This window comes from Brenneria roseae subsp. americana, from assembly GCF_003115815.1.
Taxonomy (GTDB): domain Bacteria; phylum Pseudomonadota; class Gammaproteobacteria; order Enterobacterales; family Enterobacteriaceae; genus Brenneria; species Brenneria roseae.
Map to the genome: position 1 here is coordinate 115,344 of NZ_QDKJ01000009.1, position 57,671 is coordinate 173,014.

Below are 57,671 nucleotides of genomic sequence, written 5' to 3' on the forward strand. Positions count from 1 at the left end.
CTCTATAGTAAAAACACGCGCTATTGCGAATGCGTTTCATTATTCGCGTAGTAAGCGGATCATTATATGCGCCGCCAGATATCAAGTCTTGCGGAAAAAATGACAACGGCATGATAAGCGTAATGAAGGTAAACACCACTACCGTTATTTATTTTATTATATAACGATATTTGACGCTGTCAGTCAATTATTTTTTTATATTCTAAATAATTCGAGTTGCAGGAAGGCGGCCAACGCACATGCAACTTGAAGTATGACGAGTATCGCGCTTGTCGTTACCAATTCTGCTATGGGTGTACTTCCATACTCATTTTGCGGAGGATGAGAATTAAATGCCTAATCAGGTTGAACGTCCTTTACTGAATCTGGGGTTAACAAGGCTGGAATTCCTGCGTATTTCTGGCAAGGGTTTGGCAGGGATCACCATTGCGCCGGGATTATTGTCCTTGTTGGGCTGTAAGCAGGAAGAGATCAATAGCGGCACCGTAGGGCTCACCACCACCCCCAAGGGCGTACTGGTGACGAAAAGAGCCCGCTGTACGGGCTGTCACCGCTGCGAAACGGCCTGTACGACCTATAACGACGGCAGCGTCGGCTCCTTCTTTTCACGGGTAAAAATCCACCGTCATTTTTATTACGGTGATAAGGGTATCGGCACCGGCGGCGGGCTGTATGGCGATCTTAATTTTACTACCGACACCTGCCGGCAATGTAAAGATCCCGAATGTATGAAAGTCTGCCCAATAAAAGTTATTACCTACAACGAGGAGCGTGGCTGTATTACGGTTGACGCCAACCGTTGTATTGGTTGCGCTGCCTGTACCACCGCCTGCCCGTGGATGATGGCAACGGTAAATCCACAGATCAAAAAATCCGGCAAGTGTAATTTATGTGGCGAATGCGCTACCGCTTGTCCTACAGGTGCATTAAGTATCATCGACTGGAAGGATATTACGGTCTGAGTAACCGGTTTTATTCCTGCCTATTTCTCATGATGACGCTTCACACTCAGGAAAATAAATTATGATCAACGGTTGGACTGGTAATATATTGCGCATCAACTTAAGCTCCGGCGCTATCACCAAAGAAGACTCCAGTAAATATAAAGCGTTTATTGGCGGAATGGGATTTGGTTATAAAATCATGTATGACGAGGTGGCACCGGGAACCAAACCTTTTGATGAGGCAAATAAAGTGATATTCGCCGTCGGACCATTAACCGGCTCCGGCGCGCCCTGTAGCTCACGCGTTAATATCACCACATTATCTACATTTACCCGCGGTAATTTAGTCGTCGATGCGCATATGGGCGGATTTTTCGCAGCCTATATGAAATATGCCGGCTACGACGCCATTATTATTGAAGGGAAATCGGCCAAGCCGGTCTGGATTAATATTCAGGATGACAACGTCAGTATTGAAAATGCCGCTTTTCTATGGGGAAAAGGCACGCGCGCGACAACGGAAGAAATTTGCCGAACCACCAATGTGGAAGCCTGCGTCGCCGCTATCGGCCCGGCCGGCGAAAATCTGGTGCCGCTATCCGGCATCCTGAACAGCCGTAATCATAGCGGTGGCGCGGGTTCCGGCGCCGTACTCGGCTCCAAAAACCTGAAAGCCATCTCGGTCATCGGCACCCGTGGCGTCAACGTATCGAATCGGGAAGAACTGAAAAATCTGAATGATTACATGATGACGCAGCTCATCGGGGCGAATAACAACCATGTAGTCCCCAGCACGCCACAGGCGTGGGCGGAATACTCCAACCCCAGATCACGCTGGACCGCGCGCAAAGGATTGTTCTGGAAAGCGGCCGAAGGCGGCCCGATTGAAACCGGTGAAATTCCGCCGGGCAATCAGAATACCGTCGGCTTCCGCACCATGAAATCCGTCTTTGACCTTGGTCCCGCCGCTGAAAAATACACGGTGAAAATGGGCGGGTGCCATTCTTGCCCCATTCGTTGTTCGGCGCAGTTGAAAGTTCCGCAGGCCAGCGAATACGGCGTTCCGACCACCGGCGGCAACACCTGTGTCGCCCAAACCGCGCATAGCTCGCTGTTCCCACACGGCCCCAAAGATTTTGAGGAAAAAGGGGACGGCAAGGTCATCGCCAATTTTGTTGCATTAAACGTATTTGACGATATGGGGCTGTGGTGTAACTACGCTCAGTTACAGCGCGATTTTGTTTACTGTTATTCACACGATGTGTTCAAACGCGTACTCCCCGCGGATGAATACGCCTCAATTCGTTGGGATCTGCTGGAAGCCGGCGATCCCGCGTTTATTAAAGATCTCTACCTGCGTCTGGCGCATCGTCAAGGTGAAATCAGCCATCTGGCGGATGGTTCCTATCTGCTGGCGCAAAGATGGAATCTGGGCGAAGAATTCTGGGCAAGCACCCAAAATAAACTGTGGTCGCCGATGGGGTTCCCGGTGCATCACGCCAATGAAGCCTCCGCGCAGGTGGGGGCTATCGTCAACTGCATGTTCAACCGTGATGCCATGACGCACACCCACATCAATTACATCGGCAGTGGGTTACCGTTAAAACTGCAAAAAGAGGTCGCCGCCGACCTGTTCGGCTCACCGGATGCTTATGACGAAACCAAGAACTACACGCCGATAAATCCGTACAAAATCAAATACGCCAAATGGTCAATTCTCAAAAGTTGTCTGCATGACGCGGTGACATTGTGCAACTGGGTGTGGCCGATGACCGTCTCCCCCCTGAAGAGCCGTAACTACCGCGGCGACCTGACATTGGAAGCCAAGTTCTTCACTGCGGTGACCGGGGAAGATACCACGGAAGAAAGTCTGGATCTGGCGGCGGAACGAATCTTCACGCTGCACCGCGCCTACACCGTGAAGCTGATGAACACCAAAGATATGCGTCATGAACATGACCAAATCTGTTCATGGGTATTCGATAAAGACCCTGACATCAAGGTGTTTACCGAAGGTACGGACAAGATGGATCGCGTAGACATGCAAAAGTCGCTGACGATGTTCTATAGCGCCATGGGGTGGGATCCGGAATTAGGCTGTCCGACCCGGGAGACACTGGTCAAGCTCGGGCTGGAAGACGTGGCTGACGATCTGGCGGCGCTGGATCTTCTCCCCGTCTAACCGTATTGCAGGATATTGATTATGACAACGACATCATCACTCACGTCTGCGGCGTCCGTGTCAGAAACACCCCCGGACGACCAGCCCGACCTAAGCAAAAGACGGCTGCTGTTGCCGCTATCCGCACAGGCGGGAGCCGCGGACGGTGGCGTTACCGCAGACGATACGCCTGAACCCAAAGCGCCGTTTTTGGTCGTCGCAGACTATATCCGCCAGTGCTCGGCGGCAGGTGAACTGGTGAGTACCCGGAGCTTTCAGGCTCCGCCTTATTCACTGGAGCCTGAAACCATCGGACAGCTGTTTACCCAAATCGCCGCCAGCGACGAATGCGCAGACATCCTCTCCATCGGCAATGGAGAGGAACGGTATCACTACTCAGATCAAAGCATGAGTCACAACTATGCGCGGATTTTGCTGTTCACTCACGAGCAGGATACCTGCAAGACCATTGCAGATACCGTGCGGTTCGAGTGTCAGACCTATCCGCGCCCTTACAAAGTGCAGATGCTGACGCTGCCGCCGTATTCATTCGATCAGGAGAAGATTGATTGCGCGCTCCGTTTTCTCGGGCAGTCCGATAGCTTTAAGGATATTCGCACCGTCATGGCGTCCAACGGCGAACCCTATCTGTTCAGTGAACGCTTTATGAGTTACGGCAAGGCAAAGGGGCTATGTGAATGGATCGAGGTTGAACAGTATGAAAACCCGTAATCCTTCTCCCGCCCGCGCGCGACAAACCAGCAATCCATACCGTGCGGCGGTGAGTCAACCCATTGGAGAGCAGATGAAAAAGCAAGCTTTGACACCTCGGATGCAATCTACTTTGAACCGTACATTTTCTAACCGCGCATTTTCTGGGAGGCAAGGAAGATGACATGCTCACGCCGTCAGTTTGTCCTCGGCATGGGATCGGTGATTTTCTTCAGCGCACCACTCTTCTCCGCCCTCGGCGGGACAGATAAAAACAGGCTGGTGCGCTACGCCATGATCCACGACGAAGTGCTGTGCAACGGTTGCAGTATCTGCACCGTTGCCTGCCATAAAGTCAATAAGGTCCCCACTGGCGCGGCCCGAATGAGTATCGCGCATATCGCGATGACCCCACCGGAGCAGGGAAATATTTATCACTTTTTCCGCCATTCCTGCCAGCAATGCGAGGAGGCGCCGTGCATTGACGTTTGCCCGACCGGCGCATCTTACCTGGATGAAAGCAATGGTATTGTTCGGGTGGATAAAGTGAAATGTATCGGCTGTAGCTACTGCATTTCCGCCTGCCCGTATCAGGTGCGTTACCTTAATCCCACCACCCGCGTGGCCGACAAATGCGATTTTTGTCTGGAATCACGGCTGCAAAAAGGCTTCCCGCCAATCTGCGTCAGCGCCTGTCCGCAGGACGCGCTCATCTTTGGACCTGAAGACAGCGAACCGGTACAAACCTGGCTGAAAACGCATGAGTACTACCAATACCGACTGCCTGATGTCGGTAAGCCACATATTTATCGTCGCCCCGGTCCACATGACGTCGAAAAGGTGAATGTATGAATATCATGCCCAACGCGGAGCTGTTTCAGGCTCAGCTGTACCAATATGTTTATATCTATACGCCTGATTTCTGGCCGGTGTGGCTGATTCTGGCCGGTATCCTGTTTGCCGGAATGCTGGGCGTATTAACGCTGCATGGGCTGCTGCGCTACAAATTCGCGCCAGCGTCTCACGCGGCACAGGAAGAAAAAGTGTATCTCTACTCGCGGGCCATCCGCTTATGGCACTGGAGCAACGCACTGTTGTTTATTCTGTTGCTCGCCAGTGGCTTGTTAAACCACTTCGCCATCGGTTCGGTAAAAGACCGGGTGACATTGGTGGCAATGCACGAGCTGTGCGGATATCTGTTGTTGATCAGTTGGCTGGCGTTTGTACTGATTAACGCCCTCGGCGGCAATGGGCATCATTATCTCATCGATCGTAAAAGCTGGGGACAACGCGCCTTTCTGCAAGTCCGCTTTTATCTGTATGGCATTATCAAAGGAGAGGATCACCCCTTTCCGGCGACGCCGCGAGCCAAGTTTAACCCGTTACAGCAGGTCGCCTATCTTGGCGTGATGTATGCGCTGTTACCCGCGCTGCTGGCGACAGGGCTGTTCCTGAGTAATCCGCAGTGGATCCCGGCTGATTTTGTGCAGCTCAAAGCCTGGCTGCTACCGCTGCATCTGGTTTTGGCGGTCGCCAGTCTGTTCTTTATTGGCGGGCATATTTATCTGTGTACGACCGGGAGAACGCCAACCCAGACGTTCCGCTGCATGATTGATGGTTATCATCGCCACTAAGGCGCAGCACTCCCGGACAAGAACAAGACGTTACGCGGGCATGGCAAACAATGAAGAAAATGACCAGGCAGCAATTACATTCATTACAGGTCAGCCCGCAGATTTACCGCTGGTTCCTACGCCGTTTTCCGCAAGGCGGACACTATCAGGATATTCATCATGCTCTGATGTGTGATGGCCACATCGAGTGGCTGGAAACGCTGGTGGAATACAGCTATGCGCGCGGTTTTGATACTCCTCAGTTTATTGCACAGGAAATACGCGCCGCTCAGGCGATGGTGACACAGTTAACGGCGGGCGGTGACGGTATCGTTCAGATCAAACCTCGCCGCCGCATCGCAAAATCAGCGCCAGTGATCCCCTATACAATACAATTGGCCGCCAGTGATTCTGCGTTGGATATCGGCTGCACTGGGTTGCAAAGTCAGGTCGCCCTGTCAGGCGCGTGCAATTTCATTGGTAATTCGGGTGACAGCACCAGCATCGCCAGCGTTGGCTATGCCTGCCAACTCGTCAGCTCCGGTTTTGCGGTCAGGATCAGCAACACCGGCCAGCATAGCCGGATTGGCAGTCTGGGAGGACGGGCCCGCATCAGCAACAGCGGAAACTCGGCGAAAATCAGCAGCGCCGGTTGTGGAACCCACATTACCAATAGCGGCATGCGCAGCTATATCAGCAGTGCCGGTGACTCAACACGCATCGCCAACGCCGGTGATATGTGCAGGATCGGAGTATCAGGCCATGACAATCGCCTCATCAATGGCGGCGACGATGTTTCAGTCAACATCACAGGAGAAAACGTCGTACTCCTCTCCTCGGGTAAGGTGAAAACGCTGATACTGGGGCAAGGGGGATGCGCGGCATTAACCTACCACGACGGCACGCGTACCCGGTTCCTGGTGGTTTACGAAGGGGAAAACGGCATCATGGCGGGCGTAAAATACCGGATTAATAACGCGTTTGAACTGGAGGTATGCGAATAGCCGCAGCGCCTGCCGGCCGCTATCATCGCCTCTGCGCACTCGTCCCCCAGCCCTCCCTTACACAGGGAGGTCGGGAGGCGCTAAAAATGACGGCGCTTACAGCCGTATCGGCTTGATATTCCAGATTTCACTGGCGTATTCGCTGATGGTGCGATCGGAAGAAAAATAGCCCATATTGGCGATGTTATGCGCCGTACAGCGCGCCCATTCGTCCTCATTACGGTATAAATCATCCACCCTATCCTGCGTATCGACATAGCTGCGATAGTCGGCCAGCAGTTGGTAGTAATCACCGAAGTTCACCAGCGAATCAAACAAATCGCTGTAGCGTTTGGGCTCATTGGGACTGAATAAGCCCGTCGCAATCTGCGTTAATACCCGATGTAGCTCCTCATCCTTTTCATAGTACTGCCGCGGGTTATAGCCGTTTTTGCGCAGCGCCTCCACCTCATCGGCTGTATTGCCGAAAATGAACATATTCTCATCCCCGACATGTTCCAGCATTTCAACGTTGGCCCCATCCAGCGTACCAATGGTCAATGCGCCGTTTAACGCAAACTTCATGTTGCTGGTGCCTGATGCCTCGGTCCCCGCCAGCGAGATCTGCTCAGAGAGATCGGCGGCAGGAATAATGATCTGCGCCAGACTTACGCCATAGTTCGGGATAAAGACGACTTTCAAACGATCGTGCAGCGCGGGATCGTTATTGATCACCTTCGCAACATCATTGATCAGGTTGATAATGTGTTTCGCCATGTAATAGGCGGACGCCGCTTTGCCGGCAAAAATCATCACGCGAGGCACACGATCAACCTCCGGATCATCCTTGATGCGGTTATATAGCGTAATAATGTGCAGCACATTGAGTAGCTGCCGCTTGTATTCGTGAATACGTTTGATTTGTACATCGAACAACGCTTCCGGGTTGACGACAATATTCAGGTTTTCCGCGATGTAGGCCGCCAGCCGCTCTTTGTTCTCCAGCTTGACCTTACGGATTTTCTGCACAAACGCGGGGTAGTCAATATGCTGTTGAAGATCGCTCAGTTGGCTCAAATCGGTACGCCAGGTGTGTCCGATGGTGTCGTCCAACAGTTTTGACAGCGGACGGTTTGCCAGCGCCAGCCAACGGCGCGGCGTCACGCCATTAGTCTTGTTGCAGAAGCGATTGGGAAAGAGTTTGGCGAAGTCGGCGAACAGCGATTGCACCATTAAATCCGAGTGCAGCTCCGACACCCCGTTCACCTTATGGCTGGCAACCACCGCCAGCCAGGCCATGCGTACCTTGCGTCCATTGTTTTCATCAATGATGGAAACTCTGGACAGCAGGTTATTATCACTTGGGTATTGCTTCTGTACGTATTCCAGGAAGTTCTCATTAATCTCGAAAATCAATTGCAGATGGCGCGGCAGAATCTTGCCCAGCATGTCTACCGGCCAGGTTTCCAGCGCTTCCTGCATCAGCGTATGGTTGGTATAGGAGAAAACCTTGGTCACCACCGTCCACGCATCCTGCCATTTGAATTTATGTTCATCAATCAACAACCGCATCAGTTCCGGAATGGCGAGTACCGGATGCGTATCGTTCAGATGGATGGCAAATTTTTCCGCCAGATTATTGTAGGTTTTGTGCATCAGCCAGTGACGATTGAGAATATCCTGCACCGTGGCGGAAACCAGAAAATATTCCTGCCGCAGACGCAGCTCACGCCCGGAATAGGTTGAATCATCGGGATACAATACGCGCGACACGTTTTCCGAGTGGTTTTTATCTTCCACCGCCGCAAAGTAGTCACCCTGATTAAATTTACCCAGATTGATTTCATTACTGGCCTGCGCGCCCCATAGGCGTAGCGTATTCGTCGCATCCGTATCAAAACCGGGAATGATCTGATCGTAAGCGCAGGCGATAACTTCTTCGGTTTCCAGCCAGCGGATTTTTGTCCCTTCCTGCTGGAGACGTCCGCCGAACCGCACTTTATAACGTGTACTATGGCGCGGAAACTCCCACGCGTTGCCGTATTCCAACCAGTAATCCGGTGATTCGGCCTGTCTTCCGTCTACGATGTTTTGCTTGAACATGCCATATTCATAGCGAATACCGTAACCACGCCCCGGCAACGCCATGGTTGCCAGCGAATCCAGAAAGCAGGCGGCCAATCGCCCCAGACCGCCGTTTCCCAAACCGGGGTCCGTCTCTTCCTGTAGCAAATCGTCCAGTTCTAATCCCATGTCATCCAGCGCGGCTTTCAGATCGTCATACAGCCCCATCGCCAGCAGCGCATTGGATAGCGTGCGTCCCAGCAAAAACTCCATAGAAAGGTAGTAAACCTGACGAACATCCTGCGAAAGCTGCGCCCGATTGGAACGCAGCCAGCGTTCTACCATGCGGTCACGCACCGCCAGCAGCGTGGCGTTCAGCCAATCATGCTGGGTGGCGATAGAAGGATCCTTACCCACGGAAAACATGAGTTTGTAGGCGATAGAATGTTTCAGCGCTGCCACACTGAGCGTTGGTGAAGTATAGATAAACGGAGAGTTCATAATATTCATTCCCAAGTGAGTGTTACCACAAGCGTTGATATAGCGTTCGGTAAGCCTGTGCGGCCACCGTCCAACTAAAGTCCATTGCCATCGCCTGACGCTGGACATAGCGCCACAGCGTTGGACGTGACCACAACACAAACACACGACGAATCGCTCTGGAAAGCGATCCCACATTACAATCGTTAAATACAAACCCGCTCGCCAGGCCATCCGCCAGATTTTCCAGCGAACAGTCCGATACCGTATCGGCCAGCCCGCCCGTCCGACGAACCAGCGGCAACGTGCCGTATTTCAGCCCGTAAAGCTGCGTCAGGCCGCAGGGCTCAAACCGGCTCGGCACCATGATGACGTCTGCGCCACCGATAATGCGGTGTGAAAACGCCTCATGGTAGCCAATTTGTACGCCAACCTGCCCGTGGTACTTTGCGGCGGCGGCCAGAAACCCTTCCTGCAAATCCGCATCTCCCGCCCCCAGCACCACCAGTTGCCCGCCCTGATCCAACAAATCCGGTACTGCACTTAATGCAATATCCAGGCCTTTTTGGCTGGTCAGCCGACTGACAATGGCAAACACCGGCACCTTGTCATTAACCTTCAGTCCCATCGCCGTTTGCAGATGCCGCTTGTTTTCCGCCTTGTTTGCCAGCACATCACGATTGTAGTGGCTGGTCAATAAATGATCGTGCGCGGGATTCCAGATAGCATCGTCCACCCCGTTGAGAATGCCGGACAAACGCCCTTCTTCTTCACGGGTTTGCAATAAACCTTCCATGCCATAACCATAGGCCGGCAGAGTAATTTCATGGGCATAAGTCGGGCTGACCGTAGTGATATGATCGGCATAAAACAGCCCGGCTTTAAGGTAGGAAATCTGCCCATAGAATTCCAGGCCGTAAACCTGGAAGAACTCCGGCGGTAGCTGAAGCTCCGGCATATGGCGAGCGTCGAACAGCCCCTGGTAGGCCAGATTATGCACGGTGAATACCGACCTGGCCGGACGGTTACGGGCCGCCAGATAGGCGCAGGTCAGCCCCGCGTGCCAGTCATGGGCATGCACAATATCCGGCCGCCAGTAATGATCCAGTCCGCAGGCCATCTCACAACCGATCCAGCCCAGCAGAGCAAAACGCAAATAGTTGTCCGCATAGGCATACAACGCCGGATCGTGGTAGGGGCTACCCGCACGGGCATACAAACTCGGTGCATCAATCAGGTAAATGCCGACCCCGTTAAAATGGCCGAACAACAGCGTGACACGCCCGGCGAACGTATCCAATTCGCGCACAATCTGGGTATTCGTAATCCCTTTTTTCAGATCAGGAAAAGCCGGCAACAACACCCGGGCATCCATTCCCGCGGAAATCTGTGCCGCTGGCAGCGCACCGGCGACATCAGCAAGCCCGCCGGTTTTCAATAATGGAAATAATTCTGAACAAACGTGTAATACCCGCATCATTACTCCTGTTTGCCACGATGGCTGTTACAGTTTTTCCAGCATCGTCCGCGTCACCAGCACAATTCCTTCTTCCGAACGATAAAAACGACGGCTGTCTTCTTCCGCATTCTCGCCAATAATCGTGCCCTCCGGGAGCTGGCAGGCACGGTCGATGATACAACGACGCAGACGACAGGACCGCCCGACGATGACATCCGGTAGCAACACCGCTGAATCTATACTGCAAAACGAATTTACCCGGACGCGGGGAAACAGCACCGAATGCGTCACCACCGAACCGGAAACTATGCAGCCGCCTGAAACCAGCGAGTTCATCGTCATTCCGTGGCTGCCAGAATGGTCCTGCACAAATTTTGCCGGCGGTAATGACTCGATCGCCGAGCGAATCGGCCAGTTACGGTCATACATATCCAGTTCCGGCGTCACGGAAGCCAAATCAAGATTTGCCTGCCAATACGCTGCCAGCGTACCGACATCCCGCCAGTAGGGACGATCATTCTCACCCGACGTCACGCAGGAAAGGGTAAAAGGATGTGCCCAGGCTGAACGCTGCGCGACGATTTTCGGGATCAGATCCTGACCAAAATCATGGTTGGACTCCGTCACGCTAAGATCGTCTTCCAGTAAGCGATAAAGATAGTCCGCATTAAAAACATAGATCCCCATGCTCGCCAGCGCCATATCCGGATTATCCGGCATCGATATCGGTTTCTCCGGTTTTTCCGCAAAATCGAGGATACGGAGCTGATTATCGACGCTCATGACGCCAAAGGCGCTGGCCTCTTGCAACGGCACGGGAAGACAGGCCACGGTGCATTCCGACCCTTTTTCGACGTGGTCGATCAGCATGCGCGAATAATCCATCTTGTAAATATGATCGCCGGCCAGTATCACCACGTATTCCGCCTGGTAACGGCGGATAATATCCAGGTTCTGACATACCGCATCGGCGGTGCCGCGATACCAGTGATCGGTGGAGTTACGCTGCTGCGCGGGCAGCAGGTCGATAAACTCATTCATTTCCACGTTCAGGAAAGACCAGCCGCGCTGAATGTGTTGCACCAGCGTATGCGACTGATACTGAGTAATCACCCCAATGCGCCGGATACCGGAATTGAGGCAGTTGGACAAGGCAAAATCAATAATGCGGAATTTACCGCCGAAATGTACGGCTGGCTTGGCGCGTTTTGCCGTCAGCTCTTTTAAACGTGTTCCCCGGCCTCCCGCCAGAATTAACGCCACAGACTTAAGCGGCAATTGTCTCGCCAGCATCAGAGGATCATTTTTGTCGTTACTCACCATGGCTAACTCCTTCTTATTTATCTTGTAAGGATACAGACCGCCTGTGCATTCCCTTGCCATACCCCATTGCTGATCCGGTACGCCTTCTCATCAAACGGTGGCGAAACTTTCCACTGTCCTGTCGGCAGGGTGAAACTCCCCTCGTGTACACTGGCGTTAATCACCAATAGCCAGCGTTCGGAAAGCAAAATTTGCAACTGGCGCTCCCCCTGTTCCCATTGTTGCGGGGTTAAGGGTTGCCCGTTGATATCCAGCCATTGAACGGCGTTATCACCCTCCTGCCACCATCCTTCCTGCTGCAACGCCGGTATTGCGCGGCGCAGATGAATTAACCCGGCGGTAAACCGGATCAGGTCCTGGTCGGCATTATCCCAATGCAACCAAGTCAGTTCGTTATCCTGACAATAGGCATTGTTGTTACCCTGCTGGCTATGCCCCCGTTCATCCCCCGCCAGCAGCATCGGGGTTCCTTGTGATAACAACAGCGTGGCCAGCAGTGCCCGCTGACTGGCATGGCGGCGCTGTTGTGTCTCTTCATCGGCATCCAGCCCTTCCGTTCCGTGGTTATTGCTGAAATTGCTGTCGGTGCCGTCGCGGTTACCTTCACCGTTCGCGTCATTATGTTTATGGTTAAAGCAGACCAGATCGCGCAGCGTAAAACCGTCGTGCGCGGTCAGTTTGTTGATAGAAGCGTAAGGCAGACGGTCATGGTGCTGGAAAATATCGCTGGAGGCGGCAAAACGACGGGCAAAATCACCGAGGGAAACATCGCCATGCAGCCAGAAGCGCCGCATATCGTCACGATAACGATCGCTCCATTCGGCGAACGGCGCAGGGAACCGTCCCAGTTGATAGCCGCCGTTGCCAATATCCCACGGTTCGGCAATCAGCTTGCACCCTTGCAGACGGCGGTCATTTTTCATGGCGGTCAATAGCGGTGCGGAGGCGGTAAAATCGGGCGTGCGCCCGAGCACCGTGGCCAGATCGAAACGGAAGCCGTCGATATGGCAGACTTCGCGCCAGAAATACAGGCAATCCATCACCCAGTCCATGACCGCAGGGTGATTGAGGCGCAATACGTTACCGCACCCCGTCCAATTATGGTATTCGCCTTGCTCGGTCAGCCAGTAGTAGCTGCGATTATCAATACCGCGCAGAGAAAGCGTCGGCCCTTCTACATCCAGTTCGGCGCTGTGGTTGAACACCACATCGAGAATAACTTCAATGCCAGCGTTATGCAGGGCTTTGACCGCATCCCGAAATTCGTTCAGCGCATCTTCACCGGCCGCCAGACCGTTATCCACGGCGAACGGCAACAGCACGTTGTAGCCCCAATAGTTACGCAATCCCATTTGCTGTAGCCGTGGTTCATCCGCGTGTTGCTGAACAGGCAATAACTCCAGTGCGGTCACGCCCAGCATTTTCAGATAGTCGATGATGACCGGGTGGCCCAGCGCGGCGTAACTGCCGCGAATGGCTGGCGGAATATCAGGATGCAGTTGCGTCAGGCCGCGCACGTGCGCCTCATAAATCACCGTCTGGCTCCACGGCGTCTGCGGGTGACGGTCGTCCTGCCAATCGTAATCCTCGGCGATGACGACACACTTCGCCATTACTTCAGCGCTATCCCGTTCATCTCGCTGATCGAGTCCGCCGTGCAGGCAGTCGTCATCGACCACCCAGCCATCCAGCAAGCGGGCGCAGGGATCAAGCAGCAGTTTGTGTGGATTGAACCGCAGCCCCCGCGACGGATCAAACGGCCCCGACACCCGGAAGCCATAGCGCAGACCGGGTTTCGCGCCAGGCAGATAGCCATGCCAGATATCCCCGCTGCGATGAGTCAACGCCAGCCGCCGTTCCTGTTGCCGTTCATCAAACAGGCATAATTCGACCCGCTCGGCATCGGCCGAAAACAGGGCGAAATTAACACCCTCACCGTCAAAACTCGCACCAAGTGGGCAGGCTGCGCCCGCTTGCAAAACCGTCATTTATTACGTCTCCTTCACCAGATACAACGTTGCCAGCGGAGGAATCGTCAACACCAGTGACTGAGGACGTTGATGGCTACCGATATTTTCGCTATCCACCGGCCCTTCGTTGCCCAGATTGCTGCCGTGGTAGTAGCCCGAATCAGTATTCATGATTTCCCGCCAGCGACCGGGCTGGTTAATCCCGATGCGGTAACCGTAGCGCGGTACGGGCGTGAAATTGCTGACCACCAGCACCTCATTACCCTGTTCATCACGCCGCACGAAGGCGAAAACGGAATTTTCCCGATCATCCACCACGAGCCATTCAAATCCCTGTGACTGAAAATCAAGCTGATACAGCGGCGGCTGCTGGCGATAGCAGTGGTTGAGATCGCGCACCAGATGCTGAACACCGCGATGCCAGCCTTCCGGTTCATCCAGTAAGTGCCAGTCCAGACTGGCGTCGTAATTCCATTCACGCCCCTGAGCAAACTCACAGCCCATAAACAGCAGTTTCTTGCCGGGATAAGCCCACATAAAACCGTAATAGGCGCGCAGGTTGGCAAACTTCTGCCAGGCGTCACCAGGCATTCTGTCAAGCAGCGATCGCTTGCCATGCACCACTTCGTCATGGGAGATCGGCAGAACAAAATTTTCGCTGTAGGCATACAGCATGCCGAACGTCAGCAGATCGTGGTGATATTTGCGGTGAACCGGATCGAACTGCATATAAGACAGGGTGTCGTGCATCCAGCCCATATTCCATTTGTAGTGGAACCCCAGACCGTTGCAGTCCGGCGGCAGCGTAACCCCCGGATAGTCCGTCGATTCTTCCGCAATGGTCACTGCGCTGGAATAGGCATGGCCCAGCATCTGGTTGGTGTAACGCAGGAAAGCAATCGCTTCGAGGTTCTCCTTGCCACCGTAGTAGTTAGGCACCCACTCCCCTTCGTTACGGCTGTAGTCGCGGTAAATCATCGATGCAACCGCATCCACCCGGAGTCCGTCAATACCATAGTGCTCCATCCAGAACAGGGCGTTGCCCGCCAGATAGTTACGCACTTCATGACGCCCGTAGTTATAGATCAGGGTATTCCAGTCCTGATGATAGCCCTCGCGAGGATCGGCGTATTCATACAGCGCCGTACCGTCGAACTGGGCCAGACCGTATTCGTCGCCGGGGAAATGTCCCGGCACCCAATCCAGCAGCACATTGATGCCCGCCTCGTGAAAGGCGTCGATAAACCGCCTGAACTCCTGCGGCGTACCAAAGCGACGCGTTGGCGCGTAAAGCCCAAGCGGCTGATAGCCCCAACTGCCATCAAAGGGATGTTCATTGATGGGCATCAGCTCAATATGGGTAAAGCCCATCTCTTTAACGTAGGCAATCAGCTGAGTCGCCAGATCCTGATAGCTGAGCCAGAAATTGTTATCCGTATGCCGCCGCCAGGACCCCAGATGCACTTCATAGATGGAAATCGGAGCCTGGAGGCTATTGGCCTGACGGCGGGCTTCGCTCACCGGGACTTTTTCCGGCAGCGGGGTAATCAGAGAGGCGGTATCAGGCCGCATTTGCGCTTCAAATGCGTAAGGGTCGGCTTTCAGGCGGACGCTGCCATGGCAGTCAATCATCTCGTATTTATACAGCTGTCCCTGGGTCACGCCGGGCAAAAACAGTTCCCAGATGCCATTCTCTTTTCTTAAACGCATGGGATGACGACGCCCATCCCAGAAATTGAACTGCCCCACCACCGATACCCGCTGCGCATTGGGCGCCCAGACGGCAAAACGCGTACCTTCCACCCCGTCCAGCGTTTCCAGATGAGCCCCTAAGCGCTCATAGGGACGTAAGTGCGTGCCTTCGGCCAGCAGCCAAATATCCAAATCCTGTAACAATGGGCCAAAACGGTAGGGGTCTTCAATCAGATAGGTTTCTTGCTGCCAGGTGACCGCGAGCTGATAGTGAAAGGTTTTTTTTCTACGCGGCAGCACGCCACAAAAAAAGCCACGCTCATCAATCTGTTTCAATTCAACAACTTTTCGGCCGTTCGTCGCATCGACAAGCCATACCTCCTGTGCATCCGGTAATAGTGCCCTGACTTCTATACCTTTAGCGGTTTGATGCATTCCCAGCAGCGAGAAGGGATCGGCATAATGTCCATCAATAAGTGCGTTAATCGCTTCGGAAAATTCTGGCATGGTATCCATCCTCTGATTAACCATTTGAATTAAATAAATATGTTATATAAATAAGTCATCATTCCTCGTTTGTATTTTTTTGCATGCGCTGAACGGATGGCATACAGAATAAATTCAATTAAAATAAAGATTTATTAGCAAACTAATGAATTATGCATACCCTTAAAAAATATCTAATAGTATGAAAGAGTTCACTAACATGCCGCCTATAAACCAGCTTAGTCAAAGAACCTACAAATATCTGAGAACTAGTTAAATTTTTCTGTTTATATTTATATGAATAAATTATGACTATATATTTTTAGTACCTTTTGTTTAAAGATCGATTCGTGTACCAGAAAAAAGCAGTACAATCTGCTGGCTTGAGCATTACGAGGTCATTAGCCATGGTCAGTCAGGTCGATCTAATTCTTTCTTTACTGCAACAGATGTGCGTCTATCTGGTCATTGCCTACCTGTTGAGTAAAACCCCGCTTTTCATCCCGCTGATGCAGGTCACTATCCGCCTGCCCCACAAGCTGGTGTGCTATCTGGTTTTTTCCATGTTCTGCATCATGGGGACATACTTCGGCCTGCATATTGATGATTCCATTGCCAATACTCGCGCGACGGGCGCCGTGCTGGGCGGGATGCTGGGCGGCCCTTCAGTGGGCTTTCTGGTGGGATTGACCGGCGGACTGCATCGTTATTCCATGGGCGGGATGACCGCATTGGCCTGTATGCTGTCGACCATTGCCGAAGGGTTGATCGGCGGCCTGTTACATCGTTATCTGGCGCGGCGTAATCGTATTGACCTGCTGTTTCAGCCGTTAGTGGTGGGGTTGACCGCGCTGGTGGCGGAAATTCTGCAAATGGTGATTATCCTGCTGGTTGCCCGCCCATTCGACAGCGCCGTGGAACTGGTGAGAGACATCGCCTTACCAATGATGATAACCAACACCATTGGCTCCGCCATGTTCATGCGTATCCTGCTCGACAGACGGGCGATTTTCGAGAAATACACGTCAGCGTTTTCCGCCAAGGCCCTGCAAATCGCGGCCCGCGCCGAGGGTGCTTTACGTCAGGGTTTTAACCAGCAAAACAGTATGCGCGTGGCGCGTATTCTGTATGAAGAACTGGGGGTGGGCGCGGTAGCCATTACCGACCGCGATAAATTGCTGGCGTTTATCGGGCTGGGTGACGATCACCATAAAGTCGACTCGCCGATCACCTCATCTCATACCCGACGAGCCATTGAGAACAATCAGGTCGTCTACGCCGATGGCAACGAGGTGTCTTATACCTGTTCAATTTCTTCCAACTGCAAGCTGGGTTCAACGCTGGTTATCCCGTTGCGCGGCGAAGAGCAGCGCGTCATCGGCACCATCAAACTGTACGAACCCAAGAATAAATTGTTTTCCAGCATCAATCGCACACTGGGAGAAGGTATCGCCCACCTGCTTTCCGCACAGATTCTGGCCGGACGATTCGAACAGCAAAAACAGCTGCTGGCGCAGTCGGAAATCAAGCTGCTGCACGCACAGGTCAACCCGCATTTTCTGTTTAACGCGCTGAACACCTTATCGGCGGTGATTCGTCGTAATCCTGCCCATGCGCGTCAGCTGGTGCTCTCTCTGTCGACCTTTTTCCGCAAAAATCTCAAACGCAGCAACGACGAGGTGTCGCTTAACGACGAGATGGAACACGTCAATGCTTATCTGGAAATCGAGAAAGCGCGCTTCGCCGATCATCTGACGGTGGAGATGTCCCTGCCGGATGAATTACTGCAAGCCCGCTTACCGGCATTTTCCCTGCAACCTATCGTCGAGAATGCGATCAAGCACGGCATTTCCCAGATGATTGAGAATGGCTATATTCACATTAGCGGGCGCATGCACGCCAATACGCTGGAACTGACGGTTGAAGACAATGCCGGCATGTACCAACCCCCCAGAGGCGGCGACGGACTGGGAATGAATCTGGTGGATCACCGTATCAAAGCCCGCTACGGCAGTCGTTATGGCATCACGGTAGTCTGCGAGCCTGACAAATTCACCCGGGTTGAGGTACGCGTACCGCTGATTTCGCCGCGTAAAGCGCTGGAGGGCATTGGAGAGGCGGCCTGACAGCCGGAGGTTTCGCATCAGCTAATTCGGCGGCGCTTAACTGGCTATGGGGCGAAACCTTTTTCACCCCCTCACGTTCAAACGACAGGTGACAGCGGGATGAGGTTCAATTGCCCGTGACGAACGCCGGTTTGCGCCATCACGGATTCGGCAAAACGTTCAACCAATGCGGCAGTACCACGCAGAATAACCGTCTCGACGCACTCTTCATGGCTCAGATGGGTATGCATGGTGGACACCGTCAGATCATGATGGTCGTGCTGCATTTCCGCCAGCCGGCTGGAAAGCTGACGTTCGTGATGATCGTAAACGTAGCTCAGCACCGCCACGCATTCGCCCTCTTGATCCGTTTTCCGCGTCATTTCACCCAGTTCCCGGCGCAGCATATCGCGAAACGCTTCGGAACGGTTGGCATACCCTTTACGCGCCATCAGCTCGTCAAAGTCCTGCGCCAGTTGATCATCCATTGAAATTGTCAGTCTTTGCATCATAGCCTCGTGAAAATAGGGTGGGTCAGCGCTCATGGTCACCGGAGGAACCCGTCAGGGAGGTTAATGCCAATCGAGTGAACGGCATTACCATCAGGCCATTATAAAAGGCCGCTGGCGTAATGAATACGCTTCATCTCAATTAAGTGATAACGCAGAAAGCAATCGCGGGCAGGAAAAGGCGCAGGACAAGGAAAAAGAGAAAGCTGGCGCAATCGTGAGCGGGAATTGCGCCAGACCAAAAACGATTACAGCAGAATACGCAGCATGCGGCGCAGCGGTTCAGCCGCTCCCCACAGCAGCTGATCGCCGACCGTGAAGGCGGACAAATATTCCGGCCCCATGTTCAGCTTGCGCAGGCGGCCAACCGGCGTCGACAGCGTACCGGTGACGGCGGCCGGCGTCAGTTCGCGCATCGTGATCTCACGATCGTTCGGCACCACTTTCACCCAGTCATTGTGAGTGGCCAGCAATTGCTCGATTTCCGGCAGCGCCACGTCTTTTTTCAACTTGATGGTAAACGCCTGGCTATGGCAGCGCAGTGCCCCCACGCGAACACACAGGCCATCGACCGGGATCGCCTGGCTGGTGCCGAGGATCTTGTTGGTTTCCGCCTGACCTTTCCATTCTTCACGACTCTGACCGTTATCCAGCTGTTTGTCGATCCACGGAATCAGACTGCCCGCCAACGGTACGCCGAAGTTATCGGTCGGTAATGTGCCGCTGCGCGTCAGCGCCGTTACTTTACGTTCAATATCCAGAATGGCAGACGCCGGATCTTGCAGTTCTTTGGCGACTTCGCCACTGAGAATGCCCATCTGCGTCAGCAATTCACGCATATGGCGCGCACCGCCGCCGGAAGCCGCCTGATAGGTCGCAACCGATACCCAGTCAACCAGATCGTTGGCAAACAGACCGCCCAGCGACATCAGCATCAGGCTGACGGTACAGTTACCACCGACAAACGTTTTGATGCCTTTATCCAGACCCTGTTTAATCACCGCGTGGTTAACCGGATCCAGAATAATAATGGCGTCGTCTTTCATACGCAGTGAGGACGCGGCATCAATCCAGTAACCCTGCCAGCCACTTTCGCGCAGTTTCGGATAGACTTCATTGGTATAATCACCCCCTTGACAGGTGATGATGATATCCAGCGCGCGCAACGCATCCAGATTGTAAGCGTCCTGCAATACGCCTTGCTGTCCTCCCAACGTCGGGGCCGGTTCGCCGTGCTGAGAAGTAGAAAAGAATACCGGGCGGATTGCATCAAAATCGCGTTCTTCCACCATGCGCTGCATGAGAACCGAACCGACCATACCGCGCCAGCCAATAAAACCAACATTTTTCATGGTAACTGTCCTGCCTTGGGGATAACAAAAATAATTCTGGCGACCAACACCGATGCAACTTGAAAGAAGACGGGTGTATTGTAGTAAACACATTATGAATATATTTCCACCATACAAAATGTACATAAAGTCGCAAGTGAATTTATTCGATAGCGCCACGTTTTTTAGCAGTCATTCTAATATCGTCATCTTTATGCGCGTGACCTCCGTCATCACGTCATTTCAGGAAATGGGATTTCAGGAGTAAAAAACCACAATGTCAGAAATGATCTCGGCAACAGTCCTGTTACTGCTAATAATGGACCCCCTTGGCAACCTGCCTATCTTTATGTCGGTGCTGAAGCATTTGGACCCTAAACGCCGGCGTGTCGTACTGATTCGCGAGATGCTTATCGCACTGGGGCTGATGCTGATCTTTCTTTTTGCCGGCGAGCGAATTCTGGCGTTTCTCAGCCTGCGAACAGAAACGGTATCCATCTCAGGCGGGATTGTGCTGTTCCTGATAGCCATTCGCATGATATTTCCCTCCCAGGAGGGAAACAGCAGCGGTTTGCCCGCGGGTGAGGAGCCTTTTCTGGTCCCCATGGCAATTCCGCTGGTCGCCGGCCCGTCGATCCTCGCCGCGCTGATGCTGCTGTCACATCAATATCCTCATCAACTGTCATATCTGACCCTCGCGCTGTTTATCGCCTGGGCCATCTCTTTCATTATTCTGTTGATGTCAGATTTGTTTTTACGTCTGCTGGGAGAGAAAGGCGTCAGCGCGCTGGAAAAATTGATGGGCTTGATTCTGGTCATGCTCTCGACCCAGATGTTTCTGGACGGCGTGCGGGCATATATGAAGCTATAACGCCGCAGGGTGACGAGCGGGACCGCCCGCAGGGTGACGGGCAGGACGCCCGTCATAAAAAAACCTAAACACCACTGCGCCTCTGGCCCTGATAAGGGAAACCCGAAAAGCGCAGTAATGCTTAGGTTTTGTATAAAAGCATCACAACATAATAATGAGACATAGATTTGATGAAAAAACATACCGCTCAGGCAATATAGCAGTCTGAAAACAGAAAACCGTGAACGCCGCCACGGTTTTCCGACATCAGGAAAAGGGGAAGCATCCTGACGATGGGGGACAATAAACCTGGCCTGACGCTCACGTCTATGTCCAAGAGGTATATCTACACCGGCGGCAAATCAAACAGCAGAATCTCGCTGTCTTTGCTGGCATGAACCGATAGCGTTTCTTCGTCCCAAATCGCGAAAGCATCGCTGGTTTCGGCCTTGTGTCCATTAATTTCCACACTGCCGCGCACAACCTGAATCCAGATGCGGCGTCCCGCCTGAACCTGATAAATAGACTGCTCCTGCGGTTTCAACGCCCAGCGCCACAATGTCATATCCTGAAAAATTTTCAGGGAGCCATCACGGGCATCGGGTGACAGCACCAATTGCCGTCCCTGCGGAACATCAAAACGTTTCTGGTCATAACGCGGCGTCAGACCCGCTTTTTCAGGGATGATCCAAATCTGGTACAGATGCAGCAATTCATCGCGGCTGGCATTGTATTCAGAGTGACGGATGCCGGTGCCGGCACTCATGATCTGGAACTCACCGGCCTGAATCTGCTCTTTGTTGCCCATGCTGTCCTGATGTTCAATCGTCCCGCTCAAAATATAGGTCAGGATTTCCATGTCTTTGTGCGGATGCGTACCAAAACCTTGTCCGCCTTCGATCCGGTCTTCATTGATGACGCGCAGCGCCGAAAAGCCCATGAATTCACGATCGTAATAATCAGCAAATGAAAATGTGTGCCAGCTATCCAGCCAACCGTGGTTTGCGTGCCCGCGCTGTTGCGCTTTACGTAAATAGATCATGTCAGTTACTCCCGTACTTTGATAAGTAAAGTCTAACGGGTGCTAAAGAATAAGATAGCGTAAAAAATTTAACGCGCTGTTCAAAAAATCAGAACAGGATGGCAACACGGATTTCAGCAGAGGGAGAACAAATCGCGGACAAAAAAAAGCCAGCACCCGAGCTGGCTAAATAAATACTGGAAGCAATGTGAGCAATGTCGTGCCTTCACAGCAAAACCGACGTTGTCATGTGCACATCATCCATAGAGAACTCGTCTATACAAAGGATCACACTGACAGAACCGTTGGTTTCCCCGGAACGCATGACAATAATAATCATTATCATTCGCGTCTGTAAAGTATTTTTTTATCCCCCGGACAGACATCGCTCATGGCGTGTAAAAGGCAGTAATCAGCAACGCGCAGTTACTCCTGAACCAGCGCCCGGGCCAATAGCGTAATCGGATGTTCACAGGGTTTACTGGTGGACATTTCGATTTGCCATTTACAGGTTTCGCAATCTGTCACCACCACATCCACGTCGCTTTCTTCTATCTGACGGAACAGTGGTGCGCCAATCCCCTGCGCCGTGGTGTAATTTTCTTTTTTGAAACCATAGGTGCCCGCGATACCGCAGCACTGAGAATCCAGCACGATCAGTTCAATACCGGGGATCCGCTGCAACAGCGCGAGCGTATACGCCGTCCACCCCATTCGTTCCAGATGGCACGGCGTATGATAGGCCACACGCAGCGGCAGTGAACGCAACGGCAATGAACGCCCTTCTTCTTCCAGCAGGCGGTAGAGCCGGCGGGTAACCAGTTCGATGCCTTCACGGACATTGCCGTTATCGATACCCAACAGATGCGGATACTCATCCCGTAGCGTAAAGGTACAGCTGGATGAGGTTGCCACCACCGGGATCGCTTTGCCGTTGATCGCCTCATCCAGAGAGTTGATATTTATGCGCGCCTGCTTACGTGCCTGATCGTGATAGCCATTGGCAATCAACGGCACACCGCAGCATTTCTCTTTGCTCAGCAACTGCACGCCGATCCCCATCGCGTTAAAGACCCGAATAAGATCTTTTCCCAATTGGGGATGGTTGTAATTCACATAGCAGCCATGAAAATAGGCAATCTGTTCGGCATAGTGCTGCTGTCGTTCCGCCTGCTGGCGATACCAGCGACGGAACGTACCGAAAGAATATTTCGGTAACTGGCGGCGATGGTCGATTTTCAGTGCTTTATCCAGTAACTGACGCACGGGTTTCAGGCTGGTCGCCGTATTGACCAACGGTGCAAATGGCGTCGCCATCGTTCCCATAAAATCGGTATGACTCAGGATGGCATCACGCAATGTCGGCTTGTGTTCACTGTAGCTGGCTTTCGCCCGCTGAATGATGTCGCCAATTTTAACGTCTGAAGGACAAGCCACTTCACAGCGCTTACAGTTGGTGCAATATTTCAAGGCTTCATCGTATAGCGCGGGATCTTTACGGCGCAGGCGCTCGCCGTCCGGGCCAGCCTGTTTCGGCCCCGGATACAAAGGGTTAACCCGCGATACCGGGCAATAGGTGGTACATACCGTACACTTGATGCAATTTTCAAAACTGTTATCGGTAAGCAAACTCATTGGTTGCCCTCCTTCAGTATCTGGTCGGCAACATACAGTGCGCTGAGCAGGGATACTCCCGCTCCGCAGCCTTGAGCAATCGGATCGAACCCTTCCAGTACCGCGCCAATGGCATACAGGTTATCCACGGTTTTACCGCCGATGGCGGGCCGCAGATTTTCATCCGTCATCACGCCGAATTGCATATAGGGTTGGGCGGCAAAGACATCTTGTTGACTCCAGCATTCGCGACGTGCGTCAAAACGCACATCCAACCCGAATACCGGCTCAGCGATCTGGTCGAATTGCGCCACCAGGCCATTACTGAAAAAACTGCCGCTGGCCAATACAACCTGGGCCGCGCGCAGCGGGATATCCCCGTGATTGTGGGTATACAGCACCGCCTCATGGGAGGTCAGGTCGGCACGCTCCACTCTGTCGCCCGGCATCACTATGCCGCCCAGTTGGCGAAAACGACGAGATAGCGCCTGATGCAAACGCAATCCCAACAATGATGGCGGCAACGTCGGCAACAGCTGCACAGGTTTGCCAAGCGCATTACGCAGCTCCGTCATCACCGATACATTTTCCAGCCCCAGACAGGCAGGCATAACGATCGCGTCATTACCGTTGGCCAGCATCGTCAGTTCATCGATCAATGCCGGCAGATTCTCCGGCTGATCCAATACACGAGCGATATTCACCGACCGAAATTCACTGGGGTTGTGACGTAAACGATCCAGCACCGGCAGCTTTAAATCATCACTGCGGGCCGCAATACCCTGAGCCTGCAATGCCCCCGCCACAATACGGGATTGAAAATCAAGAAAACCTTCAATGCCGGCAATCAACGGCCTTTCCCAATGCAGGGCTTCAGACAATCCGCAGGTGACGCTGTCGGCAGGGCTGAGCCAGCAGGGACGAAACTTGCCCAGAGGCGTCATGCGTTGATGATTCTGACGATAATCCCCCAGCACCGCGATATCAGAACGGCTTAATAACGCTTCCGCTTCAGGCAGTAATGCCGTGATACGTTCGGCGCCGATACGCGAATAAGGATGTTGGGGAGCCAATCGGGTCAGTTCGGTCAAAGCACTCAATGGCTGACTTACCGCGCGGCCATCTGGCAGGCAAGAGAGCAAATCCAACGCGCCGGAAGAGAAATGCAACGCGCTTTGTCCGGCGCTGACAATCGCACAACGTTTTCCCAATTCAGACAACCGAATGCCACAGGTTAACCCCGCCAGTCCGCCGCCAATAATGACTACGTCATACCGCATGGTGTTCCTCCTGACCGTCATCGGCCGTCAAGCCGCACAGCCCCTGATATACCCAGTTGGTAAATTCGCTTTCGCGCAGCGTATTGCCCCAGGCCACCGGGCGAATGCCTTTCCAGCGTTCATTCAGAAACTGGCTGAGTTGGATAATGGATTGCTCCGGCGTCGATTGTCCCAGGCGGCATAGCAACCCTGCGGCCCGACACGCGCACAGCTCGCCCTGACACGTTCCCATACCTACCCGGGTACGCCGGCGTAAATCAATCAGGTTATTCACCTGTAGCGATTCCACCGCATAGCGCACTTCACCTGCGGTGACCGCTTCACATTCGCAGACCAGACTGCTATCCAGACGCTCCCCCGAGATCAAACGCCCGGCGCGATCGCCGTGACGATAAATCGCCGATCCTCGCAGCGGCGCCGACAGTTGTTTGTCATCCGTGGGCTTTGTCGTAGATTGAGCCGACCGGCGTCGCTCTCCGGTGGGCTCGGAGCCCGGCAGCGCTCTCTGGGCAGTGGAACAGGCAACGTTGTGGCCCAGCTTTTCGCAAATTTTGTCCGTGGCCCATTCGGCCATCAGCCGATACGTCATCAGCTTGCCGCCCGTAATGGTGATAAATCCTTCCAGTCCATCGCGGCTGGCGTGGTCTAGCAGCACAATGCCACGGCTCACGCTCCGTCCACTCGGGTCGCTGTCGTTCGCAACCAACGGGCGCACGCCGGCATAAGCGCGCAAGATACGCGTGGTCGCCAGCTGCGGCGCCAGCATGCTGCCTTCACGGATCAGGGTGTCAACTTCATCAGGAGTCACCGTCATATTGTCAATTTGGTCGTAATCGACGCGAGTTGAGGTCGTGCCAATCAGGGAAATCGTATCGCCCGGCACCAGAATATCGGCGTCCGCAGGCTTGCGGCAGCGGTTGATGACCATGTTGTTAATACGATGTCCCAAGATCAGCAAGGCGCCTTTGGCCGGAAACATACGCACCCGCAGGTCGGCATATTCGGCAATATGCTGTCCCCAGATCCCGGCCGCATTCACCACAATCTGAGCGTATATCTCTGTTTCAGTCGAATTTTTATGGTCGAAAACGCGTACGCCGGTAATGCGATCGCCCTGACGAATTAAACCAATAACTTCATGATATGTCAGGACGATCGCGCCGTGCTCACAGGCGTCAACCATATTGGCCGTCGTCAGCCGGAAAGGGTCCACGGTGCCGTCAGGCACCCGCACCGCACCGATCAAGGTTGGGTTGGCCGCCGGTTCCAGCCGCAGCGCTTCCTGCGGATCAATGGCCTGCGCATTGATTCCCGCCTGCTGGCAGGCCGTAATAAACTGGCTCTGCCAGGCAAGATCATCTTCCGGCAGCGTCAGGAACAGGCCATCGGTGGGTTCAATACAGTGGCGGGCAATACGGCGAAGAATGGTATTTTCTTCAATACATTCGCGTGCGGATTCGCCATCCGTCACGGCATAACGCGCCCCGCTGTGCAGCAAACCGTGATTACGCCCGGTGGCGCCCGTAGCCATATCGTGACGCTCCAGCAACAGACAGCGCAACCCACGTAATGCACAATCTCGCGCAATGCCGGCTCCTGTCGCGCCGCCGCCAATGATAACGACATCGGTTTCCCGGTATGCCCCTTTCTTCTGCATCATGTTCTCGCCCCAGACGCTCATTGTATGTTGCTATTGGGACATAAAATATAAGGTTAATGTTTGATAAAGAGCAAAAACGAACAAAAAACGAAAATTAATAGATAATGAAAGACCGTAAATGTGATTTAACTCACTAAAATCACGCCTTCAACTCTCTCAGTTCTGTTAACATGCACACAAAAAATGTCACGCTGTCATAAAAACGTAACATTTGAGCCTTGACTCACAAATAACCACCGATTTACTCACTACAATTACGTTCGTAATAGAACAATAAATTGTCGTTTTCTTTCGCATTGGAGATATCTATGCTGAGTATTTTTAGGCCTGCGGCCCACCAGCCGAGAATGGCAGAAGATCACATTGATCCTGTCTATCGCCGCCTGCGCTGGCAGATTTTCATGGGGATATTTTTTGGCTACGCCGCCTACTATCTGGTACGTAAAAACTTCACGCTGGCAATGCCTTACCTGATCGAACAGGGCTTTTCCCGTGGGGATCTTGGCTTTGCGTTATCCGGGATCTCAATTGCCTATGGTTTTTCCAAATTCATCATGGGTTCCGTATCCGACCGTTCAAACCCTCGCGTCTTCCTGCCTGCGGGATTGATTCTGGCGGCTTCCGTCATGCTGTTCATGGGCTTCGTCCCCTGGGCAACGTCAAGCATTGCGGTAATGTTCGTTCTCTTGTTCCTGTGCGGCTGGTTTCAGGGAATGGGATGGCCTCCGTGTGGACGCACCATGGTTCACTGGTGGTCTCAGAAAGAACGCGGCAGTATCGTTTCCATCTGGAACTGCGCGCACAACGTCGGGGGCGGTCTGCCACCGCTGCTGTTCCTGCTGGGTATGGCCTGGTTTAACGATTGGAAAGCGGCGTTATACATGCCGGCGTTTGCCGCCATTCTGGTTGCACTGATTGCCTTTGCTCTGATGCGTGACACGCCACAATCCTGCGGCCTGCCGCCGATTGAAGAGTATAAAAACGATTATCCTATTGATTACGATGAAAAAGCAGAAGAAGAGCTGACGGCGAAGCAAATCTTCATGCAGTACGTTTTCCCCAACAAACTGCTGTGGTATATCGCCATTGCCAACGTATTCGTCTACCTGCTGCGCTACGGTATCCTTGACTGGTCGCCAACCTATTTGAAAGAAGTGAAACATTTTGCACTGGATAGATCGTCCTGGGCGTATTTCCTCTACGAATATGCCGGTATTCCCGGCACGCTGCTCTGCGGCTGGATGTCCGATAAGGTCTTCAAAGGCAACCGTGGGGCGACCGGCGTGTTCTTTATGGTGCTGGTCACCATCGCAACGATCGTTTACTGGATGAACCCGGCAGGGAATCCGCACGTAGACATGGCCTGCATGATTATCATCGGTTTCCTGATTTACGGCCCGGTCATGTTGATTGGTCTGCACGCACTGGAACTGGCGCCGAAAAAAGCCGCGGGTACCGCAGCCGGATTTACCGGCCTGTTCGGTTACCTTGGCGGCTCCGTGGCGGCCAGCGCCATTGTCGGTTATACCGTCGACTTCTTCGGCTGGGACGGCGGCTTCATGGTAATGATCGGTGGTAGCATACTGGCCGTTGTGCTGCTGGTGATGGTGATGATCAGTGAGAAAAAGCATAAAGAAGAATTAGCCAATCGTGCATAATCCCGTCTTGTAAGCATCCCTCTGGCGGCGTCTACTGACGCCGCCTGTCTCTCAACAGAAAGAGGTTTGACCGCATGAGCTACGTTGTAAAATCACTTCTCACCAGTATCGCCTTGTCCTTCTCATTCGGCGCCCTTGCCGAACAAAGCAGCAAAATCGTTATCGCCCACCGCGGCGCCAGCGGTTACCTACCAGAGCATACGCTGCCAGCCAAAGCCATGGCCTACGCACAGGGAGCGGATTATCTGGAGCAGGATCTGGTACTAACCAAAGACAACGCACTGGTCGTCCTGCACGATCACTATCTTGATCGCGTCACCGATGTCGCAGAACGTTTTCCTCAGCGAGCGCGTCAGGATGGCCGGTTTTATGCCATTGACTTCACGCTGTCAGAAATTAAGTCGCTGAAATTCACTGAAGGGTTCGACATTAAAAACGGCAAACAGGTACAAAGCTATCCCACCCGTTTCCCAATGTGGCAATCTGACTTTCACGTCCATACCTTTCAGGAAGAAATTGAGTTTATTCAGGGTCTGAATCACTCAACCGGCAAAAATATTGGCATCTATCCTGAAATCAAAGCGCCGTGGTTCCATCATCAGGAAGGTAAAGACATTGCCCGCGAAACGCTGACCGTACTGAAGCAATACGGCTACACTCAGAAAAGCGATCGGGTATTCCTACAGTCGTTTGATGTCGCAGAGCTTAAACGCATCAAGACCGAACTACTGCCCGCAATGGAGATGGATCTGAATCTGATCCAGTTGATTGCCTATACCGACTGGCATGAAACCTATGAGAAGCAGTCTGACGGAAAGTGGATAAACTACGACTATGACTGGATGTTCGAACCGGGCGCCATGAAGCAGATTGCCGCCTACGCCGACGGTATCGGCCCGGACTATCACATGCTGGTGAAACCTGACGCCACAACCGGGCATATTTCGTTTACCGGAATGGTGAAAGAAGCGCACCAGAACAAACTCCAGGTTCACCCGTTTACTGCGCGAGCAGACAGGCTACCCACGTATGCCAAGGACATCGATCAGCTCTACGATATCCTTTATAAACAGGCGGACGTTGACGGCCTGTTTACCGATTTCCCTGACAAGGCGGTGAATTATCTTGAAAAACCGCGCTAACTACATGACGTTCGGCGGTTTCAGCCTTGCCATCCCGTACCGCCCGCCAGGGATGGCGAAACGCCGCTATCGCAGAAACAACTCCCGCAAATAGTTCGGCACAGCATTTTCTGCATTGGTGCCAATCACTTCACAATCCGGCAGCAGGTTTTTCAGGCGCTGGTGCGCATTCTCCATGACACAGCCTTTACCCGCCATCGACAGCATTTCATAGTCATTCATGCCATCCCCGAAGGCGATACACTCTTTCAGTGAAAAACCGACGAGTTTCGCCACCTGCTCCAGCGCATGCCCTTTGGATACGCCACCCGCCATGACTTCCAGACAGGTTAACGTTGAAAAACTCACATTGACGCGATCGCCCCAGCGCGCATTGATCGCTTCTTCCAACGGCAACAGCTGTTCGTGTGAATCACAGGTAAAGAATACCTTGCTGACGCCATCCGTTTCCAGCAGGCCCGGCTCAAACAGTTTGTACCTGAAAATCGATTCCCGGAAAAAACGCTCTTCTTCCGGCCGCCGACGATTCATGTACCAGTCATCGTTGCGGTATACGTGCGTCAACATATTCGGGTTATCGTGCATCACATGATACAAATCGTGAGCAATGTCCTGATCAAGGCTATGACTGAAAATCAGCTCGCCCTGCGTGTTATGTACCCGTGCGCCGTTAGAGGTGATCATAAACGCGCTAATGCCCAGACCATCGCGGATTTGCGCCACATCCATATGATGCCGTCCGGTTGCAAACACAAAATGAATCCCCTTTTTTGTCAGCAACCTGAGTGTCTCTTTGGCATACGGCGATAAGGTATGGTCGGGTGACAGCAGCGTGCCATCTAAATCGGAAGCAACGACATGATACATAACGGTGAGATCTAACCTCTGTGGTGGTGTTTGGCGGCATTCGCCGCAAAATTTAATGATATATCCGTCATCTTTCAAGCTGTAGGCGCGTTGGCCGGCAGCCTGAAACCTATTGGGTATAGTCGGCAAAGTGAGCCAGAATCAGCTCAAACGCCTGAGCACGCATGTTATCTTTCTCAAACAGAATTTCATGACGGGCCCCTTCGATAACCCGGGGCGCGCCGCCAGCGCAAGGGTGGCCGGCCTGCGCCAACGCCCGACAAAAGTCGTCCTGACTACGATTATCCACGACCCGATCTTCCTGAGCCTGTAATAATAATATCGGCGTCGTGATATCCGCAGCCCGCGCCAATAACTGCTTACCTGCGATCATGGCTTCACGCACCCAATGATAAGTCGGGCCGCCAACGCGCAATTCCGGGTAATCCGCATAAAATCTGACGCTGCGCTGGTAACGTTCACGGCTGTGCGTCAATACATTGACCATGTAGGGCAAGGGCTGCCATTGCCCGGTGCCAATCGCATAATAATCACGTATTGGAGGGTGACGTTCTGACCAGTCAAGCACCCGCCACGCCAGCCAATGAGGTATTGGCAAATGGATGCCGCACATTGGCGCACAAAGCGCCGCGGCATCAAACGATCCTGGCTGGCGCGCCAGAAAATGGGCCAGAATAGCACCGCCCATCGAATGGGCAAGCGCGAATCGTCGTGTATAGGCGCAAGGTTCGATTTGCTGCTGCCACAGCAGTGCGACGTCGTCCACGTAATCGCTAAAGCGTAATACGTGCCCACGATGACCATCTTCCAACAGCCGACCGGAACGGCCCTGCCCGCGATGGTCCATCATCAGCACGTCATAGCCGTTGTGGAAAAGATCGTAAGCCACTTCGCTGTATTTTACGTAACTTTCGATACGTCCCGGAAACACCACCACAATATGCTTATGCTGTGGCGCAGAGAAACGAACAAAGCGGATCGGCACATTATCGACGCCGATAAACTCCCCTTCCTCACGCCGAAACCAAAAATTCAGCAACTCTCCGGTAGCAAAGGCAGAAAACTGCGCTTCTCGCGTTAACAGGCTATCGTGATACGGCATCATCACACATCTCCGGTGCAGGCCAGTAAAGCTATCGGAAAGACTTTTTGAAATATAGATATCAGCGTATTGTTACATAAAAAATTTCCAGGAGAAATTTTTAACGTCGCTGGCGACGGCCGAAAGGTGGCAGGCAGGGATAGCCTGCCATAAAAAATTTCCGGGAGAAATAAACGCAGGGCGCGTTTATTAACAACGCAAAGCGTTGGCCCTTCGGGGTGGAGGCCGGATGCCCGTATAAACAATGACAATCATGGAGTAATTCGCCGATGACCATAGACTGGTGGCTAACCTATTTACTGACAACACTCATTCTCAGCCTTTCCCCCGGTTCGGGCGCCATCAATACCATGAGCACAGGCATCAGCCACGGCTATCGCGGTACGGTCGCGTCAATCAGTGGATTACAGGTCGGGCTGTCGATACATATTGTGCTGGTCGGTATTGGGCTTGGCGCACTGCTGTCAAAATCCCTGTTGGCGTTTGATATTCTCAAATGGCTGGGGGCGGCCTATCTCATCTGGCTGGGGATCCAGCAATGGCGTGCCGCCGGGGCGCTGGATTTGCAGGCGATAGCCAGCGCCATGCCGCGTCGCAGACTCTTTAAACGCGCCATTCTGGTGAACCTGACCAATCCGAAAAGCATCGTGTTTCTGGCCGCGCTGTTCCCGCAATTCATCATTCCACATGAACCACAAGCCGCGCAGTACCTGATTTTGGGCATCACGACGGTTGCCGTCGATGTGGTCGTCATGATTGGCTATGCCACGCTGGCAACACGCATTGCCGGCTGGCTGAAAGGCCCGCGTCAGATGCAAACGCTCAATCGGATATTCGGCTCATTGTTTGTTCTGGTCGGCGCACTGCTCGCCAGCGCCAGAAAAGCCTGATTCATTTCCCGGCCGGGTTGCGTACCCGGCCAGTGTAAACGCATCAGCGCGAAAAAATCAGATGTAAACCAAACCCGGTAAACAGCACACCCGCCACGCCATCTACCCACTTCGCCATACGCTGGTAAGCCCGGCGCATCGCCGGTAACGCGAAGACCACCGCAACCAGGCTAAACCACAACAGCGTTTCGATGGCAATCAGGGTGAAAATGCCCCAACGCTCGACACTGCCGACGCTATCGCCCACAAACAACGAGAAAACACTACCGAAATACACCAGCGCTTTTGGGTTTGCCAGATTGGTCAGCAGGCCGCGAATAAATGTTTTACCGCGCCGGGGCAGTACGACCGCCGTTTCCTGTTCGGTTTCCAACTGTGCTTTGCTGCGCGCCGAGCGGAGCATCTGCCAGCCCATCCAGCACAGATAAGCGCCGCCGCCGATAGTAATGGCACGATGCAACCAGGCCATCTGCTGTAACAGAAGGTGCAGCCCCAGTAATGCGATCGCCGCCCAAACGACAACCCCCAGCGAAATACCCAGCACGCCCATCATTGCTTCACGACGGGAGCGGCTGGCGGCGGTTTGAGAAACGAAAAAGAAATCCGGACCTGGGCTCATCAACGCGATGAAATGCACCAGCGCGACAGTCAGAAAGAGCATGGTATTTTCCTGTTTTTTAGCGTGTTAATGCACATATTTTAACGTCCATCACTCGTCATCATTATCAACATGATCGCGGATCATGGTCATAAAAGGCGCGCCGAAGCGTTCAAGTTTGCGATGGCCGACGCCATTAATATTCAGCAACTCACCAGCGGTAATCGGCATCAGTTCGGCCATTTCCAGCAGCGTGGCGTCACTGAACACCACATAGGGCGGAATATTGGCTTCATCGGCAATGGACTTACGCAGCTTGCGTAATTTGGCGAATAATTTGCGGTCGTAATTGCCACCGTAGGATTTCTGGCTGGCGCGCGGTTTCAGGTTGATCACCCGCGGCACGGCCAGTTGCAAAGAAACTTCGCCACGCAGCACCGGCCGGGCGGATTCGGTCAACTGTAACGCGGAATGCAGGGCGATATTCTGGTTCAGCAAACCAAGATGAATTAGCTGGCGCAACACGCTGACCCAATGTTCCTGCGACTTTTCTCGTCCGATGCCATAAACCGGCAGTTTGTCGTGGCCGTACTCACGGATACGCTGGTTATTCGCTCCGCGCAGCACTTCAACAATATAGCTCATACCAAAGCGTTGCCCGACCCGATAAACGCAGGAGAGCGCTTTCTGCGCGTCGAGCAGACCATCATAACGCTTGGGGGGATCGAGGCAGATATCGCAGTTACCGCAGGCCTGCTGACGGCCTTCTCCGAAATAGTTCAGCAAGACCAGACGGCGGCAGGTTTGCGCTTGCGCAAACGCGCCCATGGCATTCAACTTATGCCGCTCAATATCCAACTGTTGCCCGGCAGGCTTTTCTTCCAGACAGCGCCGCAGCCACGCCATATCCGCCGGATCGTAAAACAGTACCGCTTCAGCCGCCAGCCCGTCACGTCCGGCGCGTCCGGTTTCCTGATAGTAGGATTCGATATTGCGCGGAATATCAAAATGCACCACGAACCGCACGTTCGGCTTGTTAATTCCCATGCCGAACGCCACCGTCGCCACCACGACCTGAAGATCGTCACGCTGGAAGGCTTCCTGCACCTGCGCCCGGCGCTCGTTTTCCAGTCCGGCGTGATAGGCCGCCACGCTCAGTCCCCGGCTTTGCAGACGCGTGCTGATGTCTTCCACCTTCGCCCGGCTATTACAGTAAATAATGCCGCTTTTGCCGCGCTGGCCCTGAACAAACATCCAGAGTTGATCGAGAGGTTTGAATTTCTCCACCAGCGTGTAGCGAATATTGGGTCGGTCGAAACTGCTGATCTGAATGAGAGGCGACTGAAGATCAAGCAGTCGGATGATGTCCCGCCGCGTGGTTTCATCCGCCGTCGCGGTTAACGCAATGACCGGCAGGGAGGGAAAATGCTGTTTAACCTGCCCCAGCGCCCGGTATTCAGGGCGGAAATCATGCCCCCACTGGGAAATGCAGTGCGCTTCATCAACGGCGATCAGGGAAGGCTGCCAGTGAATCAGATGATCGAGAAAACCGTCCGTCGTCAGACGTTCCGGCGCAATATACAGCAGTTTGATCTGCCCGGTACGGCAACCCGCCATCACCTCAAGCTGTTGCTCGCGCGTTTGGGTCGAGTTCAGGCAGGCGGCGGATACGCCATAGGCCTGTAGCTGATCGACCTGATCTTTCATCAGCGAAATAAGCGGGGAAACCACCAGCGTCAGACCATCCATCACCAGCGCCGGGATCTGATAACAGAGCGATTTCCCACCGCCGGTCGGCATTACAACCAGACAATCCCGCCCGCTGATGGTCGCGTTAATGATCTCTTGCTGACCCGGCCGGAATTGCTGGTAGCCAAACGTCTCCCGTAAAACCTGAACAGCAAGCGTTTCCTTATTCAATACTTCCGCCGTAGACACGCGTTCCCCAATCCGATGAAATCAAACAGGCGCTATTTTCAGCGCCGTCCGGTAAAACTGCAATGTTTTAAATGGCAGCGCACCCGATTATCGCCATACTTGCGAACCTTTCCGAGAAATTGTTTCTATTTCGTCAGACTGACGGGCAGGAAACGCGAACAGGCAACCATCCCCGGCGCCTACCTTGTCTAGAACATATCGTTCAGCGTGACCCCGACACCGAAGCGCGTCTGACGATGATTGTAATCAATGAGCGATTCACCATAGCCGCTGAACACTTTGGTATAAAAACGCACGTGTTTCGTCAATGGATAGCTCCAGCCGAGTTCGCCGCCGCCATAGCCGCTGTTCCAGTTATAGCGCCCTTCCGCACTGAACACGCTGTCGCCCCAGACATAGCCGACGCGCAGGCGGTAGTGTCCCATATACTTGGTAATGTCCGGGTTATCATCCTGGCTGTCCGAGAAACGAATCCACGGTTTCAAATCCACCTGCCAGTTGCCATTTTGCGCCATCAGACGGGCATAGGCACGGTCCCAGCTACGCGATGTCGGCTCGGAACGTCCGTTCGACTGATGATTGATCCCCACTTCAACATCCCGCAGCGTCCAGCCGGCGAAGGTGTAATCCGTTGCCCAGCCCAGAAAAATCTGCGGTTCATAATCGGTTTCACGAAACGGCGAAGACTCGCTTTTATTGGATAATTGCCACCAGGAGCGTTGCGTATAGGACGCCCCCAGCAAAGAGCTGTCACCGAAGATGCCGCGCCACAGCGGGAAGCCAAGGCTAAGCTGGAAATTCACTTCATCCTTGCGCGCTTCATCGCCCCAGTTATAACTCTGTATCGCGGCTTTATTAATATTACTGGTATAGGTATACAGCAGATAGTTGCTTTCATAAGGATAGAGAATAAACGGGCTATCATGATCCTGTAGCAGGTTGGCGATAATGCTGCCGCGTACCGCGGGTTTGTCATGCACTGGCTCTATTTTTGCCTCTTCCGCCTGAGCGTATGTCGTCAGCAGCACCGCCAACATACCTACAATTTTACGCATTCACTTTTTCTCCCGAGCATTCACGATGGCTGTTCCAGCCAGGCAATCAATACCAACACAAACCAGACATTCTACACAGTTCGTCGGTATTTGAATCCGTGTTCGATACTTTCTCAGTCTTTTCTGGAAAGAAATAAAATATGCACATAAAATAAACAATTAATTAACTTTTCAGCATCATATATCCGGTGCTTTCTCAAGGTGCAAACAACCATGTCCAGTACGCCATCCACTCAAAGCGCGGTTTTAACCCGAGAGACTGTGCGTCAGCTTGTTGCTGACATTTTCATTTACAAGATGCCGTTCAATGGCGAATTAGGACTCGAGCTACAGCATTTTGAAATCGACCGGGCAACATTAACGTTTGCGCGCCAGGACAAGCTGATCGGCAACGCCTTGCAAAAAATTCTGCACGGCGGCGTGATTGCCGCCGGATTGGATGTCGCGGCCGGTTTAGTCTGCGTCGGCAATACCCTGCTGCGCCATGAAACCATCAGCGAACAGGAATTCCATCACCGACTCTCACGGATGGGGACTATCGATATGCGGGTGGACTATCTGCGGCCGGGCCACGGCGAGCATTTCACCATTACAAGCCAGCTGCTGCGCGGCGGCAATAAAATCGCGGTGGCGCGGGCCGAATTGCACAATGAAAAAGGCGTACACCTTGCCAGCGCGACCGCGACGTACATTGTTGGTTAACAGTTGAGATGAAAACGCGTTCTGTTTTGAGTAGACTAAGCCGTTTCCCGCCTTTGTTATCGAGCCACCAATGAATTCGCAACAAACCCGCAAGGGGATCTTTTTCGCTCTGGGCGCCTATTTCATCTGGGGCATTGCACCGGTTTACTTTAAGTTGCTTGAGCATGTTCCCCCCGATGAAATACTGACCCACCGTATTATCTGGTCGTTTTTCTTTATGCTGATCCTGCTGACCATCAGCCGGAAATGGCGTCAGGTTCGTTATGCCTGCCGTAACGTCAAACACCTGCTGTTGCTGGCGCTGACTGCCGTACTGATCGGCGGCAACTGGTTACTGTATATTTGGGCGGTCAATAACCATCATATGTTGGAAGCCAGCCTGGGTTACTTTATCAACCCGCTGGTTAACGTGATGCTGGGGATGCTATTTCTGGGTGAACGTTTCCGCCGCTTGCAATGGATAGCAGTGCTACTGGCGGTTGCCGGCGTACTCGTTCAACTGTGGACTTTCGGTTCGCTACCGGTTATCGCGCTGGGGTTGGCCTTCAGCTTTGCGCTATACGGCCTGCTACGCAAAAAAATCGGGATTGATGGACAAACCGGCATGCTGATTGAAACCCTGTGGTTGTTACCGATGGCGGTCGTCTACCTGTTTTTTATCGCCGATAGCCCTAGCAGCCATATGACGGCCAACCCCTGGTCACTGAATCTGCTGCTGATCGCCGCGGGCATTATCACCACGGTTCCGCTGTTGTTTTTCACCGCCGCCGCTATGCGGTTACGTCTTTCGACATTGGGCTTCTTCCAGTACCTCGGTCCGACCATGATGTTCCTGTTGGCCGTCATTTTCTACGGTGAAACCATGGGTAACGACAAACTGATCACGTTTGCCTTTATCTGGAGTGCGCTGGCCTTGTTTATTCTGGATGCAATCTACACGCAGCGTAAACGACGTCGGGTTCAGGTTACGCCGCATCAGATACAACACGACGCGAAATAAAGCGCGATAGCAGCGGACAAAAGAGCAGAGTCGAGAACAGGCGTAACGTCTGCATCGCAATGACAAACGCCATATCGACCCCGCTGCCTGCCGCAATAATGGCGATAGAATCCAGTCCGCCGGGGCTGGTTGCCAGATAAGCCGTCAGCAAATCAACAGGCATGATCCGCGTTACCATCAACGCCATGGCGCCGCATAGCAACATCAGTCCGACGATTGAGAACATCATGTGCGGCAAGGTACGCAAAGCAAGAAAAAATATCGGCCGGGTAAAACACAAACCGACGCTCCAGCCAATAAAAGCATATGCCAGCGCCAGCAACCATTCCGGCGTCGCTAAATGCAGAATTCCGCTGGCGTGCAGGAACGAACCAATAATCATCGGCCCCAGCAGTGCGCCTGAAGGAATACGCAGACGCCTCCCCAGCCATGCACTGCCAAACGCGACGCACAGCGTCGCAGGGAAACGCCAGTCCAGCGCAGGAAACCAGACCAGCATGGCATTATTTTCGGCGGCGGCATCCCCCAGGCTGAGGCGCGCGACAAATGCGGCGGCGGCAGTCACCATCAGCACCCGCAAATACTGCATAAATGCAACCAGCCGGACATCCGCGCCGAATTCCGCCGACATCGCCACCATCGCGGAAGCACCGCCGGGAGAGGCGCCCCAGGTTCCGGTCGTACCCGGCAATTCGCTGAATTTCACCAACAGCCAGCCAGAAAGTCCGCTGGCGGCCAGCGTCGCCAGCAAAATGAACAGTACCAGCGGCCATTCGCTGATTAATGGACTGAGGATGGAAAGAGAAAGGCTTTGCGCCACCAGACAGCCAAGCACCGCATTGCTGCCGGCAAAAAACACAGGGGGAATACGGATGGTTGCACCGTTCAACCCCATCACCACGCCAACCAGCATGGGGCCCAGCAACAACGCTGCCGGAACATGGTAAACCTGCAACCCGAATCCCAGAACCAGCGAAACCGACAGCAGGATTATCCATTGTCTCAAGGGTGGAACCCTTTTCATGCGCACAACCTGTTTCAAAAATAAGACATAGTCAGCCATTCTAAACAGAATGGTCAGATAATTAATATGGCAATTAATAGCAGGGAAACAAAAAGTTATAACCAATCGGTATTTAGGCAGCGGCAAATATTCGAGAATGCGTTGACGCGGCCTCACGCCCCCGCACGGCGAAGATGAAGGATTTAAGAGATATTGCGCTCCACAAAAGCGGGAGCGCAGCTGCTTTCAAAGCCAGTTTTTGCGTTTGAAATAGAGATACGGCGCCAAGCCGGCCAGGATCATCAATACAATCGCGCCCGGATAACCAAAAGACCACCGCAGTTCAGGCATGAATTCGAAGTTCATCCCATAGCTGGATGCCACCAGCGTCGGCGGCAGGAAAACCACGGAAACCACCGAGAAAATTTTGATGATGCGGCTTTGTTCGATGTTGATGAGGCCCATTGCCGCCTGCATCAGAAAGTTGACCTTCTGAAACAAGGATTCGTTATGTGGCAGCAGGGACTCGATATCACGCAGGATTTCACGCGCCTGCTCCAGCTGGCCTGAAGGTAAACGCGCCTTGCGCACCAGAAAATTCAACGCACGCTGCGTATCCATCAAACACAGGCGCACTTTCCAGCCCACGTCTTCCAGTTCCGCCAGCGTGGAAAGCGCATCATCGTATTCTTCGCCCTGACGACCTTCCATAATGACGCGACTCAGTGATTCCAGATCGCTGTAGATATTCTCGATTTCGTCCGCCAGCTGTTCAATTTTGGTTTCGAACAAATCCAACAGCAGTTCGTAGGCGTTACCATCGACCAGCGTTTGATTGCGGGCCCGCATCCGATACAGCCGAAACGCGGGCAGCTCTCGCTCACGCAGCGTATACAAACGGCCATCACGAATGGTAAACGCCACGGTGGCGTTACCAGCATGATCTTCCGCATCTTCAAAGAAGAAGAAGGAGTGAATGTGCAGCCCGTCCTCGTCTTCAAAGAAACGCGCCGATGCCTCAATATCTTCCAGTTCTGGCCGGGTGGCCAGACTTTGTCCCAGTTCATTTTGTACTTTCTCACGCTCGCCATCTTCAGGTTCGATTAAATCGACCCAGACAGACTCGGTGAGATCGTCGGAGTCATCCAACTCCAGACGAGATAAACGGCAGTGATCCAGTTTAAATGCGCTCAGCATAGGCCATGCTCCCTTATTCAGTAACAGAGATGGACAACGCGATGGAAGCACAGAAACAGCGGTGAGAATGTCACCAGCAGGTTTCAGACCGTTCGACGGATCTGACTCGTAGCGACATGAATAACATCGCTGACAACCACGAAGGCTATCAGCATAACGGAGATAGCCTTAGAAGTTGTACCTAATGAGCAGGTTATTGAGCCAGTATCGACTGGGTGTGTCCAAGGCGTAGGTCCTCCGGGAATAATGATGCGCGCATGTTACGCCGAGATGAAAAAGGCTGTCAACTTTAAAACCGCCGTTCAACACGCTGTCGCCAATTGAATAAATGCCCCGTCTTTTCTCATCGGCTACGCCCGATGCGCCAACCGGGAAACGAAGGCAGGTTACCCTCTCACACCGTTTCCAGCCGGGCGTAAGCCGCGACCAGCCATTTAATCCCTTGTCCCTGAAATGCGACCTGTACCCGGCAGTGGTCACCACTGCCTTCCAGATTAACGATGGTGCCTTCACCAAATTTAGTATGACGAACCCGTTGCCCCAGCGTATAGCCACTGTCATTCTGGCTGATCGGCGTGCCCAGACGCTGATGGTTGACCGGACGCGATACGCTGGCCCGCAAGCGGACTTCTTCAACGCATTCCGACGGCAACTCTCCCACAAAACGCGAAGGACGATGATAAGCTTCTTTGCCGTATAAACGACGGGATTCCGCATAGGTCAACGTCAGCTTTTGCATCGCGCGGGTCACCCCCACATAGGCCAGACGCCGCTCCTCTTCCAGCCGCCCCCCTTCATCCAGCGACATCTGGCTGGGGAACATGCCTTCTTCCATCCCGACGATGAAAACCTGCGGGAACTCCAGACCTTTCGCCGAATGCAGCGTCATCAGCTGCACCGCATCCTGATTGGCGTCCGCCTGGCCTTCCCCCGCTTCCAGCGCCGCATGCGACAAGAAAGCCTGTAACGGCATCAGATCCTGATCTTCTTCCTGATAGCTGAACTGCCGCGTGGCGGTGACCAGTTCCTCCAGGTTTTCTATCCGCGCCTGACCTTTTTCCCCTTTCTCCTGCTCATACATGCCCCACAGACCGGAATCTTTAATTACCCGATCGGTCTGCACATGCAATGGCAGTTCGGCGGTTTCATAAGCCAGCGCATCAACCAGTTCCACAAAGCGCTGTAGCGACGCGGCAGCGCGTCCCGCCAGCGCTTTGTCCTGCAATAAGGCTCGAGTTGACTGCCACAGCGTCAACTGCCTGTCGCGGGCGGTCTGACGTACCACATCCAGCGTTCTGTCGCCAATGCCGCGCGTCGGGGTATTCACCACCCGCTCAAACGCCGCATCGTCATTACGGTTGGCAATCAAACGCAGATACGCCAGCGCATCTTTAATTTCCTGACGTTCAAAGAATCGCATGCCGCCGTAAATACGATAAGGCATGCTTTGCTGTAACAGCGCTTCTTCCAGCACGCGCGACTGGGCGTTGCTACGGTATAAAATGGCGTTATCGTTCAACGAGCCGCCATTTTCCTGCCAGACTTTGATTCGGTTGACGACAAACCGGGACTCGTCCAGTTCGTTAAAGGCGCAATAGAGTGAAATCGGCTCGCCTTCCACGCCATCCGTCCACAGGTTTTTCCCCAGCCGTCCACCATTGTGCGCAATCAGCGCATTAGCCGCCTTCAGGATATTGCTGGTTGAACGGTAATTCTGCTCCAGCCTAATCGTCTCGGCGCCGATAAAGTCTTTCAGGAACAGCTGAATATTTTCGACCTGCGCCCCACGCCAGCCATAGATAGACTGGTCGTCATCGCCAACAATCATCACCTTGGCGCTATCGCCTGCCAGCATACGAATCCACGCATACTGGATACGGTTGGTATCCTGAAACTCATCGACCAGAATATTGGTGAACCGTTCGCGATAGTGATTCAACACGTGTGGCTTGTTCAACCACAATTCATGCGCGCGCAGCAGCAACTCGGCAAAATCCACCAGCCCGGCGCGATCGCAAGCCTCCTGATAGGCCTGATAAACCCGCTGCCAGGTTTGCTCGATCGGATTGCCGTAACTTTCGATATGCTGGGGGCGTAACCCTTCGTCTTTTTTCCCGTTGATGTACCACATGGCCTGACGCGGCGGCCACTGCTTCTCATCCAGATTCAGCGCCCGTATCAGACGCTTGAGCAACCGTAGTTGATCATCGCTGTCCAGAATCTGAAAGTCCTGCGGCAAGCCGGCATCCATATGATGAGCACGCAACAAACGGTGGGCTAAGCCATGAAAAGTCCCAATCCACATTCCGCCCTGACTGGTGCCGATCAGATGATCGATGCGGTGCCGCATTTCTGCCGCGGCCTTGTTGGTAAAGGTCACCGCCATAATGGAATAGGGGGAACAGTTTTCGACGGCCAGCAGCCAGGCAATACGATGCACCAAGACCCGGGTTTTGCCACTGCCTGCCCCGGCCAGCACCAATAAATTGCTGCGTGGTGCGGCTACCGCATCACGTTGTTTGTCGTTGAGGCCATCAAGCAGTTCAGAAACGTCCATAGATACCGGTTATCCGTTGACGGGAAACCGTGCCGTCACAAAGAAGACACCTTCCCACTGGTTATTTATACAGTTTGTATAGAATGATTATAGCAATGCTGTCAGCGATGCCAACCGCGAAATTTCAATATGCGGCAGCAATCTTGTGTCGCCAATCTGCATGAGATTGCCTTCACGCAGATTGATCCAGCACGCCTGCATACCGCAGCGAACCGCGCCCGCGACATCGGTGATGAGATCATCGCCCACATGCAGGATCTGATCCAGCGACAAACCGAGCTTTGCTGCCGCCAGATGATACATATCATCAAACGGCTTTGCGCGCCCGTCAGGGCCGGCACGAAGAATAAAGGTGAAATAATGATCCAGCCCAAACAGATGCGGCTCGGCATTACCATTGGTGATTGCCGCCAGCGGCAGATGTTCGGCCAAGGCGGCCAGCGTGCGGTGCGTCTCTTCCGTCACCTCGATTTGGCTGCGCCAGCGGGCGAAATTCTCCATCGCCGCCTTTGCCCCTGCCGTCGCTTCATCCGCCGGTAAACCCACATTCAGCATAACCTGCTCAACCGTACGCCGCCGCCATTCCGTAACGTCATGATAAATTTCCGGCTCCCGCGCGCGCAGTTCATTACGCAGATTCTGGAAGTCTGCCGCCTGAAAATCGCGTAACGCCGGATGATACTGCTGTAAAAAACACACCGACTCCCGCTCAGTCCGCCGTATCACCTCATAATTGTCGTACAGGGTGTCATCCAAATCGAAAGTGATAGCGCGAATTTGACCCAGAGGCCGGTAAAAATGCATCAGGTTTTTCCTCGCTTGGCACGTGGATGCGCGGCATCATACACCGACGCTAAATGTTGAAAGTCCAGATGGGTATAAATCTGTGTCGTCGAAAGGTTGGCGTGCCCCAGCAATTCCTGAACCGCGCGTAAATCGCCGCTGGACTCCAGCATATGGGTAGCGAAAGAGTGACGCAGCTTGTGCGGATGTACGTGACTGTTGACCCCTTGCTTCACGCCCCACTCGGCAAAGCGCTTCTGCACATTGCGCATAGAAATACGCCGGCCCTGATTGGAAACAAAAATCGCATCATCCTGCGGCCCAAACAGTTCGCGCAGCGCCAGCCAGTGTTCCAGCCAGGCGACCGCCGTTTTTCCCATTGGCAGCCTGCGCTCTTTGCTGCCTTTCCCTATGACCCAGACTTCACCCGTATCGAGATTGACGTGCCGGCAGTCCATTCCGACCAGCTCAGCCAGACGCAGTCCTGCGCCGTACATCACTTCCAACATTGCCCGATCGCGCACGGCCAGCGGATCATGCGGATCGATATCCAGCAGGCGGTTCATCTCGTCAACATCCATATTCTTGGGCAGATGACGCCCGGCCTGCGGGGTGGAAATCCCCCTGGCCGGATTCGCGCCCAGTACGCCACGCGACACCATCCAGTCAAGAAAACTGCGCAACGCCGATAAACGCAGGGCCAGACTTGCCGCATGCAATCCGTCTCGTTTACTGCGGGAAACCACAGAGCGTACGCCCGCCGCATCCAGTTTCTCCCAATCCGCCACCCCGTTAGCCGACACAATCGCGATCGTCGCGGCCAACTGGCGAGCGTAGCTGGTTTGCGTCAACGGGCTTAGCTGACGTTCCACTTTCAGGTAGCGCAGAAAATCATCCACGCGGTGTTGCAGGGAAGCCTCTGCTGCTGGCTTATCCGGCGAGGCAGGCTGACTCATATCCGCTCAACCCAGCGCTCCAGCATGGCGGGCAACATGGTCGTCAATTGCTGCAACAGCACGGTCCCCATGCCATCCTGATAATGATGAGTATCGCGGCTGCTGAAGATCAGCAGCCCTAAATCATGATTTTCACCCAATAAGGATACCGCGACCGATCCCACCTGCTTGGCCTGTGGCAACAACATCAGCAGCTCGGGTCCATTCAGACCGCCCAGATAATGGTTGGACTGGCCAAAACGTTGAATACGCAATGGTTCGAACAGCGTCCGATTCAAAGCAAGATGAGTAAAATCGGAAGGCGCGCCAATACGCCATTTATCACTGAACAACCGAACGGTGGCGCCAGCCAGCCCCAGCTTGCGTGCCCAACGCTGGAATCTGTCGAGCATATCCAGCAGACTGTCGGCGGATGCCAGCTCGGTTTGCAGGCCGAGAAGTCGCTTAAACAGCACTTCGTTCGCCCCCGCCTGTTCCATCAGCAGCGTGATTTCTTCTTCAAGCTGGGTGATATGATTTCGCTGACGAGCAAGCTGCCACTCGACCAGCGATACGGTTCCCCTGATGGGGTGTGGGATCCGCATCTGCTCGGTGGGTCGGGCATTGCGGATAAAAAAATCAGGATTCTGTTGCAGGAACTGCAAAACCATCTCGTCACTGAGTTCGATTTGGCGCTCTGCCTGCTCCTCGACATTCTTCATAAATGAATAAATCCATCGTAAACATGCGTTGCAGGACCGGTCATAAACAACGGATTCCCCGGGCCATCCCAATGAATATCCAGCTCTCCGCCCGGCAGCGACACGCGCACCTGTGAAGAAAACAACCCCTGCTGTACCCCAACGGCCACAGCAGCACAGGCACCGCTGCCGCATGCCTGCGTTTCGCCAGCGCCTCGTTCATAAACCCGCAGGCGCACCGTATTACGATCGACAACCTGCATAAAACCGATATTAGCACGCTCTGGAAAACGCTCATGGTTTTCCAGCAGCGGTCCGATCTCTTCTACATTCGCGCTATCCACATCATCGACCTGAATCACACAGTGCGGGTTGCCCATGGACACGACACCACAGAGTATGGTGTGTTCCCCGGCGCGCATGATATAGGTTTTCTCCGCTTTTACTGCCCGAAACGGCACCTGCTGCGGTTCAAAATTGGGTTCACCCATATTAACCCGGACCAGCTCATCATCGGTGACAGTGAGGAGCATTCGCCCGGTCTGGGTACTGACGGCGATGTCACGCTTGTTGGTCAACCCTTTCAGGCGGACAAAACGGGCAAAACAGCGTGCCCCATTACCACATTGCGCAACCTCGCTGCCGTCAGCATTGAAAATACGATAATGGAAATCCAGTTCGGGATCGTAAGGGGGTTCAACCACCAGAAGCTGATCAAAACCGACGCCGCAATATCGGTCCGACAAACGACGGATCAACTCGGGGGAAAAATAAACATTCTGCGTTACAGCATCAACAACCATGAAATCGTTGCCTAAGCCGTGCATTTTAGCGAACTGCATTATCCTGACTCCGCTAGCTTAACCAGGCGCGGTAAAAACGCTACCCTGTCATCTTTCAAGTTGCCGGTGCGTTGGCTTCCTGCACCTCGAAATCTATTGGGTATATCGTGACCAGTTATAAAATAATGATGGACACATCGTCACGCACTAACGTCGCATGGACACTTTTTGATGTGATGCCTGATTCCCATTCTGCTCGACGGTTGTCGATGCGGCTTTCTGATCGGGTGGCATATACAGCGGCCCTTTTAAGCCGCACCCGAACAGGCTTAGCAACGATAACGCCAGAAAAAACTGACGAAATACTTTTTTCATAACATTAAGACCTGTAATTCATACTCGTATGCTCTCTATAATCGCAGGTGGATCATGAAAATCAATAGGAATCGAAAATGAACGATAGCGAGTTCCATCAGTTAGCCGACAAATTGATGCTTCAGTTGGAAGAAACGTTGGATCAATTTGAAGGCGATGCCGATATCGATTATGAAACCAACGGCGGCGTGATGACGCTAAGTTTTGAAAACGGCAGCAAAATCGTGATTAACCGTCAGGAGCCCATGCATCAGGTCTGGCTGGCGACCAAGGCCGGCGGCTATCACTTCAATTATCAGGATGGCCGCTGGGTATGCGATCGCAGTGGCGATGATTTTACGGCGTTGCTGTCCGAAGCCTGTTCCGTACAGGCGGGCGAAGACGTTCACTTCGCTTAGCCGCGCTTTTACGAGAATCAGTACAACTCGCCTATTCTCCCGGATGCGACCGAGATTGAGGGCGGTTTCAGAATGAGCCGCCCGATACGACAGCGCCGTGCAATCGTGGCTAAGCGGCGTTCCGTCTGACCAGAACAAGCAGCAGCGTCATCAGCAACAGAATTCCGATACCGAACATATTCACCAGAGGCCAACCGCTGGTGAACGCCATCATGCTCCCCGCCGACAGCGACGCCAGCGCATTCGGGATATAAATAGCCAGTGAGTTAATCCCCTGCAATCTGGATTTGTGCACGGAATGGGTAAACGTATTCAACATGAAGGTGCCGCCGTTGAACATGAAAGCCCAGCCGATGCCAAACATAATCAGCGCAGCGAGGAAATTCCAGAAGGCCAGACCACTCAACGCGATAACAATACCGATCCCATTGCAGAGAATGCCGGTCACGATAACCTGAACGGCGCTCATCCGCTTTGCCAGCACCACCAGCAGCAACGCCGGCGCATACATTGCGACAAAATGCCACTGCAATACCGTCGCACTGTTGTCCACCGAGAAGTGGTGCTGATGCATGGCCAGCGGCGCCGAATTCATCAGCAACGTCATCACGACAAAACCGACCGTACAACTGGCGGTTCCCAGCATAAACGCGCGACTTTTCAGGATTGAAGACAATGATGCTTCACTCTTATCCGCTGTCGCAACAGGCGCCGTATTGGGTAATTTCAGACCTGACAGCAAGAGCGCCGTGACCACGCAGATAATGGCGCCCGCAATAAAGCTGCCAAAGAAGGGATACGGCGGCCACGCGTGGGCTGACTGACTGGCGGCGAAGGGGCCGAGAAAACCGCCCAGAATACCCCCGCTGATCACCCATGAAATCGCACTGCTCTTTTGATGGTTATCCGTAAAGATTTCTGCCGCCGCAAAACGATAATACTGGTTGAACGCGCAGGACATTCCCAATACAAACGTGGCAAACACAAACAGGGTAAAGTTGTGCCACACGATCGCCAGCGCCGCCAGCAGCGAGCCAACCAGCCCCAACAGAGCGCCGAAGATAAAGGCGTTTCGTCTGCCATATTTCGCCATCAGGGATGAAACAGAATAAATCATCAGGGCGGCGCCGCAGACCGTTGACGTGATTGGCAGCGTTGTCAGCAGCGGCACCGGCGTCATCAGGACGCCCACCAGTGTAGAAGAAAGGGTCATCAACGAAATGATACTGCCCGTCAGCCCCTGGCCCAATGCCAGCAATATCAGATTTCTGCGCTGCAACGAATCCATGGTGAAGTCCTTTTCTCAAATTAAGGCGAAAAGAAAAATCCGGGTCCGGCGAAAACCAGGGAGTTATAGGAAGTTAAAGTATCTGTAACCGCTGCTTCATGACCATCGACGCGCCTTCCGCCGCCGGCGTAATGCACAAATGAGAAAGCGCGCTGCTGCGGAAAGGGATCACCTGAGTTCGGCCATCAAGTTGCACGATCTGATAAAACTGCGGCAGGTTGAAATTAATAAAGCTGGAGCCATACGTGAAGCGATCGTGGGAAGACGAATAGAATCGGCTGACATCACGCACCAGCTCTTCCTTGCTGCCTTCACAGTGGTGATAAACTTCAACCCGGTTGGACTCATCCAGAATATAGATATTAAAGCCTTGATTTTCGCTCAGATCTTCAAAGAAGAACTGGATAATCCCTTCACTGGCCACGCCATCTACCACGGGCGGCAAATGCACATGATTGGTTTCAACCTGAACAGGCAGACCCTGTAGTTTATTATTGGAAATCGCGCCGTAAAACTCGACGGCATTTTCCAGCTTCTGCACGGATACGCTCAGGCGTTCAAAGAACAATCCCCAGGTCTGTCCCGCCACTTTCACCGCTTTGAAACGTCCTGGCTCCTGACGCGTACTGGTCAGACGCAGCTCGATACATTCCGATACCAGTTGCTGTACGCGGGTACGAATCAGACCGCGTAAATGCTGGCTATAGCAGAAGACTTCCAGCGATTCCGGCAGCGCCGCATCCTGATGCATCTTGCCCAGAATGGTTTTCAACGCTTCCAGCACCGCCTGTTCACCACTGAAATGCAGCGTACGCACTTCATTCCAGGAATTGCGATACAACAAATCGATACTGCCCACCAGGCACTGCTGCTGTTGGCCGAAGCTGAAGACATCCAACTGGCGGAAATCAAAATGCACGACCTGATTACGGAAGGCGGCGGTAGGATCGTGTTCCAGGTTCACGATAATCGCCAGATGGCGAATCTCACACGGACTGTACAACGCCTTCGGCGTCGGTGCCGGCAGGCGCAGCGGGAAATGGCTGGATACATCGGCCACCAGAGCCTGCAAACGGGTGATGTCACACAGCTCGTTACCCTTGATGTGCAATCGCGTACTGGGCGTTAGCAGGCCGTTAAAATAGGCCCAGGCCACCAGCTTGTTCAGATAGCGGTTATATTCCAGCGGTTGATGGCTGATAATGGCGTCCATCGACGGCGCCTGATTGTACAAATACCAGCCGGACCGGTTGGCGCGCCCGGCAGGAACATAGATAAAGGTCAGGTTCGGTTCTGATAAATCAGGCGATATCTGCGGGTTCAGCAGCGTAACTTTGCCAGGCAATGCTTCAAATGCGGCATAGAGCTTACGGGTCAAAACGCCGATATCCTGCGGACTGGCACTCACGCTCAGATTGTTACGGCGGGCAAAGCGGATCAGGTTGCGGTAGGTCTGCATCATCGCGTCGAGCAGTTCATTGTGTGCTTCACGCACGCGCTCGATTTTCCAGTTGGCGCGGTTATCCAGCATGGCCAGATGCTCCGCACTCCATCCCCATTCCTGAACCAACTGACTTAAAATCTGGCGGCGCCAGCCTACGCAGGCCCGCTCCCGGGATAACTTCTCACAAACTTTTAAATAGAAACATCGACGAGCCAGATCCAGACGGGTTGGATCGTTAATCGCCGTCAGATAATGGGTCACGCGCTCCAGCATCATACAGTAAGGATCCAGACCGAAAGAGACGATCTCGCCTTTGTGCAGACGCTTTTTGATATCCATTGAAAGCAGGTGCGTATCGGGATATTCCCAGGAATAAGCCTCCAGCAGCAGGGTTTTCAACACCGCTTTATAAGGAGAATCGATACTTTTATAGAGCTGCCACAGGCTGGCGCCGAAATACTCTTCCGCGGAGAGCGTACTTAGCCCGCCTAAATCCAACCACTCGTTCGGCGCCAGTGCGCCCTGCGCATACAGGGACAAGACGTATTCGTCGTAGTTTGCTTCTTCTTCTACCGGCACCATGTTCCACAAAATACGCTTGCCCGCCATGCGGACAGCCGTACGGTAGAACTCATCCAGCAACAGGATATGCTGGGTGGAACCGCAATCCTCACCACCGAGGCTGCCGCTTTCATTATGGCGGAAGCGATTTTCGTCCATCAGGAAGAAGCTGACATCCACCCCTTGCGCGGCGGCCCACTGTTCCAGCAACGTGCATTTCTGCTGTAACCGTAAACGTTCTTCATTATCAAGCCAGGACTGATGACAGACCCAGATGTCCAGATCGGAACTGCAACTCTGGCCAATTGAGGCCGTGCTGCCCATAGAGTAGAGGCCAGTGATGGGCAATTCGCCTTGCTCATGCGAATTTTCCAACTGACCCCATCTTAATTCGATGTTATCCAGGTAGTGTTGTTGTTTTTCATCGGGCGTGTAAATGCAGATACCGTGCGGAACCTTGCCTTCAAGGTAGCCTGGCATCAAGGGGTGATGATGATGTAATAAAATCGGCAGAAGACTGTAGACCTGCTGAAAAGCGGGTTTCATTGCTCCCAGAGCACGGTCAACGCGTAGTTGGTTGATCGCATCCAGTCTTTGCTTCAAAGTCTCGATGTAGAAGTACAAGACATTTCGCCTGATTATCCCAGTGCCTAGAAAAAACCCCGTATTCCAAATTTGCCAATGATAAAATTAGAGGAATGTTTGGCAAAATATCGCTGGAAACGTGATCAATTTAACACCTTGCTGATTAAGCGTAAAGAAAGTAAAGAAAGTTAGATTTATCTATCTTGCTTTTATTACATTTTTTCATTCGCAAAATCAGCCCGACTTCTCATTCCCACCTTCCTGCGCCTCCCGTCATCGTTTTAAAGGCGTACCGGCAATGTCCGTAACCTGACACTGGCGCACCATCAATGATACGATGGTGGAAAATGATAAAAACGGTATCAAGCATGTTAGACAATATTATTAGAATTGCCACCCGACAAAGCCCGCTTGCGCTGTGGCAAGCACAATATGTTCAACAGCGTTTGACGCACATCTATCCCGAACTTCAGGTCACGTTGGTCCCCATGGTTACCCGTGGTGATATCATTCTGGATACCCCGCTGGCGAAGGTTGGCGGCAAAGGTTTATTTGTCAAAGAATTAGAGTTGGCGCTGTTGGAAGACCGCGCCGATATTGCCGTTCACTCCATGAAAGATGTGCCGATCGAATTCCCTGACGGCCTCGGCCTGGTCACCATTTGCGAACGCGACGATCCCCGGGATGCCTTCGTTTCCAACCGTTACGCCAACCTCGATCAATTACCCGCAGGCAGCTGCGTCGGCACCTCCAGCCTGCGCCGCCAGTGCCAGCTGCGGGCCAGACGGCCCGATCTGACGATCCGGGATCTACGCGGCAACGTGGGAACGCGTCTGTCAAAACTGGACAACGGCGAATACGACGCCATTATTCTGGCTGTCGCGGGCCTGAAGCGCCTGAAACTGGAAGATCGCATACGCTGCGCGCTCAGCCCGGAAGAATCGCTGCCCGCCGTCGGCCAAGGGGCGATTGGCATTGAATGCCGCCTGGATGACGAACGTACCCAGCGGTTACTTGCGCCGTTGAATCACGCCGCTACCGCCGCCCGCGTACAGGCGGAACGAGCAATGAATATACGTCTGGAAGGCGGATGTCAGGTTCCTATCGGCAGTTATGCCGAGTTGAAAGGCGACGCTCTGTGGCTACGCGCACTGGTTGGCGCTCCCGATGGCAGCCAGATGATCGTCGGTGAACGTACCGGCAAAATAGCGGATGCAGAGCAAATCGGCATTGCGCTGGCGGAAGAACTGCTGACAAAGGGCGCCCGGGCGATCCTGCACGCTGTCTATCAGGAAACGCCTTCATCATGACCATTCTGGTGACTCGTCCGTCCCCGGCAGGTGAGCAACTGGTGACTCGCTTGAGAAAACTGGGCTACAGCGCCTGGCACAGCCCGCTGATTGAATTCTCACCGGGCCGTGAACTGGATCGGCTGCCTGCCTTGCTGGCAGCCTTGCGTCCCGGCGACATGGTGTTTGCGCTCTCACAGCATGCGATAGATTACGCGGTTCCACAGCTGGCAAGGGCCGGCAGCGGTTGGTCATCGACGCTATCCTATTATGCCATTGGCCGGACAACCGCGCTGGCGTTGCACAAAGTCAGCGCGCAGCCCGTTTCCTACCCCCAGGATAGAGAAACCAGCGAAACATTATTACAACTCCCCGAACTCCAGCATGTTAAGGGCAAACAAGCGCTATTATTACGAGGTAATGCCGGCAGAGCATTGCTGGGCGCCACGCTCGCCGAGCGGGGCGCAACGGTGGTTTACTGTGAATGCTATCAACGCTGCGCCGTATATTATGACGGGCTGGAGCAGAGCCGCCACTGGCAGCAGGCTGGCATTGACAGGCTGGTGATCACCAGCGGAGAAATGCTACAACAGATCTATAATTTAGTTCCTGATTATTATCGAACTTCCTGGTTGCTCGGATGCCAGGTGATCGTAGTCAGTGAACGCCTGGCAATACAGGCTCGCCAGCTTGGCTGGAGCCATGTTCGAGTAGCCGATAACGCCGACAACGATGCGCTCGTGCGCGCACTACAATAAACCTGATCATGGGATGTACCATTATGACGGAACACAATACCCCCACAGCCCCGTCCGAAGAGGTTGCCGAGCGGGTTGATCCCGCTAATCAGCCACAGGATCCCGCACCGCAACCGGCCAAACGGACTGGTGCTCTGCTGGGGGCCATCGCGATTGTTATTGCGCTGGCACTGAGTGGCGGACTTTACTATCACGGTCATCAGCAGGCACAGCAGGAATCTGCGGCCATTCAGCGACTGACATCCCAGCTAAACTCGCTGCAACAGCAGCAGCAACAGCAACGTCAGCAGTGGCAAGATGCGCAACAGCAACATGCCAGGATACAAGATGCCGCCGAACAGCGTCTTGATGCCCTGACGCATCAGTCAGATGAACTGCGTGAAAAGCTGGCCGCACTGTCCAATCAAGATACCAGCACCTGGTTGCTGGCACAGTCCGATTTTCTGGTAAAACTGGCCGCCAGAAAGCTATGGAGCGATAAAGACGTCACCACGGCAGGGGCGCTGCTGAAAAGCGCGGATGCCAGCCTGGCGGAAATGAACGACCCTAGCCTGATTGAAATCCGCCGCGCGCTGACCAATGACATCAGCGCTCTGGCTGGCGTAAGCCAGATCGATTTCGACGGCATCATTCTCAAAGTGAACCAATTGACCGATCAGGTGGATAACCTGCAGTTGGCCGACATGAATACCGACGAGGCGCCAATGGATGAAAACAGCACAGAGCTGTCAGCCTCACTCAACGAATGGCGTCAGAACCTTAGCAAAAGCTGGCACAACTTTCTGGCCGACTTCATTACCATTCGTCGCCGGGACAGCGCGGCAGAACCGCTGTTAGCGCCCAGTCAGGATGTTTATTTGCGCGAGAATATCCGCTCGCGCCTGCTGGTCGCCGCTCAGGCGATCCCGCGTCATCAGAATGAAGTGTATAAACAGTCATTGGAAACCGCAGCCACGTGGGTAAGAGCGTATTTCGATACCACAAACCCAACGACTCAGGCATTTCTGGATCAGCTCGATGAACTGAGCCAACAATCGATCTCGATGGACGTGCCTGCTGAATTGCAAAGCCAGCCGCTGTTGGAAAAACTGATGCAGACAAGAGTTCGCAACCTGCTGGCTCAGACGCCAGCGACTCAACAGGAGGATTGAATATGTTGAGAGTCCTGTTGCTGTTTCTGATCCTGATTGCAGGCGTGGTGCTCGGCCCAATGGTTGCAGGCCATCAAGGCTACGTGCTGATTCAAACGGACAACTACAACATTGAAACCAGCGTTACCGGGCTGGTGATTATGCTGGTGTTGCTGTTCCTGGTCCTGCTGGCCGTCGAATGGATTATCCGCCGTATTTTTCGTACCGGCACCCGCACGCGTGGCTGGTTCCTTGGCCGTAAGCGCAACCGGGCGAAAAAACAGACCAAAGCGGCGTTGCTCAAACTGGCAGAAGGGGATTATCTACAGGTCGAGAAATTAATGACTCGTAATGCCGACCATGCCGAACAACCGGTGGTCAATTACCTGCTGGCGGCCGAGGCGGCTCAACAGCGCGGTGATGAATTCCGCACCAAACAATATCTGGAACGGGCGGCGGAAATCGCCGATACCGACCAGTTACCGGTTGATATCACCCGCGTCCGCATTCAACTGGCGCGCCATGAAGATCACGCGGCTCGTCACGGCGTTGACCGTCTGCTGGAAGTCGCTCCTCGGCATCCGGAAGTCTTGCGTCTGGCTGAACAGGCATTTCTGCGCACCAGTGCCTATAGCGCGCTGCTGGATATTCTGCCCGCCATACGCAAACTGCCTGCGCACAACGAAGAACATGTGTTGGCGCTGCAACAGCAAGCCTACCTCGGTCTGATGAATCAGGCGATGGCAGACGGCGGCAGTGAGGGCCTGAAACAGTGGTGGAACAGCCAAAGTCGTAAAATTCGCCATCAGGTGCCTTTACAGGTGGCGATGATCGAACATTTGATTGAATGCGATGACCACGATACCGCGCAAAAAATCATTCTCGATGGGCTCAAACGCCAGTATGACGAACGGCTGGTTCTGCTGATGCCGCGCCTCAAAGCGGGCGATCCGGACCAACTGGAGAAAATGCTGCGTCAGCAAATCAAACAGCAAGGCGCTACGCCGTTGTTGAATAGCACGCTGGGGCAATTGCTGATGAAGCACGGCGAATGGCAACAGGCCAGCGATGCTTTCCAGGCAGCGCTGGAACAACGTCCGGATGCGTATGACTACGCGTGGCGCGCCGATGCACTTGATCGACTTCATTTACCTGAAGATGCCGCCCAAATGCGCAGAGAAGGTTTGTTGCTCACCTTGCAACAGCCCGCTGGGTAATCATGAATGGGGCGCCAACACGGCGCCCCATTTTCCTGAATCGTCTCAATTTTCCATCCCTTCCCTTGATTCTCCGTATTGACCCTCAATGTCTAACGGTGAAAGGTCCTTTTGCGCCGTCTGCTATGCTTTGACGGTACATAGATATGCCGGGTTCAAAGGCTGATCCACGTAACAAGCGCCTATTGGTACCGATACCGCGACAAAATCCGTCAGGCAAGATGCCTTGATGAACGCAACTACCGGGAGTGAAAAAATGAACGTATTGATGGTCCTCACCTCGCATGATCAACTGGGAAACACGGGTAAAAAAACGGGTTTCTGGTTGGAAGAGTTCGCTGCGCCTTATTATGCGTTCAAAGACGCAGGAGCCGTAATCACACTGGCCTCACCGAAAGGCGGGCAGCCGCCGCTTGATCCCAAAAGTGACGAGCCGGATGCTCAAACCGAAGACACCGAGCGCTTTAAAAAAGATGCCGAAGCGCAGGCCGCGCTGGCCTCCACGCAGCGGTTATCCGATGTAAAAGAAACCGATTTCGATGCCATCTTCTACCCTGGCGGCCACGGCCCGCTGTGGGATTTAGCCGAAGATCGTCATTCGATCGCGCTGATCGAGTCATTTTCTCAGGCAGGTAAACCCGTCGGCGCGGTTTGCCATGCGCCCGGCGTACTGCGCCACGCCCGTGGCGCCGACGGCAATTCGCTGGTAAAAGGCCGCAAAGTGACCGGCTTCTCCAATTCCGAAGAAGAGGCCGTGCAACTTAGCGATATTGTGCCGTTTCTGGTTGAGGATGAGCTGAAACAAAAAGGGGGGATCTATGAAAAAGGCCCGGATTGGCAACCACATGTCGTAACCGACGGGCTGTTAGTGACAGGGCAAAACCCTGCCAGCTCAGCACCGGTTGCAACCGCATTACTAAAACTGCTGGTCTGAATCTTCCCGGTTACACCAGGGACGGCGGGCAAAAAAAACGCTTACCGTTAGTCGGTAAGCGTTGAAAAAAATCAGGTCTGTAAGACAACAGTACGGTGCCTCACTCAACGTTATGTCCGGGGAAATCCGATGGAGATCGTGAAACCTTCACCTGGAGTTGGACGATAGGCACCTCAAATTGGCTCTGCGTCATTCCCAGGATTATGAAGCCGAAGCAAACATAGAAGGTGGAATGAGCATCTACGGTGTAAAGTATAGCACATTGCATGCCAATTTTAAAAAATTACATTCCCCATCAAAAAAAATCGGTTTATTATTTGATAAATAAAGTTATTTTTATTCTCCTTTGCTTATATGCATCGATATGCCTGCACGCAAAGCAAGGTAATGAGAATGATACTATTCGTCTCCATAAGGAGACGGTTTTCCCATTAAATGTATTTTTTATTTATTTTCAATTAATTATATGTCTCAAAATGGAGACGGTCATTTCCGCCATCTGTCGCCATTTTTATGGCGGGCTATCTCTGTCCGTCACCCTTCGGTCGTCGCAAACCACGTTGAAAATCGCTTTATATCAGAGACGCTGGCTGAACATACTCAAACGTGCGCGATATCCGTTACGGATATGCTGACACGCGGCCTCTTGCGCAGCTTCACGATCGCGTCGCATTAACGCTTCCACTATCGCCTGATGCTCCCGCCGGGCCTCCTCGGTCCGTTCGGGCGATTCATAAGTCGTGCCACGCAGTAAAGACAAATGAATACGCAGATTATCCAGCATCTCATTCAAATATGGGTTGTGCGTGGCGCGGTAAATCTGGCGATGAAAAAGGCGATTATGATCGTGCAGTTGCTTGCTGTCCGTCAGGGTTCTCTCCATGTTAACCAGATCCTGCAACAGCTCAAGTTCCTCCGGTAGCGCCGACGCGACAGCAAGATCCATCGCCAACCGTTCCAGCCCTTCGCGCACCGCAAAAAGCTGGCGCAACCGCTCATAACTAATTTGCGCGATCATCAGTCCGCGCTGCGGGCCAGGCTCCACCAGACCCAGCGTTTCCAGACGATGCAACGCCTCCCGAATAGGGGTGCGGCTCAGGCCGAACTGTTTTGCCAGACGGGTTTCCTGCAAACGTTCACCTGGCAGCAGCTCGCCTTTTTCGATCGCGGCAATCAGTATCTCGAATGGCGATAAGGCCGTGTCTTGGTCATTAAGTTTTAAGTTCATAATCCATTAATACGCAATGTAACGATCGTGTAGTGAAAAAAATTCAAGTTCGCCCAACGTTCGGCCATTAGCAAGGCGTCGTATCGCTTATTTTGTACTTAGCTTAGCTAAAAAGCGTCTTTGTCGCTGAAGAGAGCGGTTGTTATTCTTGCCGCCACAAATGTATACAAATGAATGCAAGAAAACAAAGATTGTCAGCATTACTGTCATTCTGACCGTTTTCATCGTTAACGTCACAGCGTTTTCGCTTAAGGAGCTCTTACGATGACTGCGACTTCCCCCCTTTCTCGCGGCGAAGCACTCAGCCAGTTTATTCACTTTGCCTCACAACAGACGATACCCGCCGCCGTACAACATGAAGCCAAACGGGCGTTGATTGATTATCTGGGCGTTGCCGTCGGCGCCGTCGGGGATGATGCCGCCAGCGCGGTACAACGGGTGGTACAGCGCTGGCGATCGCAAGGTGATGCGCAAATCATTCTCGGGGGAAAAACCACGCCTGCGTTGGCGGCGCTCATCAATGGCACGCTCTCGCACGCCGCCGACTATGACGACACACACCCGGCCGGAGCCGGCCACCCCAGCGGTCCCTGTTGGTCCACGGCACTGGCGATGGCCCAGCACTATGGCGCCGATGAGTACACCACGCTCAGGGCGTTTATCATCGGATTCGAAGTCATGGCCAAGCTGGGCGGCGGGTGGGTTCCTGGTGTGGGACGAAACCTGCAACGCCGTGGTTTTCATCCGACATCGATTGTCGGACGGGCCGGCGCCGCGGCGGTCGCCGCATCCATTCTGCGCTTAGCGCCCGATGCCATCGCCAACGCGTTGGGAACGGCGGCAACCATGATGGGCGGGTTGCAGAAATCGTCCGGTACGCACGGAAAACCCTTTCATGCGGGTAAAGCGGCAATGGACGGCATCACAGCCGCAGAACTGGCCGCAGAAGGTTTTATCGCCGCTCACCATTTTTATGAAACCGATGGTTGGGTAAAAACCTTTATTCAGGATGGCAGCGCCGAAATTCCGCCCCTCGACTTCGGAGAGACGTGGGAATTGCTGGGCAACGGCTACAAACTGTATGCCAGTTGTCGGGGAACCCATGCCTCCATTGAGACAGCGCTTAAGCTTTATCCCCTGCTGAAAGGGCGGGCAATCGCGCGCATCCACGCCAGGGTTCATCCGATGGGAATGGTCAACGCCGGAATCGCCAACCCGAAAACACCGCTGGAGAGCAAGTTCAGTATCCCCCACTGTATTACTCTGGCGCTTAGCGGTTATCGTCTGACAGATACCGA

At 53.4% G+C, this 57,671-nt stretch carries 47 protein-coding genes (1 of these 47 only partly in view); 20 read left to right on the top strand and 27 right to left on the bottom strand.

Features of this window, described 5'->3' with window-relative positions:
* Nucleotides 1-332: 332 nt before the first annotated feature.
* The 6 genes from B4923_RS12975 (at nt 333) to ydhT (ending at nt 6,433) form a co-directional block, all read left to right on the top strand.
* The gene (locus tag B4923_RS12975; protein ID WP_109054785.1) at nt 333-962 is read left to right on the top strand and encodes a ferredoxin-like protein; all 630 of its coding nucleotides are present in this window, start codon (nt 333-335) and stop codon (nt 960-962) included.
* A gap of 61 nt (nt 963-1,023) precedes the next feature.
* A complete protein-coding gene (locus B4923_RS12980) occupies nt 1,024-3,126 on the top strand; it encodes an aldehyde ferredoxin oxidoreductase (RefSeq protein ID WP_109054786.1) in 2,103 nt (700 codons plus the stop codon).
* Between the two features lie 21 nt (nt 3,127-3,147).
* Complete coding sequence (locus tag B4923_RS12985; protein WP_109054787.1) at nt 3,148-3,837, top strand: YdhW family putative oxidoreductase system protein; 690 nt, start codon at nt 3,148-3,150, stop codon at nt 3,835-3,837.
* 159 nt (nt 3,838-3,996) lie between these two features.
* Entirely contained in the window at nt 3,997-4,668 is a 672-nt protein-coding gene (locus B4923_RS12990) for a 4Fe-4S dicluster domain-containing protein (protein WP_109054788.1), read from the top strand.
* Nucleotides 4,665-5,450: a thiosulfate reductase cytochrome B subunit gene (gene phsC, locus B4923_RS12995; protein WP_109054789.1), complete on the top strand. Its 786-nt coding sequence runs from the start codon at nt 4,665-4,667 to the stop codon at nt 5,448-5,450. The genes B4923_RS12990 and phsC overlap by 4 nt, the downstream gene beginning before the upstream one ends.
* A gap of 50 nt (nt 5,451-5,500) precedes the next feature.
* A complete protein-coding gene (gene ydhT, locus B4923_RS13000) occupies nt 5,501-6,433 on the top strand; it encodes a protein YdhT (RefSeq protein ID WP_146187257.1) in 933 nt (310 codons plus the stop codon).
* 96 nt (nt 6,434-6,529) lie between these two features.
* Here the strand turns inward: ydhT and glgP are convergent, their stop codons facing one another.
* Genes glgP through glgB form a run of 5 tightly spaced genes read right to left on the bottom strand, consistent with a single transcriptional unit; the run spans nt 6,530 to nt 15,907 of the window.
* A complete protein-coding gene (gene glgP / locus B4923_RS13005) occupies nt 6,530-8,977 on the bottom strand; it encodes a glycogen phosphorylase (protein ID WP_109054791.1) in 2,448 nt (815 codons plus the stop codon).
* 22 nt (nt 8,978-8,999) lie between these two features.
* Nucleotides 9,000-10,433, bottom strand: a complete 1,434-nt coding sequence (glgA, locus tag B4923_RS13010; protein WP_109054792.1) for a glycogen synthase GlgA — start codon at nt 10,431-10,433, stop codon at nt 9,000-9,002.
* Nucleotides 10,434-10,460: 27 nt separating this feature from the next.
* Nucleotides 10,461-11,738 carry a glucose-1-phosphate adenylyltransferase gene (gene glgC, locus B4923_RS13015; RefSeq protein ID WP_109054793.1) on the bottom strand — a complete coding sequence of 426 codons (1,278 nt, stop codon included), beginning with the start codon at nt 11,736-11,738 and terminating at the stop codon, nt 10,461-10,463.
* A gap of 17 nt (nt 11,739-11,755) precedes the next feature.
* Nucleotides 11,756-13,726, bottom strand: a complete 1,971-nt coding sequence (gene glgX, locus B4923_RS13020; protein ID WP_109054794.1) for a glycogen debranching protein GlgX — start codon at nt 13,724-13,726, stop codon at nt 11,756-11,758.
* A gap of 3 nt (nt 13,727-13,729) precedes the next feature.
* On the bottom strand, nt 13,730-15,907 hold the full coding sequence (gene glgB, locus B4923_RS13025) for a 1,4-alpha-glucan branching enzyme (protein WP_170116057.1): 2,178 nt from the start codon (nt 15,905-15,907) through the stop codon (nt 13,730-13,732).
* A 386-nt stretch (nt 15,908-16,293) separates the two neighbouring features.
* Here glgB and B4923_RS13030 point away from each other — a divergent pair, with 386 nt between their 5' ends.
* Nucleotides 16,294-18,012, top strand: a complete 1,719-nt coding sequence (locus tag B4923_RS13030) for a sensor histidine kinase (protein WP_109054796.1) — start codon at nt 16,294-16,296, stop codon at nt 18,010-18,012.
* A 77-nt stretch (nt 18,013-18,089) separates the two neighbouring features.
* Here B4923_RS13030 and nikR read toward each other — a convergent pair whose 3' ends face one another.
* A complete protein-coding gene (gene nikR / locus B4923_RS13035; RefSeq protein ID WP_109054875.1) occupies nt 18,090-18,500 on the bottom strand; it encodes a nickel-responsive transcriptional regulator NikR in 411 nt (136 codons plus the stop codon).
* A gap of 248 nt (nt 18,501-18,748) precedes the next feature.
* Nucleotides 18,749-19,852, bottom strand: a complete 1,104-nt coding sequence (gene asd, locus B4923_RS13040) for an aspartate-semialdehyde dehydrogenase (RefSeq protein WP_109054797.1) — start codon at nt 19,850-19,852, stop codon at nt 18,749-18,751.
* A 256-nt stretch (nt 19,853-20,108) separates the two neighbouring features.
* Here asd and B4923_RS13050 point away from each other — a divergent pair, with 256 nt between their 5' ends.
* Entirely contained in the window at nt 20,109-20,702 is a 594-nt protein-coding gene (locus tag B4923_RS13050; RefSeq protein ID WP_109054799.1) for a YhgN family NAAT transporter, read from the top strand.
* Between the two features lie 325 nt (nt 20,703-21,027).
* On the opposite strand, the gene B4923_RS13055 is transcribed toward B4923_RS13050, so the two are convergent.
* From B4923_RS13055 to glpA, 4 genes are all read right to left on the bottom strand, one after another.
* The gene (locus tag B4923_RS13055) at nt 21,028-21,723 is read right to left on the bottom strand and encodes a pirin family protein (protein WP_109054800.1); all 696 of its coding nucleotides are present in this window, start codon (nt 21,721-21,723) and stop codon (nt 21,028-21,030) included.
* Between the two features lie 405 nt (nt 21,724-22,128).
* Nucleotides 22,129-23,337 carry an anaerobic glycerol-3-phosphate dehydrogenase subunit GlpC gene (gene glpC / locus B4923_RS13060; RefSeq protein ID WP_109054801.1) on the bottom strand — a complete coding sequence of 403 codons (1,209 nt, stop codon included), beginning with the start codon at nt 23,335-23,337 and terminating at the stop codon, nt 22,129-22,131.
* Entirely contained in the window at nt 23,334-24,596 is a 1,263-nt protein-coding gene (gene glpB / locus B4923_RS13065) for a glycerol-3-phosphate dehydrogenase subunit GlpB (RefSeq protein WP_109054802.1), read from the bottom strand. The genes glpC and glpB overlap by 4 nt, the downstream gene beginning before the upstream one ends.
* On the bottom strand, nt 24,586-26,256 hold the full coding sequence (glpA, locus tag B4923_RS13070) for an anaerobic glycerol-3-phosphate dehydrogenase subunit A (RefSeq protein WP_109054803.1): 1,671 nt from the start codon (nt 26,254-26,256) through the stop codon (nt 24,586-24,588). Before glpA ends, glpB begins: the two co-directional genes overlap by 11 nt.
* A gap of 308 nt (nt 26,257-26,564) precedes the next feature.
* Here glpA and glpT point away from each other — a divergent pair, with 308 nt between their 5' ends.
* Complete coding sequence (gene glpT / locus B4923_RS13075; RefSeq protein ID WP_109054804.1) at nt 26,565-27,914, top strand: glycerol-3-phosphate transporter; 1,350 nt, start codon at nt 26,565-26,567, stop codon at nt 27,912-27,914.
* A 74-nt stretch (nt 27,915-27,988) separates the two neighbouring features.
* Nucleotides 27,989-29,056 (top strand): glycerophosphodiester phosphodiesterase, encoded by a 1,068-nt coding sequence (glpQ, locus tag B4923_RS13080; RefSeq protein ID WP_109054805.1) that lies wholly within the window; start codon nt 27,989-27,991, stop codon nt 29,054-29,056.
* Between the two features lie 66 nt (nt 29,057-29,122).
* On the opposite strand, the gene yigL is transcribed toward glpQ, so the two are convergent.
* On the bottom strand, nt 29,123-29,923 hold the full coding sequence (yigL, locus tag B4923_RS13085; protein WP_109054806.1) for a sugar/pyridoxal phosphate phosphatase YigL: 801 nt from the start codon (nt 29,921-29,923) through the stop codon (nt 29,123-29,125).
* 109 nt (nt 29,924-30,032) lie between these two features.
* Nucleotides 30,033-31,028 (bottom strand): lysophospholipase L2, encoded by a 996-nt coding sequence (gene pldB, locus B4923_RS13090; protein ID WP_109054807.1) that lies wholly within the window; start codon nt 31,026-31,028, stop codon nt 30,033-30,035.
* A gap of 266 nt (nt 31,029-31,294) precedes the next feature.
* Between pldB and rhtB the strand changes: the two genes are divergently transcribed.
* Entirely contained in the window at nt 31,295-31,915 is a 621-nt protein-coding gene (gene rhtB / locus B4923_RS13095) for a homoserine/homoserine lactone efflux protein (protein ID WP_109054808.1), read from the top strand.
* A 43-nt stretch (nt 31,916-31,958) separates the two neighbouring features.
* Here rhtB and rhtC read toward each other — a convergent pair whose 3' ends face one another.
* From rhtC to pldA, 3 genes are all read right to left on the bottom strand, one after another.
* Nucleotides 31,959-32,576 (bottom strand): threonine export protein RhtC, encoded by a 618-nt coding sequence (rhtC, locus tag B4923_RS13100; RefSeq protein WP_109054809.1) that lies wholly within the window; start codon nt 32,574-32,576, stop codon nt 31,959-31,961.
* A 48-nt stretch (nt 32,577-32,624) separates the two neighbouring features.
* Complete coding sequence (recQ, locus tag B4923_RS13105; RefSeq protein WP_109054810.1) at nt 32,625-34,451, bottom strand: ATP-dependent DNA helicase RecQ; 1,827 nt, start codon at nt 34,449-34,451, stop codon at nt 32,625-32,627.
* 188 nt (nt 34,452-34,639) lie between these two features.
* On the bottom strand, nt 34,640-35,506 hold the full coding sequence (gene pldA / locus B4923_RS13110) for a phospholipase A (protein ID WP_109054811.1): 867 nt from the start codon (nt 35,504-35,506) through the stop codon (nt 34,640-34,642).
* 213 nt (nt 35,507-35,719) lie between these two features.
* Between pldA and B4923_RS13115 the strand changes: the two genes are divergently transcribed.
* Both B4923_RS13115 and rarD read left to right on the top strand, forming a co-directional pair.
* Nucleotides 35,720-36,208 (top strand): thioesterase family protein, encoded by a 489-nt coding sequence (locus tag B4923_RS13115; RefSeq protein WP_109054812.1) that lies wholly within the window; start codon nt 35,720-35,722, stop codon nt 36,206-36,208.
* A gap of 70 nt (nt 36,209-36,278) precedes the next feature.
* Nucleotides 36,279-37,208, top strand: coding sequence for an EamA family transporter RarD (gene rarD / locus B4923_RS13120; RefSeq protein ID WP_109054813.1), 930 nt, complete (start codon nt 36,279-36,281; stop codon nt 37,206-37,208).
* Here the strand turns inward: rarD and B4923_RS13125 are convergent.
* The 8 genes from B4923_RS13125 to lptM form a co-directional block, all read right to left on the bottom strand.
* Nucleotides 37,174-38,232, bottom strand: coding sequence for an AbrB family transcriptional regulator (locus B4923_RS13125; RefSeq protein ID WP_109054814.1), 1,059 nt, complete (start codon nt 38,230-38,232; stop codon nt 37,174-37,176). The genes rarD and B4923_RS13125 overlap by 35 nt on opposite strands.
* 225 nt (nt 38,233-38,457) lie before the next feature.
* Nucleotides 38,458-39,408 (bottom strand): magnesium/cobalt transporter CorA, encoded by a 951-nt coding sequence (corA, locus tag B4923_RS13130; RefSeq protein WP_109054815.1) that lies wholly within the window; start codon nt 39,406-39,408, stop codon nt 38,458-38,460.
* Nucleotides 39,409-39,802: 394 nt separating this feature from the next.
* Nucleotides 39,803-41,965 (bottom strand): DNA helicase II, encoded by a 2,163-nt coding sequence (gene uvrD / locus B4923_RS13135; protein WP_109054816.1) that lies wholly within the window; start codon nt 41,963-41,965, stop codon nt 39,803-39,805.
* Between the two features lie 87 nt (nt 41,966-42,052).
* Entirely contained in the window at nt 42,053-42,769 is a 717-nt protein-coding gene (gene yigB / locus B4923_RS13140; RefSeq protein WP_109054817.1) for a 5-amino-6-(5-phospho-D-ribitylamino)uracil phosphatase YigB, read from the bottom strand.
* On the bottom strand, nt 42,769-43,704 hold the full coding sequence (xerC, locus tag B4923_RS13145) for a tyrosine recombinase XerC (RefSeq protein ID WP_109054818.1): 936 nt from the start codon (nt 43,702-43,704) through the stop codon (nt 42,769-42,771). The genes yigB and xerC overlap by 1 nt, the downstream gene beginning before the upstream one ends.
* Entirely contained in the window at nt 43,701-44,405 is a 705-nt protein-coding gene (locus B4923_RS13150) for a DUF484 domain-containing protein (protein ID WP_109054819.1), read from the bottom strand. Before B4923_RS13150 ends, xerC begins: the two co-directional genes overlap by 4 nt.
* Nucleotides 44,402-45,226: a diaminopimelate epimerase gene (gene dapF, locus B4923_RS13155; RefSeq protein WP_109054820.1), complete on the bottom strand. Its 825-nt coding sequence runs from the start codon at nt 45,224-45,226 to the stop codon at nt 44,402-44,404. Before dapF ends, B4923_RS13150 begins: the two co-directional genes overlap by 4 nt.
* Nucleotides 45,227-45,373: 147 nt before the next feature.
* On the bottom strand, nt 45,374-45,541 hold the full coding sequence (lptM, locus tag B4923_RS13160; RefSeq protein WP_245929579.1) for an LPS translocon maturation chaperone LptM: 168 nt from the start codon (nt 45,539-45,541) through the stop codon (nt 45,374-45,376).
* A gap of 77 nt (nt 45,542-45,618) precedes the next feature.
* Between lptM and cyaY the strand changes: the two genes are divergently transcribed.
* Nucleotides 45,619-45,939, top strand: coding sequence for an iron donor protein CyaY (gene cyaY / locus B4923_RS13165; protein WP_109054822.1), 321 nt, complete (start codon nt 45,619-45,621; stop codon nt 45,937-45,939).
* 109 nt (nt 45,940-46,048) lie between these two features.
* On the opposite strand, the gene B4923_RS13170 is transcribed toward cyaY, so the two are convergent.
* Nucleotides 46,049-47,227 (bottom strand): MFS transporter, encoded by a 1,179-nt coding sequence (locus tag B4923_RS13170; protein WP_109054823.1) that lies wholly within the window; start codon nt 47,225-47,227, stop codon nt 46,049-46,051.
* 73 nt (nt 47,228-47,300) lie between these two features.
* Entirely contained in the window at nt 47,301-49,856 is a 2,556-nt protein-coding gene (locus B4923_RS13175) for a class I adenylate cyclase (RefSeq protein WP_109054824.1), read from the bottom strand.
* Nucleotides 49,857-50,185: 329 nt separating this feature from the next.
* Here B4923_RS13175 and hemC point away from each other — a divergent pair, with 329 nt between their 5' ends.
* From hemC to B4923_RS13200, 5 genes are all read left to right on the top strand, one after another.
* Nucleotides 50,186-51,127 carry a hydroxymethylbilane synthase gene (gene hemC / locus B4923_RS13180; protein WP_109054825.1) on the top strand — a complete coding sequence of 314 codons (942 nt, stop codon included), beginning with the start codon at nt 50,186-50,188 and terminating at the stop codon, nt 51,125-51,127.
* A complete protein-coding gene (gene hemD / locus B4923_RS13185; protein WP_109054826.1) occupies nt 51,124-51,864 on the top strand; it encodes a uroporphyrinogen-III synthase in 741 nt (246 codons plus the stop codon). The genes hemC and hemD overlap by 4 nt, the downstream gene beginning before the upstream one ends.
* Before the next feature lie 23 nt (nt 51,865-51,887).
* Nucleotides 51,888-53,015 carry a uroporphyrinogen-III C-methyltransferase gene (hemX, locus tag B4923_RS13190; protein ID WP_109054827.1) on the top strand — a complete coding sequence of 376 codons (1,128 nt, stop codon included), beginning with the start codon at nt 51,888-51,890 and terminating at the stop codon, nt 53,013-53,015.
* A 2-nt stretch (nt 53,016-53,017) separates the two neighbouring features.
* The gene (gene hemY / locus B4923_RS13195) at nt 53,018-54,211 is read left to right on the top strand and encodes a protoheme IX biogenesis protein HemY (protein ID WP_109054828.1); all 1,194 of its coding nucleotides are present in this window, start codon (nt 53,018-53,020) and stop codon (nt 54,209-54,211) included.
* 256 nt (nt 54,212-54,467) lie between these two features.
* The gene (locus tag B4923_RS13200; RefSeq protein ID WP_109054829.1) at nt 54,468-55,145 is read left to right on the top strand and encodes a type 1 glutamine amidotransferase domain-containing protein; all 678 of its coding nucleotides are present in this window, start codon (nt 54,468-54,470) and stop codon (nt 55,143-55,145) included.
* A gap of 577 nt (nt 55,146-55,722) precedes the next feature.
* On the opposite strand, the gene B4923_RS13205 is transcribed toward B4923_RS13200, so the two are convergent.
* Nucleotides 55,723-56,373, bottom strand: coding sequence for a GntR family transcriptional regulator (locus tag B4923_RS13205; RefSeq protein WP_109054830.1), 651 nt, complete (start codon nt 56,371-56,373; stop codon nt 55,723-55,725).
* A 264-nt stretch (nt 56,374-56,637) separates the two neighbouring features.
* On the opposite strand from B4923_RS13205, the gene B4923_RS13210 reads away from it, so the two are divergent.
* Nucleotides 56,638-57,671, top strand: the 5' portion of a protein-coding gene (locus B4923_RS13210; protein ID WP_109054831.1) for an MmgE/PrpD family protein. It continues 319 nt past the right edge of the window; only the first 1,034 of its 1,353 coding nucleotides appear in the window; the start codon lies at nt 56,638-56,640; its stop codon lies beyond the right edge, outside the window.

Bases quoted from the DNA above. Each gene is read 5' to 3' on its own strand.
- B4923_RS12975 (WP_109054785.1), top strand. From the start codon at position 333: ATGCCTAATCAGGTTGAACGTCCTTTACTGAATCTGGGGTTAACAAGG.
- B4923_RS12980 (WP_109054786.1), top strand. From the start codon at position 1,024: ATGATCAACGGTTGGACTGGTAATATATTGCGCATCAACTTAAGCTCC.
- B4923_RS12985 (WP_109054787.1), top strand. From the start codon at position 3,148: ATGACAACGACATCATCACTCACGTCTGCGGCGTCCGTGTCAGAAACA.
- B4923_RS12990 (WP_109054788.1), top strand. From the start codon at position 3,997: ATGACATGCTCACGCCGTCAGTTTGTCCTCGGCATGGGATCGGTGATT.
- phsC (WP_109054789.1), top strand. From the start codon at position 4,665: ATGAATATCATGCCCAACGCGGAGCTGTTTCAGGCTCAGCTGTACCAA.
- ydhT (WP_146187257.1), top strand. From the start codon at position 5,501: ATGAAGAAAATGACCAGGCAGCAATTACATTCATTACAGGTCAGCCCG.
- glgP (WP_109054791.1), bottom strand. From the start codon at position 8,977: ATGAACTCTCCGTTTATCTATACTTCACCAACGCTCAGTGTGGCAGCG.
- glgA (WP_109054792.1), bottom strand. From the start codon at position 10,433: ATGCGGGTATTACACGTTTGTTCAGAATTATTTCCATTATTGAAAACC.
- glgC (WP_109054793.1), bottom strand. From the start codon at position 11,738: ATGGTGAGTAACGACAAAAATGATCCTCTGATGCTGGCGAGACAATTG.
- glgX (WP_109054794.1), bottom strand. From the start codon at position 13,726: ATGACGGTTTTGCAAGCGGGCGCAGCCTGCCCACTTGGTGCGAGTTTT.
- glgB (WP_170116057.1), bottom strand. From the start codon at position 15,907: ATGCCAGAATTTTCCGAAGCGATTAACGCACTTATTGATGGACATTAT.
- B4923_RS13030 (WP_109054796.1), top strand. From the start codon at position 16,294: ATGGTCAGTCAGGTCGATCTAATTCTTTCTTTACTGCAACAGATGTGC.
- nikR (WP_109054875.1), bottom strand. From the start codon at position 18,500: ATGCAAAGACTGACAATTTCAATGGATGATCAACTGGCGCAGGACTTT.
- asd (WP_109054797.1), bottom strand. From the start codon at position 19,852: ATGAAAAATGTTGGTTTTATTGGCTGGCGCGGTATGGTCGGTTCGGTT.
- B4923_RS13050 (WP_109054799.1), top strand. From the start codon at position 20,109: ATGTCAGAAATGATCTCGGCAACAGTCCTGTTACTGCTAATAATGGAC.
- B4923_RS13055 (WP_109054800.1), bottom strand. From the start codon at position 21,723: ATGATCTATTTACGTAAAGCGCAACAGCGCGGGCACGCAAACCACGGT.
- glpC (WP_109054801.1), bottom strand. From the start codon at position 23,337: ATGAGTTTGCTTACCGATAACAGTTTTGAAAATTGCATCAAGTGTACG.
- glpB (WP_109054802.1), bottom strand. From the start codon at position 24,596: ATGCGGTATGACGTAGTCATTATTGGCGGCGGACTGGCGGGGTTAACC.
- glpA (WP_109054803.1), bottom strand. From the start codon at position 26,256: ATGATGCAGAAGAAAGGGGCATACCGGGAAACCGATGTCGTTATCATT.
- glpT (WP_109054804.1), top strand. From the start codon at position 26,565: ATGCTGAGTATTTTTAGGCCTGCGGCCCACCAGCCGAGAATGGCAGAA.
- glpQ (WP_109054805.1), top strand. From the start codon at position 27,989: ATGAGCTACGTTGTAAAATCACTTCTCACCAGTATCGCCTTGTCCTTC.
- yigL (WP_109054806.1), bottom strand. From the start codon at position 29,923: ATGTATCATGTCGTTGCTTCCGATTTAGATGGCACGCTGCTGTCACCC.
- pldB (WP_109054807.1), bottom strand. From the start codon at position 31,028: ATGATGCCGTATCACGATAGCCTGTTAACGCGAGAAGCGCAGTTTTCT.
- rhtB (WP_109054808.1), top strand. From the start codon at position 31,295: ATGACCATAGACTGGTGGCTAACCTATTTACTGACAACACTCATTCTC.
- rhtC (WP_109054809.1), bottom strand. From the start codon at position 32,576: ATGCTCTTTCTGACTGTCGCGCTGGTGCATTTCATCGCGTTGATGAGC.
- pldA (WP_109054811.1), bottom strand. From the start codon at position 35,506: ATGCGTAAAATTGTAGGTATGTTGGCGGTGCTGCTGACGACATACGCT.
- B4923_RS13115 (WP_109054812.1), top strand. From the start codon at position 35,720: ATGTCCAGTACGCCATCCACTCAAAGCGCGGTTTTAACCCGAGAGACT.
- rarD (WP_109054813.1), top strand. From the start codon at position 36,279: ATGAATTCGCAACAAACCCGCAAGGGGATCTTTTTCGCTCTGGGCGCC.
- B4923_RS13125 (WP_109054814.1), bottom strand. From the start codon at position 38,232: ATGAAAAGGGTTCCACCCTTGAGACAATGGATAATCCTGCTGTCGGTT.
- corA (WP_109054815.1), bottom strand. From the start codon at position 39,408: ATGCTGAGCGCATTTAAACTGGATCACTGCCGTTTATCTCGTCTGGAG.
- uvrD (WP_109054816.1), bottom strand. From the start codon at position 41,965: ATGGACGTTTCTGAACTGCTTGATGGCCTCAACGACAAACAACGTGAT.
- yigB (WP_109054817.1), bottom strand. From the start codon at position 42,769: ATGCATTTTTACCGGCCTCTGGGTCAAATTCGCGCTATCACTTTCGAT.
- xerC (WP_109054818.1), bottom strand. From the start codon at position 43,704: ATGAGTCAGCCTGCCTCGCCGGATAAGCCAGCAGCAGAGGCTTCCCTG.
- B4923_RS13150 (WP_109054819.1), bottom strand. From the start codon at position 44,405: ATGAAGAATGTCGAGGAGCAGGCAGAGCGCCAAATCGAACTCAGTGAC.
- dapF (WP_109054820.1), bottom strand. From the start codon at position 45,226: ATGCAGTTCGCTAAAATGCACGGCTTAGGCAACGATTTCATGGTTGTT.
- lptM (WP_245929579.1), bottom strand. From the start codon at position 45,541: ATGAAAAAAGTATTTCGTCAGTTTTTTCTGGCGTTATCGTTGCTAAGC.
- cyaY (WP_109054822.1), top strand. From the start codon at position 45,619: ATGAACGATAGCGAGTTCCATCAGTTAGCCGACAAATTGATGCTTCAG.
- B4923_RS13170 (WP_109054823.1), bottom strand. From the start codon at position 47,227: ATGGATTCGTTGCAGCGCAGAAATCTGATATTGCTGGCATTGGGCCAG.
- hemC (WP_109054825.1), top strand. From the start codon at position 50,186: ATGTTAGACAATATTATTAGAATTGCCACCCGACAAAGCCCGCTTGCG.
- hemD (WP_109054826.1), top strand. From the start codon at position 51,124: ATGACCATTCTGGTGACTCGTCCGTCCCCGGCAGGTGAGCAACTGGTG.
- hemX (WP_109054827.1), top strand. From the start codon at position 51,888: ATGACGGAACACAATACCCCCACAGCCCCGTCCGAAGAGGTTGCCGAG.
- hemY (WP_109054828.1), top strand. From the start codon at position 53,018: ATGTTGAGAGTCCTGTTGCTGTTTCTGATCCTGATTGCAGGCGTGGTG.
- B4923_RS13200 (WP_109054829.1), top strand. From the start codon at position 54,468: ATGAACGTATTGATGGTCCTCACCTCGCATGATCAACTGGGAAACACG.
- B4923_RS13205 (WP_109054830.1), bottom strand. From the start codon at position 56,373: ATGAACTTAAAACTTAATGACCAAGACACGGCCTTATCGCCATTCGAG.